Genomic DNA, 57,000 nt, shown 5'->3' with positions numbered 1-57,000 from the left:
CGACGAGCGCGTCGGTATGTCACCTGACCTTCATCACTCGGTTGACCGGGCCGATCGCAAAGGCGGTTCCCTTGCGGAGTACTCGGCAGAATGCCTGGGCAGATCCGGCGTTCTCCGCCGCTTCACCCTCTTGGGAGCCAGAGCGACGGAGCCCTCTGCGCGCGTAGGTCGCGAGACTGTGACCTTGCCCTCAGGCGTGGAACCTTGGCATGACGCGCCCGGTCCGCGCCATGTAGTCGCCATATTCCGCACCGAACGCATCGAGCATCAGGCGCTCTTCCTGGCCGACGCGGAAGAAGTACAACGTTCCAAAACCGACCAGGCCGGACAGCCCGGCGATAAAGTTGGGCAGCAGGAGAGCCTGGGCAATCGCCCACAGCCAGAACGCCGAATACATGGGGTGCCGGACATAGCGGTACACGCCCTCCGTCACGAGCCGATGGCTCTCGCGGAGATCCAGAGACACGGACCAGTTGCGGCCGAGAGCCCGGTGCGTGAGGTGGAACAGGATGAGCGCCGCGATCGTGGCGAAGGCTCCGAGCCAGGCGAGAGCCGGCTGGAACGGGTAGTTCGCAACGCGCGGGAATCCGGTCGCGACATAGATGAACGGCAAGAGTCCAAGGCCCGTGAACGAAATGCTCAGCAGGATGATTTCCCGCAACCCGCGGGCGCTCCGGGAAACCGGGGTCCGGCGGGCGCGTCGCTCATGTGGAATGCGGATGATGTACCAGCCAACGGCAAGCAGGGCGTAGATCGCTTTGGCGATGCTCAGGGTCATCGCTTGGCGACCTCGGTGCTGTGATCGCCCGTCAGGGCCGGGGAGGGGGAAACGAGAAATCGACCGTCGGCATCGAGTGCTTGCATGGCACCTTCCTTGGCATTGACCTGTTGTTCTGCAAAGAGCGGCCCGCAGACGAACATGAAATAATCATACGGCGCGCGCCGATCATTGCCCCTGACGAACTGGCAATGCATCCGGTACCAGTTCTTGCGAATGCGGGGATAGCGGGCCGGATCAATCATGCGCCTGATGCTGACGCTGCGAATGATCGGTGAGCCCGTGGCGGCCAGACCCATCAGCGGCAGAGGATCGGCCCGGTAGAAATTCATCACGTCCGAGCGCGCCTGGTAGTCGGCCCAGAACACGGCGCGGCAGGCGCTCACGCGCTCGACCGCGGCGCGGAAACGACGGGCGGCGCGATGAAGCCCGATCTTGAGGGTCGACGATCCTACGGACAGAAACGTGAGGCGAGGACGGTCGTCCTGCTCCTCGAGCCCGAGCTCGATGGCGTGGTCGATGAGATCGATCGCAAGCACGGCTCCAAGGCTATGTCCGACGACGAGAATCTCGTCCACCGAGCCGCTGCGCCTGGCCTCGACAATATCGGCAGCAACGCGTCGCAGGCGCCCTTCGAGGATCGGATCGCCCCGCCGGATGTACTGGCGGGCAAAGATCCAGTCGTCAAAGAGAAGCCCCAGATAAACCCAACGATCGGCGGCGAGAAACAAGAGGAGGAAGGCGCCGATTGCTGCCAGTGCTCCAATCGCGCTGGAGTCGGTAGCTCGCGCCAGGGCCACCCCGCTAGCAAGCGAAAACGCAGCAATGATCGCCAGAATCAAGAATGGATAGAGGAAGAACATCGCGTAGCGCCAACTGGCGCGCAGATAGCCCCAGAGCGCTCCGGCCACGATAAAATCGACGAAGGCGAGGAGGCCCTGGGGAATGCGCCACCATATCGGGCGCCTGTTCGTGGCTTCCACCACATCGTCCCATCTGATTGCGCAATACTCGGTTTCGACCCGCCAGTTGGGGCCGGTCGTGAGCACTTGCCAGGTCGAGACGTCATCACTGTTGGTAGGCTCCGACGAAACCACGGAGGCCGCCCACGCACGCTCAAAACGTCGCGTTTCCCTGACAAAGCGACCATGCACGACCGCGGGCTGCGCATGATCGTAGCCGCCGATGTGATACACGCGACGCCTGAAAACATTCGAATCCGCCATCGCCGGCTATCCTGCTCCCAATGCGTGGCCTGCGCTGTTTGTTAGTGGATCGCCGGCACTTGCGCCAGCGAGCAGCGATTCAACCGAGGGCGCAAGTGGACGACGCAGACGACGTCACTTTGTGTTCGCGAAAGGCGATCGGCCCCTTCGTACGAGCAGAAGCTCCCATTTCCCAGGACGTAGAGGCTCTCCGCCGGGGGTATTGGCCTATGGAATGAGTGACCGCGGATGAAGCGCTCGGCGAGGGCGTGCCGTCATGAGGCGGGCATGATCGGGGAGGCAGTCGCGGTCCTTCTGCCTGATTCGCTCGAACAGTGTCCGCTCCGTATAGGGTGCTACCGCCCGGTCCCAGAATAGCCGAGCCCGCGCGATATCTCGTCTGCGGCCTCCATGACCTGCTCCGCCATGAGCTTGATCATCTCGGGTGTCAGCCGGGTCGATGGCCCCGATACGCCAACCGCAGCCTCGACCACGCCGTCGGCGCGCCTGATCGGGGCCGCCAATCCATAGACGGCGCCGCGCCATTCGCCGAGGTTGACGGCATAGCCCTGCGAGCGGACCGCTGACAGTTCGTGCTCGAGCCCTTCAAGGCTATTGATGGTCCTTGGCGTGAAGGCGAGAAGATTTCGCCCAATCTCTTCGATGACATGCGAGGGTTGAAACGCGAGAATCGCCTTTCCGATCGCAACCGCGTGGGCCGGAGCCTTGCCGCCGACATCGGAGCTGGCATGAAGCGGCTCGGGGCTATCGATTTTATCGATATAGATCACATCGGCCCCAGCGAGGACCGACAGGTGCACGGTCTCGCGCGTGCGCAGGGCGAGTTCGGAGAGGTGGCGCTGCGCTTCCCGCTTCAGCTCAAGTCGGGCGAACAGGCCGACACCCAGCCCCCACAATTTCAGTGATAGCCCACACCGCCCAGTGTCGGGCTCGCGGGCGAGATAGCCCGCATGCTCAAAGACGGCCAAAGCGCTTTGAACGTGGCTTTCGCCCAGTTCAGTCTGCTCCGCCAGATCACGAACGCTCCTCGGCTGATCGCTCTTGGCCAAGGCTTCAAGAATCATCAGGCCGTCTTGAAGTGTTCTGTCCATAGGGCGGGGCACCAGACTCCCAGATCCGAACGGCATTCCAGACGTCAGGGCGCGTGTCGTTCACGCTCTCCTGCCGATTTCAGCCAGTATTCATGTCTGCAACACCATGAAACCTGCCCGAAACAACACTGAAGAGCAAGGGCAGCGACGGACCGCGCGAGCCTCCCGTTGCGAGGACCAGACGGTGCTTGTACGGCCGGTGCGTCAGGATGTCGTGGCCAGCTAAGTTGAGCCCGGCGAAGAGCGGTTTCAGGTCCGGGCGCCACTCTCGAACCAGAGAGGCGGCCGGCATCGAGGGCCAGCGGGCTCGGCAGCGCCGTCAGCTTTCCATGAGCTCCAGCAGGAAATAAGTCGTCGGGCCGGTCGGGAGATCGTTCGACAGGCGAAAGGAAACCGGGCCTGTGCCACGGGTGATCGGCGGTTTCACCGTTCCGTCGAGAGAGACAGGTGAGAGCTGCCATCGCGGCGCCGTCCTGTTGATCCGCAGATCGACCTGCCCCTTGCGGATCAGGACCGGAAGACGCCCGAAATCCTCGATGACCTTCTCCTGCCGGTCGCGGAAGGTCATGCCGGTGTTGCGGGCATCGGTGGCGAAGATCAGCAGGAAGCGGCTGCCCTTGGCGAGGGAGGCCGGCCTGTCGAGCGAGGCCAGGGCGACGAGGCCGTCACCCTCCGCGGCGTCGACGCTCATCGTTCCCAGCCTGGCCGGCAGGCTCTGCGCGGAGAAGGCGAGGGCCTCCGTCGCGGGCGTCGAAACGCGCAGCTGCCGGCTTGGGCGGCTCAGGACGATCTCGCCGGTGTCGCTCTGGTAGAGCCCCGCCGCGATATCGGTGGCATTTCCTTGCGGGAGCGCGCCGCTCTTCTTCAGCCTGTCGATGATCGCAGCCGCGCGATTGGCGTCCCGAGGCTGAAGGACTGCGATCTGTTCGCCGATGCGGTCGGCGGCCTGCAATCCGATCCGCCCGACCAGAGCCAGATCCGTCAGTTTCTCAGGCTCGCGGGCCTGCATGTCCGGGCCGAGATCATCCTCGCCGCGAACCGCGAACGGGATCGTGATCCGGGAGGTGGAGACATCGCCGCGCCTGAACAGGAGTGCGGAGAGGGTCTCGCCGGCGCGGGCCACGGGGTCGAGTGCGATCGCGTAGGGCAGCATGGCCCGCTTGTGCGGATAGGGCTCGCCATAGGCGAGAATGATCGGGCCGTGGGCGTGCCGGCAGAGCACGTCCCAGCCCTGCAGTGCGGCATAGGCCGGAAAGACGAGCCCGCCCTCGTAGCGATAGCGATTCCAGAACAGGTGATCGTATTCGCTGACGATGAACGGTTTTCCGAGCCAGCGCGCCGCCGCGATCATACGCATCGCATTGGCGCCGTCGCCAACCGAGCTCTGCTGGAGCAGCTTGCTGCCGGGCGCATAGCCCCCGATCCAGTCGTGATAGGTATTCATCGTCACGGCTTCGAGGCCACGCCTGCTGAGGGCGGTCTGGATCGTCGGCCAGTTATTGTAGGTGCTGATCAGGCCCTTGTAGCCAAGCGTGCGTAGCGCCTGGCTCATCCTTGCGGCGGATTCGGTCTCGACCTCGATGAAGAAGGCCTGCAGGTCGCGCATGCGCGCGCTATCGGCGTAACGGTTGCCGGGCAGTGCGATCGAGCCATTCTCCAGTCGCTCGGTCCAGCCGAGCCCGCCCCAGGCCTTCGAAAGAGCAGCCGTCGACGCATAGCGCTTCGCCAGCCAGCGATTGAAGGCCGTCCCGAGCATCGCGTCATACGGTGGCTTGCCGGGCCGGTCCTGCACGACGCCCTCGAACTCGATGCCGTTCTCATTGACCAGGATGACCAGCGCCAGCGCATCGTCATGGATCGGCGCGATGCCTGTATGGGGATTGACCCGTGCGAGGAATTTTTCGGTGAAGGTCTTCCAATGGGCGAGGGCGGCGTCGTCGAGATGCAGTGCGAGCTTGAGGTTGCCGGCTGGATCCCAGCGGTCGTCATAGCCGCCATAGGCGCCGCGCCACGAGGTCATTCCGTCAATGATCCAGTAGATGCCGTTCCGCTTCAGCGCGGCGAGCAGATAATGGATGCGGTCGAGCGTGTCGGGGTCGAAATCGAAATCCTTGCCGCGGCCAGACATCAGCGATGCGTCAAGGAAGGTTAGCCGGGCGATGTTGTAGCCGTGGCGCGCGAGCTGCTCTGCGTAGCGGTCGGCCCCGGCGCGATCAGGGAAGCCGCCCGAGGCAGGGCTCCATGCCAGAGAGGCGCAGAACAGGCGTTCCGGTTCTTCGGGCGCCTGGGCGAGGGCGAGACGGCCGTCCTGCCGCGCCACCACCCGCTGGCCCGCGCCGATGGAGCCCTTTGGCCCGATCGCCCGGCTGGGCAGGAGCGCGGAGAAGTCGAGCGGGCTGCCGGGGCGGATCTCCAGCGACACTTCGCGAACGGGCAACCATTGGTCGGCGGCGATGGCGCAAGGCGCGTTGGCGGTAAGCGCCAGCACCGCAGCCAATGAGGAAAGCAGTCTCTTCATGCCGACCAATCCCTATCCGGCGAACCCTGGACGATCCCGCTGCGCCTTCAGGGCCGCGACGGGCCGTGCAGGATGTAGGATTTGGTGAGGCCTGCGATCTTCTCCCGGACCAGATTCGCCCCAGGCGCATAGGAGCGGAACTCCTTCAAGGTCAGGATCTGAATCTCCTCGAAATACTCCCGGATGTGCTCCTCGGAGGGTTTGGACAGGAAGCGCCACGGCGACAGCCTGACGGCATGGCGGGCGAGCGGACGCGGCAGCCAGTGGAGGGCTGGGCAGAAGAAATGCGGTTCGATTGGGAAGACGAAGGCCGGCGTCTGGATGAAGTAGTAGTTCGAGACGCGGTTGATCTCGCGCACGAGATTGGCTCGTTTGGCCGGCGGCACGTGCTCGATCACCGAGTTGCACACCGCCACGTCGAACGACTTGTCCTCGAAGGGAAGGCGGTCTCCGTCATAGACGATGACCTTCACATCGCCGAACGAGCCGGTGAACGAGCGCGCCTGGCCGTCGTCGCGGATGTTGACCAGCGTCAGGTCCTTGGGAACGTCGGCCGGGTCGAGCTTTTCCCAGAAGTGCCTGGAGCCGCCGACGTCGCAGACCTTGAGCGAGGTGAATTCGGGGATGGTCTCCCGAAACAAGCCGCCGCGCCTCCTCCGGAAATATTCCGACGAGGAATGCACGATCCGGTCCCAGAGCGAAACATTCTTCTCCACAGTGTCGTCGGTCATGAAGGGAGCTTTCCTGAGGTGTTCGTGGCTCGGCTGCGCCCGTCAGGCGGCCGTTCTCGCCGGTTCATGGATGATGCGGCTCTCGATCGGCGCGGCAGGGGGCCGCCGCCGCCGCAGGAAGCCCACAGGCAGCGCTGCGGCGTGGAAGAACCAGGCGACAACGGTGTAGAGCCCCATCCCGAGCCCACCCTTGCGAAGGCTCATCAACGCGACGATGCCGGCAAAGACCGCGAGGACCAGCCCGAGAGCCAACGCCTTGTCGGGCAGGAACAGCAGGATCGCGATGGAGAGCCCCCACCAGAGATAGACCCCGCTCCATAGCTTGAGCTCGGGGAGTTCGCGCAGGAGCTGGAAGAAATAGGGTTTGCCGAGCGACGCGCGCAGCAATTCGCCGGCACCATGCAGATACTTGTTCTTCCAGCGCCTCGTCAGGAGCCTGTAGGAATTGAGCGTATGGCCGAAATGCTGGACGAAGCGGCGGTCGAGCCGATGCAGTTTCCATCCGCGGCTCCGCAGGCGGATGCCGAGATCGATCTCCTCATGGCCATGCAGATTGCGGTCCGAGAGATAGCCGGCCTGCTCGATCGCGCTGCGCCGGTAGAGCCCGCCACCATTCATCCGGTCGATCGGGCCGGTTCTGTTCTCGGGTCCATTGCGCTGCACGCGTCTCGCATATTCGAGATTGGAGACCTGCATCTCCTCGACATGTCCGGTCACGCCGGCCACGGCAGGGTTCTCGACGAGAAAACGGATGGCAGCATCGAGGAAGCTGGCATCGACCAGCATGTCACCGTCGATCAGGCAGATGTACTCGTGGCGGGAATGCTGGAAGCCGAGCTGCGGCCCGATCCCGCAACTCGGGCGCGCCGGCGCGACGATCTGGGCGATCACGACCGGGTAGCCTGACGCGATCTCGACGGTGCGGTCGGACGAGCCGCTATCCGCGATGACCACCTCGCCCTGCAGGTCGCCAAGCGCCGCCAGCGCGCTCTCGATCGTCGCGGCGATGCGCTTCTCTTCGTTCAGGGTCTTGATGATGATCGAAACGGCCAATCGGGCCTCCAGTGTCGATATGAGCGCCACGACGTCAGAAATCCGTGAGCAGCCTGCTCCAGCTTTCCGATGCAAGGCCGCCGAAATAGACCTCATTGCGAAGCGTGGCGTCCTTGATCTCGGCATGGCGCGTGACAAGGCAGAAATAGCCGCGGTGCTTGAAGGACAGCCAGCGCTGCCGCGATATTGCATTCATCAGGAATGGCTGCGCCATCCCGTTCGCCTGGGCATAGCCCTCTGCGTCCAGATGCGCGAACATCTGGCCGGTGACGTCGAACTCGTGGCCCGCCGCGCATAGGAGGTTCAGGACGTTGGCTTCCCGACCCTTTTTGCCGAAGAAGAGGAAGGCGCCGATCACGCGGCCGTCCTCGGCGATCACGGTCCTGTACTGCAGGGAGCCGAGGCCCTGATTCAGCGCGGCGACGCCGACGAGCCAGTCGAACTCGGGCTTTGACCAGACCGGCCGGATTGGAAAGCGTTCCATCATCGGGCCGGCGCAGCGGAAGAACTCCTCCGGACTGGCACTGATCGTCCGGCAGCCCGCCGCCGCGGCCGGGACCAGCGAGCGCCTTCGACGGCGCAGCAGGCCATCGAACAGGCCGAGAAGGCGCAGGACGCCAGGGGACCGCGACAGCGGCACGTAGCGGCTCCACGCGATCGCCCCGGCAGCAAGCGGCCGGAACGTGCGCTGCCATTCGAGGCTCTGTACCGGCAGAACCACACCGCCTCCGGCAACCCAGTGATCGGCGCTGACCGGCGACGCATTGTCGGAGAAGCAGAGATCCTGCCGGGCCGCGCGCATCTGTCGGGCAAGGCGCGCCGCTCCTGCCGCGCCCTCCTTCCCATCCGCCATGAAGGCGCAGAGAACCTTGGCGATGATCGGGCGACCATGGACGGTGAATTCCATGGGGAGGGCAAGGATGGCGCTGGCAACGTTGCCGGCAGCACTGTCATAGACGATGCTGCCATGCTCCGGCCGGTAATGCGGGCTGCCGAAGAAGACCGTCTCGAGATATCCTTCCAGATCCGGCGCGACCTCGCTCTTGTGGTGACGGAAGGTCTTGCTGAACAGTTTTGCGATGATTGGGATATCGCGCTTCGTCATCGGGCGGACGCCACAGCCGCGCGGAGGGCTCTCCTCGCCACGGGGCGGGAGGGATGACTGCAGATTCTGTTGCAGGTCAGCGTCCATGCGCGATCCCCGCAGAGAGACCTTGCTTGCGCGCCTCCTCCCTGTCCCTGTTCACGACATGCAGGAGGGCCCCCCAGGCCGCAGCCACCATGGCGATCTCGATCACGTAGAATGAAACGAAAGTCCCGGTGGGCGGGGCATACCAGGTCGCGCAGGCGGCAACTGCAGCGCCGATGACGCTGCCAAGCCCCATGACCGCGGCGCGGGTCGGCTGGTGGCCCGACGCTCCGAGCGCCTCAACCGCCACGGACCACATCGCCAGCGGTATCACCACCCAGCAGAGAGCCCTGACGAAGGAGACGAGCGAGACATAGTCCTTGCCGAACAGATAGGGCAGGACCGGCGCCAGCACGAAGACGGCGATCGCCGCCGCGATGCCGATCGCGGTGGCTGCAATGAGAACCTTCCTGACGCGGGGCAGGGCGTGCTGCAGGCCAGCCGCCGTCGCCTTGGCCGAACCCGGGTAGACCAGGCGATTGAGCGCCTCGACCGAGAGATAGCTGCTTTCCAGCATCCGTCGCGCCACGCTGTAGCTCGCCACGATTTCGGCTGTCGCGACGAGGCTGAGCACGAGCAGGTCGGCGTTCTGCCGGATCGCCCGCAAGATGAAGGGAATGCTGAAATAGAGCCCGAGCGGCAGCTCTTCGCGCACGATCCGGTATTTCGGCTGGCCCAGCCCGCGAAGGGCGCGCCAGCATGCCAGCGCAACCAGTACATGGCAGGCAAACTGCCACAGCACCCAGGTCGCGAGCGTCGAAACACCGAAGACGATGCAGGCAAGGCAGGCGGCGATCGTCCGCGCGATGGCGAAGCTGACCACCACCGTGTTGGCCGAGCCGAAATCGGAATGGGCGATGAAGATCTGCTCGGCCAGCACGATGATGCGGACCAGCATGATATTCGTGACGAGCATCAGGGTGATCACTGCGACATTCGTCGCCGGATCGCTGGAGAGCGTGAAGAAGAAGGGCAGAGCCACCGCCCCGAGCAGGACCAGGAACACACCGCTGGCGGCCGTCAGGATGATGTTGTGGCCGAGCATGTCTGGATAGATCGCCCGGTCGCGCGCCACGCGGCGAACCAGGCACTCCATGGCGCCGAGCCCGCACATATGGACCGCGATGTTCGAAATCGCGGTGATGGCGACGAAGAGGCTGAACTCGTGGACGCCGAGCCAACGGGCCAGGATGGCGAAGGTCAGAAGCTGTGCGGCGGAACTGATGACGAGGCTGCCGCCTGACGCGGCATAGGACACGAGCATAGGCAGAAACGCTCTGCGATGACTCGATCCTTTCGCGTTATCCGAAGCCATCCGGTCCTGCCTTTGACAACAACCGAGATAGCGGCACTCGGTGGTGTCCACCATCGACAATACGGCCAGTAACACGCAGAAATGATTGTGCGGTTAACACCCTCCGTTCACTTCATTTCAGCCTCCGTTTACCTGACCGCCATAGTTTCTCGCGGATGAATAAGGCGCTCAGCAAGGGAAGGGGCGTTCATGCCGCGCACAGTGTTGGATTTCGACGGCAAGCCCCGGCCCGGCCTGCATCGCTTCATGGGGGTGAGCCTGGAGCTGGCGCCTGACGTTCTCGTGCCGCGCCAGGAAACCGAACTCCTCGGCCAGAGAGCAGTCGCGATCCTTCGCGAACGGGCCGCTGCCGAGCCGATCGTGGTCGACATGTGCTGTGGCTCGGGCAATCTCGCTCTGGCGATCGCAGCCGAGATTCAGTCGGCGCGCGTCTGGGCCGCTGATCTGACCGACAGCACCGTCGAGCTCGCCCGCCGAAACGCGGAGCGCCTGACATTTCAGCACCGTGTCACCATCAGGCAGGGAGATCTGTTCTCCGCTCTCGCAGGCGATGGCCTGGAGGGGGCCGTCGACCTGATCGTCTGCAACCCGCCCTATATCTCCACGTCGCGCCTTGAGGGGGAGAGCGCCCATTTGCTCGAGGCCGAGCCGCGCGAAGCCTTTGACGGCGGCCCTTATGGCATATCGATCCACCAGCGCGTGATCCGGGATGCCGTAGCCTTCCTCAAGCCGGGCGGCTGGCTGCTGTTCGAATTCGGCGAGGGCCAGGATAGGCAAGCGGCGGCGCTCATTGCCAGGACCAAGGCCTACGAATCCATGACCTTCGCCGCGAATGAGGCGGGAACGCCGCGGGTTGCCCTTGTCCGCAAGCTCCCGGAGTTCGGGCAGGCAACGTCCGAAGCGACAGGCCGACCGGCATGAGCGAGATCCGCCCGCTGGGCGCCGCCGATATCCCGGCGGTTACGGGGCTCTTTCAAAGGATATTCCGGGATCGCGGCGTGCCTCCGCCTCCCACGCTCGCGACCTATCTGCGTCGACACTATCTCGAAGCGCCGGGTTGCGATCCCGAGATCGCCCCCCTCGTCCATGTGTCTGGTGAGGGCGACATTTCGGGTTTCGTCGGCGTCAATGTGCTGCCGATGATTCACGGCCGCCGCAAGCTGCGCGCGGCGATCTGCGGTTCCCTGATGGTCGAGCGGCGGGTGAGCGACCCGATGGCCGGGGCGCGGCTGCTCAAGACCTTTCTCGCCGGGCCGCAGGATCTCTCGTTCAGTGAAACCGCCAGCGAGATCTCTGCGCAGATGTGGACGAGGCTGCGCGGGATCACCCTGCCGCAGTACAGCCTGGACTGGGTCCGCATCATCCGGCCATCGGCCTTCATGCTGGATCTGGCAGCGAGCCGGATGGGTGCGGTGCGGCTGCTGAACCCGGTCTCCCGGGGGCTCGATCGCTATCTGCGCGGCAGGATGCAGGACAATGATCTGCGCTGGTCGGGCGTGCCGGAAAACTGGTATGTCAAAGGTGGTCTCAAGGTCGCCGAAATCGATCAGCCCGGCTTTGCCGCGCTTGTCGCTCCGCTGACGGAGCAGTTCGCGCTGCGTCCGGATTGGTCAGGCGAACAACTCGCCCATATCGTCGCCGAGGCGTCCGAGAAGCCCGATTATGGCGAGGCGGTGTATGCGTCGGTCACCTCGGCCAGCGGGGCGCCGATCGGTGCCTTTCTCTATCACGCCCGCCCGGGGCGGATCGCGCGCGTCCTTCAGGTTCTTGCCAGGCCAGGGCAGGCAGGCCCGGTCATCGATTGCCTGATCGGTCACGCGGCGACACGCGGCGTTGCCGGCTTGCGCGGCCGCACGCAGCCCGCGCTGCTGGAAGCCATGCTGGGCCGGCGCATTGCCTTCACCCACATCGCATCGACAGTCGTGCATTCGCCCGATGAGGAGCTCGTTCAGGCCTTCCGCAACGGGCAGGGCTTCCTGAACGGCCTGGCGGGCGAGCATTGGAACCGCCTGAACGGCGGCAGCTTCGACTAGTTTTCCCGCACCGAAGGCGGACAGGCCGCCGCCGGTGCGCTGGCCTCAATGTGCGATTTCGTCCACCGGGCGCACGAGCTGCGGCCCCAGGTGCAGGTAGCGGGTCGCCTTGCGCTTGGCTGCAATATCGGCCCAGACCCGTTCGACCTCGACGGCCGTCAACTGGGTGGCAGTGCCGACCTCTTCGGCGGTGAGGCCGTGATTGAGCCCGTAGAGGCACAGATCCATGCGGTCATAGGGCAGCGAGAAGTAGAACTCCTCCTGCGTCTGCTCGAGGGTGTAGGTGTCGGTCGTCGGCGGCCGTCTGCGGATCTCTTCGGGGATGCCGAGATGAGCCGCCAATGCATAGACCTGGCTCTTGTAAAGATGGGCGATCGGCTTCACGTCGGCGGCACCGTCGCCGTTCTTCACGAAGAAGCCCTGATCATATTCGAGCCGGTTCGGCGTGCCGAGCACGGCAAAATTCAGCCGGTCGGCGTGATAATATTCGATCTGCTTGCGCGTGCGCTGCTTCATGTTGGTGGCGGCGACGATGCCGAGATAGACGGCAGGCGGCATGCGTAGCTTCGTCTGCCGGCCTTCAGGGTCCTGAACGACCAGATACGAGATGTTGTAGCCGTCGCCCGAGAGCGAGTTGGCGATGACGATCTTGGACGCCCAACCTGGCCCATACGCGGGTACGAGCTCGCGGATGAAGCCGTCGCGTCGTTCATAACACCCCATGGCCTGCAGCGTCGGGCCGATATCCTCGACCGCAGCCTCGATCCCGAAGGTGTCGGCGACCAGCCGGCCGAGCCGGAGGCTTTCAGGATCGGAATCGTTTTCCGGCATGAACAGGCAGAAGACGTTCTTGGAGCCGACGGCGCGGACCGCCAGCGCGACGGACACGCTGGAATCGATGCCGCCGGACAGGCCGAGCACGAGCCCGCGCTTGCGCATGCCGCGCAACTGCCCACGCAGTTCGACGACGATCCGCTCCGTCTCCGCGGCGTTGTCGATCGTCAGCGTGGCTGCCGAGAAGGCGAGCAAGCTCGGGGCAGGGGGGAGGTTCATTCCGCTGCTCCCAGCGTTTCGGCGGCCAGCCTGCGGCTGACCTTTCCGGTATCCGTCTTCGGCAGTTCGGTCCGGAAAGCGATGATCCGCGGCACCATGAAATCCTCGAGATGGACAGCGCAGTGGCGAATGATGTCCCGCTCGCTCAGGCTCGCATCCGACAGGACGACGAGGGCGGCAATGGCCTGGCCGAGCACCGGGTCGGGCACGCCCATCACGACCGCTTCGGCGATGCCGGGATGGCCGTGCAGCACCGCTTCCACTTCCTTCGGAGCGACCTTCTCGCCGCGCGTCTTGATGATGTCGTCCTTGCGGCCGACGAAATAGAGGAAGCCCTCCTCGTCCGTCCGGAAGAGATCGCCGGTATGGAGGCGCTTCTCCCAGGGGTTCGGCCCTGGGCGCAGCATCTGCGCCGTTGCCGCCTCGTTGCGCCAATACCCTTGCATGACATGCGGGCCGCGGATCACCAGCTCGCCCGGCACGCCCGGAGCCACGCGGTTGCCCTCATCGTCGACGACCAGCGCCTCGGTGTTGGGAATGGCGATCCCGACCGAGCCCGGCCGGCGGTCGAGTTCTTCCGGCGGCAGATAGGTGCAGCGCTTGCATTCCGTCAGGCCGTACATCGAATAGATCCGTACGCCGGGGAACAGTTCACGCAGTCGAGCGATGTGGGCGGGCGGCAGGGCTGCGGCCGTGTTCGAGAGATAACGCAGGCTCGGCAGGAACCCCGGCTCGAGATCGCGCATCTGCAGGATCATCGCGGCCATCGTCGGCACGAGCGGAAAACCAGTGACATTCTCAGTGCGAATGCGCTCGAAGATCGCCTGCGGGAAGGCGAAGGACTTTTCCAGGACGAGGGTCGCCCCAAGCTTCATCGCCATCAGGAACTGGTAGAGGCCGTAGTCGAATGCCAGAGGCAAGACGTTGAGGATGATGTCGTCGGGCGTATTGCGCAGATAGGTCGTGATCGAGTCGGCCGCCGCGTCGATATTGCGATGCGTCATCATCACGCCCTTGGGCCGGCCCGTGGAGCCCGAGGTGTAGATCAGCATGGCAAGGTCGATATCGATGCCGCCATGATCGACTGGAGCGGGCGAGCCCTTCAGGCAATCCTCGAAGGACACCGCGCCTTCGAGCGGCCGGCCGGCCGGCGACTGCGTCGAAGCGACAAAGAGCGCCTGCCCTGGGACCAACGCGCGCGCCTGCGTTACGACCGGCAACAGTTTCGCCTGCGTCAGGATCGCGGCGGCCTCGCAATCCCCGATGACATAGGCCAGCTTGTCGGCCTTGGTCGAGGCGTTGATCGGGCTGAAGGTCGCGCCGGCCTTGAGAACCGCGAAGATCGAGACGGCGGCTTCCCAGCAATTGTCCATGAAGACGAGGACGCGGTCGCCCCGCTTCACGCCGCTTGCGGCGAGCGTGGTGGCCAGCCGGCTGGAAAGATCATCCAGCTCGTCATAGCGCAGCCGCCTCTGGTCGGTGACCAGCGCCGTTTTCGCAGCCTGTGCGGCGGCGTTCGTGACGAGGAATTGCTCGATCCGCATGAGCTTGTTGCTCCGCCCCCTAATCGTTACGCCGTGACCGGCGCGGCTACTTTCGACGCGATGAAAGCCGAGATGCGATCAAGCGAATCCAGGTTTGCGGGCACGATATCGGCATCGGCCACGGTGATCCCGTAGCGATCCTCGATGAAGGCCACGAGCTCGAGCACCCCGGTGGAATCGATGACGCCGTTCTCGATCAGCGACGCCGTACCGGCGAGCTCATGGCTGGTATCGCCGAACAGGAAGTTCTCGACGACGAAGGCCTTCACGCTGTCCCTGATTGTGTCGCTCATGTCTGTTCCTTTCCCGGCCGGTTTCAGGCGGCCTCTGATCTGCGGCCGCTCGTGCCGGTGAATGTCTGCAGCCAGAGCTGCGTCGAGAGGATGCCGACAAAGGCCGCGTTGTCGCGAAAGCCGGAGGCTGGGCGCGCGCTGCATTTCTCGTGCAGCTTTGCCACGGCCTTGGGATTGAACAGGCCGCCGGCCGCGACCTGCGCCTCGCCCATGGCTGCCCGGACATAATCGGCAGCACCCGCTCCGACGAAGGAGTGACTGTCCGGCGCGCGATAGGGCTGCTTTGCCCGTCGGCTGATCGAGGGCGGCAGCAGGTCCTTGGTCGCCTCGCGCAGGATGTGCTTCTCGACAAGCCCCTTCAGCTTCATCTCGGGGGGAAGCCCGGCGGCGAACTCGACCAGCTGATGATCGAGGAAGGGGAAACGCCCCTCGATGCCATGGGCCATCGCCATGCGGTCGCCCTGGCTGGACAGGATATAGCCCGGCAGAAGGAAGCGGGCCTCCAGATACTGCGCCTGATGCAAGGGGTGCCAGCGGCTGAAGGCCTCCGGCAGACGCGAAGCGAGTTCCTCGGCCGCGTCATAGCCCGATAGCGTGGCACGCAGGTCGCCCGAGAAGAACAGCTTCGTTGCCGCCGTGCCGTCGAGCCGCGGCCGATGCGAGAACAGCGGATCGTCGAGTGCCGCACCGTTCGCCCCGAAGAACGATGCGAGATATTCTGCGGATTGTTGCCTGAGGCCAGGCAGATAGGGATAGAGCTTGCGAAACAGGTGCGGCCTGATCCGGGAGCCGGGCTGCCTGCCGCAGAAGCGCCGAACCCGGGCCTCCTTGAAGATGTCATAGCCGGCAAAGACCTCGTCCGCGCCTTCACCCGTCAGCACCACTTTCAGCCCGGCCTCGCGCACCAGGCCGGAGAGTTTGAAAAGCGGGGCAGGTGCGGTTCTGAGGATCGGCCGCTCGGTGAAGCGGATCACGTCGGGAAAGACCGCGGCGATGTCGCCCTCGCCGCAGGCGACGGAACTGTGCTGCGTCCCGAGTGCCCGGGCCATTTCCATCTGGAAGGCGCTTTCGTCATGCTCGGCGCTGTCGAAGGTGACGGAGAAAGTCCTGAGGCCGCCAGGCGCCATGCCCGCAGCAAGCGCAGAGGTGATCGAGGAATCGAGCCCGCCTGAGAGATAGGAGCCGACCGGGACATCGGCCCGCATGCGAATCCGGGTCGCCTCGGTCAGCAGGGCGCGCAGTTCCTCTGCCGCAGCGCGTTCATCGGTGTGCCGGGATGGCGCATCCCGGTCGGGATAATCCAGGCTCCAATAAGGCCGCGTCGAGACGCTGCCCTCCTGGACGATCATGAGATGCGCCGGTTCCAGCTCGAAGATGTCGCGGAAGGCCGTGCGCGGCGCGATCGGCGCCCATAATGTGAAAATCTGGTCGAGGGCGACGGGATCGATCTCTGCACTCACGCCCGGGACCTGAAGAAGCGCCTTGACCTCTGAGCCGAAATAGAACCGATCGCCCTGCCTTGTATAGAACAGCGGCCGGACGCCCATGCGGTCCCGGGCCAGAACCATGCGGCGGCGCCGGCCATCCCAGAGCGCGAAGGCGAAATCGCCATTGAGGACGGACAGGCAATCCTCGCCCATCTCCTCATAGAGATGCAGGATCACCTCGGTGTCGCTCGACGTCCGGAAGCGGCGCCCCTTTGCGCGCAGCTGCTCGCGCAATTCGACATAGTTGAAGATCTCGCCGTTGAAGGCGATCGTCAGTTCACCCGTCGCATCGGACATCGGTTGCTGGCCATCCCCCAGGCCGACGATCGACAGTCGCGCATGTCCGAGACCTGCGTCCTTCGCGGTGAAGAGCCCTTGCTCGTCGGGACCGCGATGCGCAATCGCGGCCGTCATCCGTTCAAGGAGTTCCCTCCCATCCCGGACCGCGCCGAAATAGCCCCCAAATCCGCACATGCCGAGATGCTTCCAAGTCCTTCGTGTCCGGTTGAACTATAGCCAATCCTGGGCGAGCAAGCGTTAACGCTTGGGGATATCCATGCGAATGGTAAATTTCGAAGCACCCGGCAAAGCCCCAAGTTCTTGATTAGACTTCGGATCAAGGCCGAAGATCGACGTCCCAAGGGATCTGATGACGCAGCTGGACTTTGCCGCAAGATCGAGGGCCGGATTGTCGTTCCCGGATGCGGTGTTCTCGTTGCGATTAACGTAAAATTCAGGGCCGGAGCATACCCCTAGGGCATGTTTACGGGGGATAGGCGCGTCTCTTCCGTCTAGAGTTGCGTGCTGAGGGCGAAGCGGATGTACGGGCCGAAGGAGTCGGAGCAGCGACAAGCGCCTCTGCCGACAGGCCATTCCCGGATTCGCTCGGAATCGCTGCGCGATGATGCAGCCTCGTCTTCTGGCGCACGCTCCGATCCGTCGTCTCACTCCCCGCAGTCGAGCCGGGCGCAAGGTTCATTCGGGAGTGGAAGCCCGATTGCCCGTCTCCGCTTGCTCGCCGATGTCGGGGCCGACGACATCCTCGTCTGGCTGCGGCGGGGAATAGGCATGATCGTTGCCGCCATCGTCATCTGCGTCGCCACGGCGCTGGTCTATGCGGTGACGACGCCGCCTCGTTATACCGTCTACACCGATATCCTCATTGATCCCTCGAACCTGAACGTCGTCCGGGACGACGTCTTCACGACCAATCCGCAGCGTGATGCACAACTGCTCGAGGTCGAGAGCAAGCTCAGGGTCCTGACCTCGCGCAACGTCCTGGCACGGGTCATAGACCGGCTCGACCTGACCAATGATCCGGAGTTCGTGCAGCCTGGCTATCTGTCGGCGCTCAGGAGCCTGATCTCGTCCAGGGATGCCAGTCAGGACAATCGCCTTGCCGTGATGCGTGCGTTGGCCGAACGGGTCGAGGCGCGGCGCGAGGAGCGCTCCTTCGTCGTGGTCATGAAGCTCTGGGCGGAAGACCCCGAGAAGGCTGTCGCGATATCCAACGCGATTGTCGAAGCCTTCGAGGCCGAGCTTTTCCAGTCAGCGGCCGAAAGCGCCGGCCGGGTGGTGAAGAACCTCAATAACCGCCTGGATGAGCTGCGCCGCAACGTGACCGAGGCGGAGCGGAGGGTGGAGGATTTCCGGCGTGCGAAAGGGCTGCAGTCCAATAATGGCGAGCTCGTCAGCACGCGGCTCTCGGGCGAGCTCAATACGCAGGTTCTGGATGCACAGCAGCGCTTCATTCAGGCGGAATCGCGCTACAGGCAGATGAGTGCAGCGATCGCAGAGCGGCGGGCAGCCAGCGCGTCGATCTTCGATTCCGCGACCATGACGAGTCTGCGAGCGCAGTATAATACGCTGCAGCAGCAGATCGGGTCGATCAGGGCGACCTTTGGCGCGCGCCATCCGCAGCTGATCACAGCATTATCCGAACAGCAGGTGCTCGAAGGAGCACTGTCCCGCGAAGCCCGCCGCATCTTCGAAGGCGCGAAGGCCGACTTCAACAGGGAACAGACGACGCTCAGAGTACTGCAGGACAAGGCGGGCGACGGGAAATCGAACGTCTTCACCGACAACGACGCCGAAGTGCAACTGCGCGATCTACAGCGCGACGCGCGCGCCAAGGCGGCGATCTACGAAACCCACCTGGCGCGTGCCCAGCAGATCGGTGAGCGCCAGCAGATCGACACCAGCAATGTGCGTGTGATCTCGTCACCGATGCCGCCCAAGGCGCGTAGCTGGCCACCGCGTACGTTGATCCTGCTGGCGGCGGCGGTGATGCTGGGCCTTATGCTCGGGATTGCAGCGGCCCTGGCGCGTGGGGCCTGGACCTATATCCGTGACCCGCAGCCCGCGGCTGCTTGAGAGGCGGCCATGGGAATCGCCGCCAAGGGGGAGGCCGATCGAGGAGAGAAGCTGAGGGAGACTGTCGGCACCGCCCTGTTCATGGCGATCTTCCTGTTCTTCTGGATTTCCCTCAATCCCTTCGTCGACCTGACCGGCGAGGCCGTGCTGGACCCCAGCGCCGGCAACTCCAACCTGATGAACCAGATCGTGTCGCTGCTGCTGTTCGCGGGCACGCTCGCCTACGGTTTACTTCACCCGATGCGCAGCATCATCCTGCAGCCGCGCGTGCTGTTGGGCCTGCTGTTTGCCTGGTTCTTCCTGGTTTCGCTGATCTCGTCCTACCCCATGCTCGGGATCAAGGGGACTGTTCTCGCCGTCATGGTGACGGTCAATGCCAGCATCTATCTGCTGCTGCCGGCTTCCGAGAGGCATTTCGCCAAGATGCTGGGCATCGGTACGCTCATCATGCTGGGGGTCAGCTATTACGGCATCCTGTTCAAGCCGTTGCTGGCGATTCATCAGGCTTCCGAGCTGCGCGAGCCGATGAATGCCGGTTTGTGGCGCGGGCATTTCCCGCACAAGAACAGCGCTGCAGCGGCAATGGTGGTCGCTTCGTTCTTCGGCCTCTTCGTCATGAATGCCTGGTCGCGCATCGCGGGCATGACGATCCTGTGCCTGTCGTTCCTCTTCCTGATCAATACCGGCGGCAAGACCTCGACGGCCATGCTGCCGGCTATCCTTCTGCTCGCATGGGTCTTCGAGAAGGTTCGCTTCCTGCGCATTCCGATCGTCATCGGCGGTGTCGGGGCGTTCAACATCTTCGCGATCGGGGCTGCGGTCTTCAGGCCGCTGGGCGATTTCATCAATGAGCTCGGGATCGATGCGACTTTTACCAACCGCGCGGATATCTGGCGGTTTGCCGTCTCCGAACTCGCGGACCGGCCACTGACAGGATACGGCTTCAAGGGTTTCTGGCAGACATCGGAGCTCGTCCACAGCGGCGGCTCGATCGAAACCTGGGCGGTTGCCGCGGCAAACGGGCACAATTCCTATCTCGACGTCGCATTGATGACGGGAATCCCCGGGCTTTTGCTGACGCTGGTCTGGCTCGTCGTCCTGCCGCTCCGCAACATTTCGCGGCTGGAACCCGACGCCGAGCACTCGCATCTGACTCGGCTCTTCACCCGCATCTGGCTCTACGCCATCTTCAATGCCGGCCTCGAGAGCCTGTTCTTCGAAGGTGGCAACTCACTTTGGTTCACCTTGCTGTTCGCGCTTTACGGCCTGTCCCTGCAGGCCTCGGCCGCGCTGGCGCCGGAGCGCCGGACCCAGCCGGAAGGGGCCGTCGCGCATGCCTAGCGTATCCGAACGCCTTGGAGCGAAGGTCGACAGCCTGAGCAACCGGCTGATCTGGGGGCTTGCGGGCTCCAGGCGCCGCCTGGAGACGGACACCCCGCTGGTCTCCTTCACCTTCGACGATGTTCCAGATTCTGCCCGCAGCGAGGGAGCATCGATCCTCGAGAAATATGGCGTGCGTGGCACGTTCTATATCGCCGGAGGGCTTGCGGGGCAGGTCGAGCCGGACCGGGTGCTGATAACACCGGACGGGTGCCGGGATCTCGCCGAACGCGGTCACGAAATCGGCTGCCACACCTTCTCGCATCGCAGGATCCGCGACATTCCCGGCGCCGATCTGTCGCGCGATCTGGACCGCAATGCCGACTATCTCGCGCAAGCCGGCATTTCCGCGGAGCCGGCCAATTTCGCCTTTCCCTACAATGCGGCATGGCCTCTGGCGCGACCAGAATTCCGCCGGCGCTTCCGCACATGCCGCGGGGCCGGCGAAGCCATCAATCGCGGTGCGGTCGATCCCCTGATGCTCAAGGCCGTCGAGATTCGCCAGCCCGATCCGGAGGCGCGCGCCCTGACACGCTGGATCGACGAGGTGGTCGCCATGCCCGGCTGGCTCGTCTTCTTCACGCACGACATCGCACCCAACCCGACACCCTATGGCTGTACGCCGGGCACATTCGAGCATCTGGTGCGTCACGCGGTCGAGCGCGGATGCGCGGTCCAGTCTGTCGATCGCATGCTGGATCGGATCGGCTGGTGAGGAGCCGGGACGTGGCAAAACCCCAACCTGCCGGGAAGCGCCTGCTGGCGATCAATAACTATTTCTACCGCCGCGGCGGGGCCGAGGCGGTCTTCTTCGACCACATGACCATGTTCGAAAGGATCGGTTGGGATGTCGTCCCCTTTGCCATGCAGCATGAGGACAATGAACCCTCGCCATGGTCAGACTATTTCGTGTCGGAGATCGAATATGGTCGCCAGACGAGCCCGTTGCGAAAGGTCGTCCAGGCGGCCAGCATCATCTACTCCGTCGAGGCACAACGGAATATCGCGCGACTGATCGAGCAGGCGCGCCCCTCGGTCGCCCACGCCCATAACGTCTACCACCACCTCTCCCCGGCGATCTTCTCCACCTTGAAGTCAGCTGGCATTCCGGTGGTGATGACGGCGCATGACCTGAAGCTCGCCTGTCCGTCCTACAAGATGCTGCGCGATGGAAAAATCTGCGAGGATTGCCGCGGCGGCCACATCTACAATGTCCTGCGCCATCGCTGCATCAAGGGATCCGTGCCGTACAGCACCCTGGTCCTGGCGGAAACTCTGGTGCATCGCTCGCTCGGCCTTTACCGGGACAATCTCGACCGCATCGTCGTTCCCAGCCGCTTCTATCTGGAGAAGCTGGTCGAATGGGGCTGGCCCCGCGAGCAGCTGGAATACATACCGAATTTCGTCGATGTCGAGCGTTACAGCAGCGACTGGGAGGAGGGCGATTATTTCGTCTTCGCCGGCCGCCTCGCGCCCGAGAAAGGGCTGGCGACCTTGATCAAGGCCGTCGCTCTCTCGAAGCAGCGGCTCATCGTGGCCGGCACTGGGCCCGATGAAGCGGCCCTTCGCCAGTTCGCCGATGAAACCGGCGCGGACGTGAGCTTCGTGGGGCACTTGTCAGGGCAGGACCTGCACCGCCTGATCGGACAATCCCGAGCGCTGGTGCTGCCCTCCGAATGGTATGAGAACGCCCCGATCAGCATCCTGGAAGCCTATGCGCTGGGACGTCCCGTGCTGGGTGCCGCCATCGGCGGCATCCCGGAGATGATCCGGGAGAAAGAAACCGGAATGCTGGTGACCTCGGGAGACGCGCAGGATCTCGCGCAGAAACTGGGAGATCTGGCCGCGCTCCCGGCGGCCGAGCGCGCGAGGATGGGAGCGGCGGGGCGCAAATGGATCGCAGCCGACTTCTCCGCCGCCGCCTTTCGCGACCGGACGCTGAACCTCTATGCCGCGCTCGGGGCCGCCTGAAAGGCGACGAGGCAAAAAGCGATGTAAAGGTTAATAATTGGAAAACACGCCGCGCGCCGGGCTGTCTATTGCGGATGGCAGCCCGCATTCTATAAAATTCATCGAAATCAGGTAGAGGGATTTTCCAGAACACCGGATTCCACTCTCTACCTTCCCAAGAGGAATCTCTCCGAGGTCCGGCGCCGAGCTGAAAGCGCAACGGTCTTCGGCATTGTCGTTCAAGACCGGCCGGGCAGCAATCGGCGGAGGCGTCATTGACCAGTCTTCCTCTTGAGGTGCCTCCCGCACAGCCGGTGGCTATGGCAAGTCAGGATATTCCACGGCGTGTCATTTTCCTCGGACTCCGCGGCATCCCCAATGTTCAGGGCGGCGTAGAGAAACATGTCGAGATGCTGGCCGGCGAGATGGCCGCATGCGGCTGGAACGTCGAAGTCATCGGCCGGCACCGTTACCTGCCGTCTCCGCCTTCTCCCGCGAACGGTATCCGTGTCTTCTCGCTCTGGGCCCCCCGCAAGATGGCGCTGGAGGCCATCGTCCATACCTTCCTGGGCGTCTGTTTCGCGGCGGTGCGCCGGCCGGACATCCTGCACATTCATGCGGTTGGCCCGGCATTGATGGTGCCTCTCGCCCGTCTCCTGGGCATGAAGGTGGTCGTGACCCATCACGGCTATGATTACGACCGGCAGAAATGGGGCGGCGTTGCCCGGCGCGCCCTAAGACTTGGCGAGTATCTCGGCATGCGCCTGTCCCATGGCCGGATCGCGGTCTCGCGCGAGGTCGCCCAGACCATGAGCTCCCGCTACGATACGCCGGTCAGCTTCGTGCCGAATGGTGTGGCCATCTCCCGGGGCGCGCATCGGACTGGCGTCCTGGCGGAGTTTGGCCTGCAGCCCAAGCGTTATGTCCTGCTTGCCGCCCGCCTCGTTCCGGAGAAGCGGCAAACGGACCTCATCGAAGCATTTGCGCGGAGCGGGCGCTCCGACCTTCGCCTGGTCCTGGCGGGTGGAGCGGAGTTTGAAACCGCCTATTCCCTGCAGGTCAGGGAGATGGCCCAGGCCGTGCCCGGCGTCGTCTTGACTGGTTTCCAGTCCGGCGACAGGCTTGCCGAACTCTTCGCCAATGCCGCGCTCTTCGTCCTGCCGTCGAGCCATGAGGGGATGCCGATCGCGCTCCTGGAGGCCATGGCGTCCGGCCTCCCGGTGCTCGCCAGCAATATCGCCGCGAACCGGGAACTTGGCCTGCCTCCGGAGGATTACTTTCCGCTTGGCGATGTCGATGCGCTCGCCGCGGCGATAATGGCAAAGATCGCCAATCCGATCAGCGAGGAGCAGGCCCGCTCCCAGATCAAGCGGGTGGAGCTGGCCTATAGCTGGCCGAACGTCGCCCAGAAGACGCTGGAGGTCTATCGGGCCCTGCTGGCGAAATAGGCGGGCTTCCATTGTGAGCGAGAGCGCGCGATAGAGCGCCAGCAGCTCGCCGCCCCACAGCCAGAGATCGACGGACCATGACATTCAGGATAGTTCTACGCGCCCTGGCATGGTTCACGCTCGCCTTCATCGCTTACGCAACCTTGTCCGCGATCGAGCTGCGTCCGAGAATCGGCGATGCCGTTCATCTCGAACGGTTCGGCGCATTCGGCCTCCTGGGTTTCCTCTTCGCCACCGCATATCCCCGGCGAATTGGGATCATACTCCTGCTGACCATCGGGATCGCAATAGGGTTGGAGCTCTTCCAGATGCTGTCACCCGACAGGCACGCGCGGCTGGGAGATGCCCTGGTCAAGATCGCCGGAGGTGTGAGCGGCGTCGCGGCGAGTTGGCTGTCTGCCCGCCTGCTGCCGCGGCTCACAACCTACCTGGATCGTGAGCGGCTCAGGGGGTAGGCGTCTCGCTGCATCCGCGGCAGCGTCGGCCAGCATGCTATCATTGTTGTGAGGAGGGTGATGCTCTCGATGATACAACTGATTGCAGCCTATTCGGACGCAGTGATCCTGATCATTTGCGGATTGTCGACTGCGGTACTGGGAGTATTGCTCGCCTCCATTGCCCGTCGCCTATGGTTTGCCCGGCCTCGGGACGCTGCCGACGAGCCCAACAAGCTCGCCGAGGTCGTTCATGGCAGTCTGCTGGCGTTCTCGGTTTTCGTGCTCGCCCTGATGCTTGCGGATGTCCGTGTAAATCTGGCGCGGGCTGATGACGCGGTTTCGCGTGAGGGCTCCTATATCGCGCGCCTCGATCGGGATCTGGCGAGTCTCGACGGGAGCGAGCCCGAGGCGGCGCGGAAGGCGCTGCGAGACTATGTCGGTGCCGTGACCCGCGATGAGTGGCATTCCCTCTCGACCGAGGATGCCGGGCTTTCTGCGACCGCTGATCGTGCGCTCGCTGCGTTGGTCCTGCAGGTGCGCAAGGTTGCGGCGGAGTATCGGGATTCGGCCTCCTCGCTGCGCGGATTGCTGGACAGGCTGGAGGAATATCGCCAGGGGCGGCTCGAAACTGCGACCAAGAGCGTGCCGGGGATTTTCTGGTGGATGATCCTGATCTTTCTGCTCGGCGCGATGCTGATGAACGGCCGCTTTTACCTGAACCCTGCCGCTCTTGCCCTGATCGCGGCGCATATGGGCGCAATCGGCATGGTGCTCGGCCTCATCATCATCATGGACGAACCGTTCAGAGGCGAAACGAGCATTTCATCGGCGCGGGTGAGCCAGGCCATCAAGAGCCCGCAATAGGCGAGGCGCTCCCAGGCGGAGCTGGACGCGCGTCTCGCAAGGCAGGCACGCCATTCCCCCAGGTACAGATCGACTGGCGTCTCCAGCTGTGGTGGATTGCGCCGGGGCTCAAAGGGAGGAGCGCGTCATGGCTACCTATGTCGTCCTCGCGAACTTCACCGATCAAGGCATCCGTAACGTCAATGACAGCGTCAAACGCCTGGAAGCATTCCGGGAGATGGCGAAATCCAAGGGGATCACCGTCAAGGACGCCTATTACACGCTCGGCAAGTATGACGTCCTCGTCACCGTGGATGCTCCCGACGAGATGAGCGCCACTGCGCTCAGTCTTGCCGTTGCCAAGCTCGGTAACATCCGCAACCAGACGATGCGGGCTTTCACCCCGGCCGAGATGACCACGATCCTCGGCAAGGTCTAAGGAGGCCGGAGCGCGGCGCGTCGTCAGGTCGCGCTGCGCTTCCGTTTCAGGGGAATCCTTCGCTTCTTTCGCGTGGTTTCCCCTGGCGGGGGCGGCTTGCCCGCACTCTCGTCATGGGGTGCGACAGCGCTGGCCACGTCCTCCAGCTCGCGCAGCAAGGCCTGCAGAGTCGCGAGTTTCTCGTCGCCAAAGCGGCTGGTGATGTCGCGGTAGATCGCTTCCGAGACCGGCGTCACCGTTTCGATCAAACTGGCGCCGGCCGGGCTGATCGAGATGATGGCGCGACGCAGATCACGCTGATCGGCCCCTCGCGTGATGAGGTGTCTGGCCTCGAGGTCGACGAGGATCCGCGACAGGCTCGGCGCGAGCAGGAACGTTGCGCGCGCGAGATCGGTCACCTCCAGGCTGGGCACCGAGTTCAGCGCCCGCAGCACCCGCCATTGCTGCTCCGTGATTTCATATTGCCGCAGCGACGGCCGAAAGCAGCGCATGACCGCTTCGCGCGCCCGCAGCAGGGACATCGGCAGGGATTTCGAGAAATGGCGAAGATGGACACGCGTCCCACCTTGCGAGGACTCATCGGGGGGTGGAGCGGGGCTTCTCAAACGTGGTCCCTTCCGGGGCGGTGCGCAGGATCAGAGCAATGCCACCATTCTAGCGGTTCGCGCCGGTAATCGCTTGCTCAAATTAATTTAACACGTTAATTTAATTTCGAACACGAGGCGGGTGCGCGGATGCCGCATATCATCGTCGAATATTCAGCCAATCTTGAGCCGGCGCTGTCGCTCCGCCGGCTGGTCGACGAATTGCACCATACAGCGCTCGCAACCGGGGTTTTCCCCATTGGCGGCCTGCGGACGCGGGCCGAACGCCGCGATATCTTCGCGATCGCCGATGGCGATCCGACCCACGGTTTTGTTGCCGTTCTGGCTCGGATCGGGGAGGGTCGGGATGCCGCGACGCGCCGGCGGGTCGCCGAAGCGCTGATGGCGACGCTCGAAGCGCAAACTGCCGACCTGTTCAGCAAGATCGGGCTCGGTCTCACAGTCGAGGTCCAGGAGATCGACGGGACGGCCTCGCTCAAGACCAACAATCTGCATGAACGCCTCGCACGCAAGGGAGGCCTCGCATGAACCGGGCCATCGATCCGAAATTCGCCAGCAATCTGATCGGGGCCGAGCGCGCCATGGCGCGCTTCCTCACCGGCGGGGTCGTTCCGCATGTCATTGCCGGAGAGCGCGTGCTCTCCGCCACGAGCGCCACCTTCGAAACGCTCGATCCGGCCACCAATGAGCATCAATGCACCATCGCCTCCGGTGGTGCAGCGGAGATCGACCGTGCGGCCCGCGCCGCCGAGGCGGCCTTCAAGGTCTGGCGCGATGTTCCAGGCGCGACGCGTCGCAAGATCCTGCATGCGATAGCGGATGCGATCGAGGCGCGAGCCGAGGAGATCGCCTTCGTCGAGAGTTGCGATACTGGCCAACCGATCCGCTATATGGCCAAGGCTGCGCTGCGCGGCGCCGAGAATTTTCGCTTCTACGCCGATCGTGCCACCGAGGCGGGCAACGGGCTATCGCTGCCCGATACCGACCATATCAACTACACCATCCGCCAACCGATCGGCCCCGTCGGCGTGATCACGCCGTGGAACACGCCTTTCATGCTGTCGACCTGGAAGATCGCGCCGGCACTCGCCGCCGGCTGCACCGTCGTCCATAAGCCGGCCGAGTGGTCACCGCTCTCCGCGGTCATCCTGACCGAGATCATGGATGAGGTGATCCGCGCCCACGGATTGCCCGCGGGCGTCGTCAATCTGGTGCACGGGCTCGGCGAAGAGGCTGGCAAGGCCCTGACCGAGCATCCCGCGATCCGGGCAATCGCCTTCGTCGGCGAGACCACGACCGGCTCGCACATCATGGCGCAAGGCGCAAAGACGCTGAAACGCGTGCATTTCGAACTCGGCGGCAAGAACCCGGTGATCGTTTTCGACGATGCCGACCTGGACCGCGCCCTCGATGCCGTGCTGTTCATGATCTACTCGCTGAATGGCGAACGCTGCACGTCGTCCTCGCGCGCGCTGGTCCAGCGCTCGATCTATGACAGCTTCAGCGAAAGAGTCGTCGAGCGTGTCCGGCGTATCAAAGTCGGCCACCCGCTCGATCCGGCAACGGAGATCGGGCCGTTGATCCACCCGCGTCATGCCGAAAAGGTCCTGTCCTACCCTGCGCTCGCGCGAGAGGGCGGGGCACGCGTCGCCTGCGGCGGCGGGCGGGCGATGGAGGGGGCCGGCAATTATGTCGAGCCGACGCTCTATGTCGACGCTGCAGCTGGAATGCGGATCGCCCAGGAGGAGATCTTTGGTCCTGTCCTGACCATGATTCCCTTCGAGGATGAGGCCGATGCGGTTCGGGTCGCCAACGATGTCCGCTACGGGCTCGCCGGCTATCTCTGGACCCGTGATATCGGCCGCGCGCACCGTGTCGCTCGCGATCTCGAAGCCGGCATGATCTGGGTGAACTCCGAGAATGTGCGGCATTTGCCGACCCCGTTCGGAGGCATCAAGAGTTCCGGCATCGGCCGTGACGGCGGCGACTATTCCTTCGATTTCTACATGGAGACGAAGAACATCGCGGTCGCCTATGACAGCCACAAGGTCCCAAAGCTCGGGCTCGGAGGCTGACCGGTAACGGGAAGGATCGAAGCGGGAACGGCGGCCGTGGTCGCAGCCGTGCCACCGGCTTCACAGCATCAAGGCCTCGAAAAGCAGGCCGGCAGCAGGAATAAGATACCAAGGAGGAAGCTCTATGCCTGTCCCGCAGCCGGTATTGAATCCGCCCTTTCAGGTGGTGCGGCTCAATCACGTCGCCCTGTCCGTGTGCGATCTGGCGGCTTCGCGAGCCTTCTGGTCCGATACGCTTGGGCTGCTAGTGACGGACGAGAGCGAGAGCCGACTCTACATGCGTGCGATGGAAGAACGTGGACACCATTGCATCGTCTTGGAGAAGGGTGAAAGCCCGGTCGCAAAGGTACTCGGTTTCAAGGTTTTCTCGGAAGAGGATCTGGACAAGGCACATCATTTCTTTCGGGCGAACGGCCTGCCGGCCCGGTTTGTCGAGGCGCCGTTCCAGGGCCGCACGCTCAGGACTGTCGACCCGCTCGGCGTCCCGCTGGAGTTCTATTTCAGCATGGACAAGCTTCCGTCGGTTCACCAGAAATACGCGCTCTACAAGGGCGTGAAGCCGCTCCGGATCGACCATTTCAACTGCTTCTCCGACAATGTCGACGCGTCCGTCGCGTTCTATAACGCGATCGGATTCCGAACGACCGAATACACGGTGAACGAGGATGGCAGCCGGCTCTGGGCGGCCTGGATGCACCGCAAGGGTGGCGTTCACGACATGGCCTTCACCCATGGGGTTGGGCCGCGCCTCCACCATGTTGCCTTCTGGGTGCCGACGCCGCTCAACATCATCGACCTGCTCGATCTGATGGCGACCACCGGCTACGTCACCAATATCGAGCGCGGCCCCGGACGGCACGGCATCTCAAATGCCTTCTTCCTCTATATCCGCGACCCCGACGGTCATCGGATCGAGATCTATTGCTCGGACTACCAGACGGTCGACCCCGACCACGAACCGATCCGTTGGGATCTGCGCGATCCGCAGCGCCAGACGCTCTGGGGCGCGCCAGCTCCGCGCTCCTGGTTCGAGGAGGGCACGCTCTTCGCTGAGACGCCGGTGCGTCAGCCCTCCTTCCAGGCGTCCCCGATCATCGCTGCGTGAGTTAACGGGGCGCAGGGGTGGGGACTCCACTCAAGGTGACGGCCCGTTGGGCGGATCTGCAGGACAAGGTGAGGCGGATATGGTGAGAGCGACTGGCGGCGAGGGACTTGTGTCCGGGCTGATCGATCATGGCATCGATACGGTCTTCGGTCTTCCCGGGGCACAGATCTACGGCCTGTTCGACGCGCTCGAGCGGAACAAGGACAGGATCGCAACCATCGGAGCGCGTCACGAGCAGGCCTGCGGTTACATGGCCTTCGGCTACGCAAGGGCCACCGGACGGCCCTCGGTCTGCACCGTCGTGCCCGGCCCCGGCATCCTCAATGCCGGGGCGGCCCTGTTGACGGCCTTTGGTGGCAACGAGCCGGTGCTCTGCCTGACGGGGCAGGTGCCAACCCCCTTCCTCGATCGTGGTCGCGGGCATCTGCACGAGATGCCGGACCAGCTTGCGACCCTGCGCGGCTTCACCAAATGGGCCGAGCGCGTCGAGCACCCGGCGTTGGCGCCGACAGCGGTGTCTCGGGCCTTCCAGGCGATGCTCTCGGGACGGCGCGGTCCGGCCGCGCTGGAAATGCCCTGGAACGTCTTCACGCAGCCGGGGGAAGTGCCGGTCACCTCCGTGCTCGATCCCTCGCCACCGCCACCCATCGACGCTGACGCCATTGACCGCGCCGCAAGACTGATCTCGGCGGCGAAGGCGCCGATGATCTTCGTCGGCAGCGGCGCGTTCGATGCCGCGGATGACATCCTGCAACTGGCCGAACTGATCGATGCGCCGGTCGTCGCCTTCCGCAGCGGTCGCGGCATCCTGTCGAATGACCATGAACTCGGCCTCACCATGGCTGCGGCCTATGAGCTCTGGCCCCAGACCGACCTGCTGATCGGCATCGGTACGCGCCTGGAACTGCCGGGCTGGCGCTGGTCACATACGCCGCCGAACCTGAAATCGGTTCGCATCGATATCGATCCGGTCGAGATGCGCCGCTCCATTCCCGATATCGCGATCCTGGCCGATGCCCGTGCGGCCACGGCTGCGCTCGCCAAGGCAGCCGGGCGGCTGCCGCAGAGCCGCCCCGGCCGCCGCGCGGTGATCACGGAGGCGACCGCGGCGGCTGAAGCCAAGATCCAGGCGATCCAACCGCAAATGGCCTATTTGCAGGTCCTGCGCGAGGTGTTGCCGAGGGACGGCATCGTCACCGACGAACTCTCCCAAGTCGGCTTTGCCTCCTGGTACGGCTTCAAGGTCTATGAGCCCAGGACCTATCTGTCCTCCGGCTATCAGGGCACGCTCGGCTCAGGCTTCCCGACCGCGCTTGGCGCGAAAGTGGCGTGGCCGGATCGGCCCGTGGTCGCGATCACCGGGGATGGCGGTTTCCTGTTCGCAGTCCAGGAACTGGCGACGGCCGTGCAATACGGCATCGGCGTCGTTACGCTGGTCTTCAACAACAGCTCCTACGGCAATGTCCGGCGCGACCAGCTGACGGGCTTCGAGGGCCGGCTGATCGGCTCGGACCTCGTCAACCCGGACTTCGTCCAGCTCGGCCGGTCCTTCGGGGTCGAGGCAGTGCGGGTCGACACGCCCGAAACCTTCCGCCCTGTGCTGGAGAAGGCGCTGGCCGATAATCGTCCCGCGTTGATCGAGATCACCATTCCGCGCGGCACTGAGGCAAGCCCGTGGCCGTTCATCCATCCGGCACCACCGGCAGCGCGCTAGCGAGCCTGCAGGTACGAGCCAATGCGCACCCTCCACATTTCTCGGGCGGAGCTTCCGCGATCTTAACGCTTACCGTGCGACAGGCTCGCCCATGGCTTTGCGGCGAAGGCTGCGATGGGAGGAGCCTCGATCATGAGCTGGTTCAGATTTGGCCTGGGGATGACGGCTGCGGCCTCGCTCACGGTGGCCGGGTTGTTGATGGTTACGCCGGTGGCGTCTGAGCCACGGACATCCCCGCTCGAAGATTGTGCTGCCTGCCATGGCGCGGACGGCATCGCCCGCGACACCGAAGTGCCGCATCTGGCAGGGCAGAACGAGCGCTATCTGTTCAACCAGATGATGGCCTTTCGCAACGGCAAGCGGGCTCACAAGGAAATGCGCTACATGGCGCGGCACATGTCGGTGAACGAGATTGCGGCAATCGCGGCGTATTATGCAGCCCTGCCGACGCGTTAGCGGAACATATGCGCCGGTTTTCGGTTATAATCAGGTTGGGTCAGACTCTTTCATGACCCGGACGTAGCGCGGGGCTGCCATGAAACAACCGATCGTAATTCACACCGACGAGGATTATGAGCAAGCGCAACTGCGTGTTGCGGAGCTTCAGGCTGCCTCCGATACCAGCACCAAGGAACAGGAACTGCATGCGCTCGCCGAGGCGATGCTCGCCTGGGAATTGCGGCGCGAAACCGCCGAGGATTGACGCCAGGACAGGCGCCGAGACAGGCGCTAAGGACTAGACAGGCGCGAAGACATCGGTCCGACAAGTCGATTGCGGCTTTCGGAAGAGCGGGTGCAAAGGCAGCAGGCGAGGCCGTCGGGCCGGCCGATATCCGGTCCGCTGACGGTCAGGCGCCTTGCAAGAGGCCTTCCAGCGCCTTGCTGAGCAGCGGCGTCGCCGCTCCATGGACTTCATATTGCCGGCTTGAGCGGTCGCTGACGAGTTCAGGCATCATGAACCCGTGCATTGTTCCCTCGGCCCTGAACAACCCGTCGAAATGCGCCCATAGCTGCGCATTGGCGACGAACGGGCCGGTTACGATGATCCGGGTGGGAAACAGCAGGCGGCTCGCATTGGCGAGTGCGCGCGCCAGCAAACGCGCAGCCGTGTCGATCTCGGGCAGGCTGGTCAGGTCGCAACGCGCCAGTTGTCGGTAGAGGCGGTTCTCGTCCTCCGCGAGATCGGGCCAGCGCCGGCGCAGTTCCGGCAGGAGCGACCAGAGCGCCGCGCCCGTTTCCAGGCAGGCGGTGTTGCCGCAGCCGCAACGGCGGCCGTCGAGCGCGGCGAAGCGCCAGTGCCCGACTTCTCCGAAGGAGCCGCCGGGCGGCGCGAGCGAGCGGCCGCCGATGGCGTAGCCCAGTCCGATGCCCCAGCCCCAGTGCAGCAGGAGCGCGCCATCCGAGAACTGCTCCGAATCCTGCGCCATGCGCGCGCGCAATTCGGCGTCAAGATTGCGACAGACCACAACGGGGCCAACCGCTTCCCCGAGCGCAATACCGACATCGAGGCCGCGCAGGTTGGGCCAGCGCGACGACATCAGCCATTGCTTGCGCCTGAGATCGAGCAAGCCCGAGAGCGACACGGCGGTGCCGGCATGCTCCATGCCGCGCGGCATCGCGGCGAGCAGATCCGCGCCAAGCCCGGCCATCACGCCTGCGACAACCCTGTTATCTGCGTCAGAGGCAATCTCGACGACGCGTTCTTCAAGCAACTGGCCGTCGAGATCGACCAGAGCGCCGACCAGCGATTGGCTCGCGACATAGATGACGGAAGCACCGACGCGGCGTGGATTGGCAATGAGAATTCCGGCCGGACGGCCGCGGCCGGCTTTCTGCCCCGCGGTTTCCAGCAGCAGACGGCGTTCCACCAGATCGCCGACGAGGCGCGATGTCGTGGTCGAGCGTAGCCCGAGCGCAGCGCCGATCTCAGGCCGGGAATGGGCCTGGCCGCGTGCAACAAGCGTGAAGGCGCGGGCGCGGTCGCTGCCGTGCCCGTCGGAGAACAGCATCTGGTCGATGGCTGGCAGTGTCATGGGCATCCATATTTTAGAACCTGATGGTTCTGAAATTGAGATTGCATTTTACAGAGGCGCTCATAAGCTCGATCTGAGAATTTTGAAACAATTTGCTCTGTCCGGGTTCAGAAATAGCATGATCGATATCAACATCGTCGCCGACAAGGAGACCCTCGGCGTCCAGGCTGCGGCCCGTGGTGCTGCGGCCATTCGCGAAGCACAGGCGCGGCACGGTCATGCGACGATCATCGTCGCGACCGGGGCCAGCCAGTTCGAGATGCTGAACCATCTCGTCATTGCCGAGGGCATCGACTGGTCGAAGGTCACTGCCTTCCATCTCGACGAGTATGTCGGCCTCGGCCAGGAGCACCCGGCGAGCTTCCGTCGCTATCTGCAGGAGCGCTTCGTCGCCCCGCTGGGTGGCAAGGTCGAGTTCATCCCGGTCGATGGCGAGGGCGATGCCGAGCAGGAGGCGCGCCGGCTCGGCGAACTAATCGCGGGACTACGCATCGATGTCTGCTTCGCCGGCTTCGGCGAGAATTGCCATCTTGCCTTCAACGACCCCCCGGCCGATTTCGAGACGGACGAGCCCTACATCGTGGTCAAGCTCGATGACGCCTGCCGCCAGCAGCAGTTCGGCGAAGGCTGGTTCCCGAGCCTCGAAGCGGTGCCGGAGCGCGCCATCTCGATGAGCGTCCGCCAGATCCTCAAGAGCGAGTTGATCGTCCTTTCGGTGCCCGACGAGCGCAAGGCGAAGGCGACGCGCGATGCGCTGGAAGGTCCGGTGAGCCCGCTCTACCCCGCCTCGATCCTTCAGACCCACAAGAACACCGTGCTGTTCCTCGATCCGCCGGCTGCCTCCCTGCTCAAGCGGGGCTGATGGTGGGACAGGGTGCGATCATGCTGACGGCGGGCCTCGTCGATCTCCAGGTCAACGGCTTTGCGGCCGTCGACTTCAATTCAGGCGCGGTGACGGCGGCCGAGATTGACCGGGCGCTGGAGGCGATGCTCCGGACGGGCGTGACCATTTGCCTGCCGACAGTGATCACCGCCCATCCGCATGAACTGGAAGAGCGCCTGCGCGCGCTCGATGCCGCGATCTCGGCGAGCCGCCTCGGCCCGCTGATGTGCCCCGGCTACCATCTCGAGGGGCCCTTCCTGAATCCGGCTGACGGCTATTCCGGCTGCCACCCGGCCGCCGCGATGACCGCAGCCGATCCCACCCTGGTCGATCGCCTGGAAGCAGGGCTCGACCGTCCGATCCTGATGGTGACGGTCGCTCCCGAGGTCGAGGCCGTGCCGGCCCTGATCGCGGCGCTGCATGGCCAGGGCAGGATCGTCGCTCTCGGCCATACCGCTGCTGATTTCGATCAGGTCGCTTCCGCCGCCGCGGCGGGCGCGGCCCTGTCCACCCATCTCGGCAACGGCATGCCGCAGGTCACGCATAAGCTCGCCAATGCGATCTTCGCGCAGCTTGCCGAGGACGGGCTTTGGGCAAGTTTCATTGCCGACGGCATCCATGTACACCCCAAGGCACTGAAATCGCTGTTGCGCGCCAAGGGACTTAACCGTTCGATCCTTGTGACCGATGCGGTTTCGGCAGCAGCGGCGGAGCCCGGCAACTATCCCTTCGCCGGCATGAGCGTGGAGCGGAAGGCCGACGGTTCCGTGCGCCAACCGGGAAGCGTCTCGCTCGCCGGCTCGGCGCTCTGCCTCGATCAGGGGGTGCGCAATGTCGTGGCCTGGGGCCTGGCGACGCCGGAGGAGGCGGTCGCGATGGCCTCGAGCCATCCGCTGGCGGTGCTCGAGCCCGCCTTGCGGGCGAGGGGGCTGGAGCTGCCACTAAGCGAGGTCGAGTGGTCCGCTGATCTCGCCGTGCAGCGCGTGCGCATCGGGCCCGAGGAACGCCGCTACGACGCGGTCAAGATGTAGACAACCCAACGATCAGCCTAACCAAAGAGGGAGAGACCATGAGCAAGGATTTCACGGGAATTGACCGCCGCACCGTGCTGGGCGGCCTGGCCGCGATGGCGACGGGAGCACCGGCGGCCTTTGCGGCTTCGCCGCCGCTGCCGACCTCGCCGGTCGGCATCAACATCATCGATGTCGGCGGTGCGCTGGCCTTGATGCAGAAGGCGTTCGAGGACTATCGCGCGGCCAATCCGAAGCTGGTCTCGCGCATCACCTTCGTGAAGGCGCCGGCGCCGGAACTCGCCAGCAAGATCAAGGCGCAGCAGGAGGCCGGCCGCGCCGATCTCGATCTCGTGCTGACCGGCAGCGACGGCCTCGCAGCGGGCCTCGAACAGAAGCTCTGGCTCAAGATCCTGCCCGACTTCGCCGACAAGTTCCCGAATATCGAGGAGAACTACGAGCCGGCCGCGCTCAATCTGCACCGCGCCCAGGGCGACGGCTTTGGCGTCGTGGTCAACTACTACCCCTCCGGCCCGCTGCTCGAATACGCGCCGGAGCGCGTCAAGAACGTGCCGACCACGGCCGACGAGCTGCTCGCCTGGGCCAAGGCCAATCCCGGCAAGTTCATGTATGCGCGCCCGACCAATTCCGGCCCGGGCCGTACGTTCATGATGGGCCTGCCCTATATCCTCGGCGACAAGGACCCGCAGGATCCGGTCGGCGGCTGGGACAAGACCTGGGCCTATCTGCAGGAGCTTGGCCAGTACATCGACTATTATCCGGCTGGCACCGGCGCGACGATGAAGGAGTTCGGCGAGGGCTCGCGCGACATCATCATCTCGACCACCGGTTGGGACATCAATCCGCGCGCGCTCGGCATCGTGCCGAAATCCGCGATGATCGGCACGTTGAAGGGCTTCCACTGGGTTTCGGACGCCTTCTTCATGTGCGTGCCGAAGGGCGTCCCGAACGATCGCCTCGCCGTGGTGCTCGATCTGATGGCCTATGTGCTGACGCCGAAGGCTCAGGCCTATGCCTATGACGAGGGTTATCTCTATCCGGGCCCGGCGGTGAAGAACGTGCCGCTGTCGCTGGCACCGGAGAGCAGCCAGAAGGTGATCGCCGAATTCGGCCGGCCGGAATATGCCGACCTGATCGCGAAGAATCCGATCGAGCTGCCCTTGAAGCCCGACAAGATGGTCGTGGCCTTCCGCAAATGGGACGAGATGGTCGGCGCCAAGCGCGCCCGCTGAGCAGGTCAGTCGAACGCGACTGTCCAGCACACGACAACAACATCCCGGGCGCCTGCAGGGCGGCCCGGGATGCCATGATGACCGGATAGGATTTTAGAGGCGACGCCTCAACGCCTCGCGGCCGCGAGGATGCTGTCGACGAGCCGCTGCGATGCCAGCGCCTCGTTGCCCGTCACGACGGGCTCGCGCCCGGTCGTGACCGCATCCAGGAAATCGGCGATCACCGCACGGTGCGCATCATGGGGGAAATCCATGATATTGGCGCCGCTGCCCGTGCTGCCCTCCGCCTCCACGATCTCCTTGCGGCCGTCGAGGAAGGAGAGGCTAAGCGTGCCGCCAATCAATGTCGCGAAGCCCTGGGTCCCGATGATCTCGATGCGCTCGGGATGGCCGGGATAGGCGGCGGTCGTCGTCATCAGCGTGCCCGGTGCGCCATTGCCGAGCTCAAGCAGCGCCGAGGCGAAATCCTCGGTCTCCATGCGGTGCAGCTTCGTGGTCCGCGCCTGCGCCGCGACCACTTGGGACACACCCACCAAAGAGCGGAACAGGTCGAGCGAGTGGACCGCCTGGGTCAGGAGCACGCCGCCACCGTCACGCGCCAGCGTGCCGCGGCCGGGCTCGTCGTAATAGGCCTGCGGACGCCACCACGGCACGCTCAGGAAAGCGGCCTCCACGGTTCCGAGTTCGCCGGCGGCCAGTGCAGCCTTGAGGCGCAGGCTCGCAGGCCGGAATCGGTGCTGCAGCACGACCCCGAAGACTTTGCCGGCACGGCGCGCGGCTTCGACCAGCGCCTCGCCGCGCGCGACCGTCAACTCCAGCGGCTTCTCGACCAGCACATGCTTGCCATTCTCGAAGCAGCGCGCGGACACGTCGAGATGACTGCTCGGCGGCGTCAGCACAATGACGGCCTCGACCGCTGGATCAGCCAGCACGGCATCGAGATCGGTCGTCACCGGAAAGGCGAACTGCTTGCGGTAGGCCCCGGCTCGCTCTGCCGAGCGACTGACCGCCCAGCGTACATCGACCCTCTCTGCGAGGTCGATCAGGCTGCGGGAATGCGGCAGGGAAGCTGGCCCGAGGCCGACGATGGCAATGCCGATCTTGCGGGTCACGAAGCAGTCCTTTCGCTCGCGCGGGCGGGCAGCCGCACGGCCTTCGCCTGCGCTTCCAGCGCCAGCCGGCAGACCGTGAAGGCGTGTTGTTGAGACATCGCGCTCTCGGTCCTGCCGGCGATATCCGCCACAAGATTGCGGAAGTAGGTCAGCGGCTCACGGGAGGCATCGATATGACGGGTGCCGTTCCCATCGACCAGGAAGAGATGGTCGGTGCCCGGCCGGCCTGCGATATCGACATATTTGCGCAGTTCGATCGTGCCTGCCGTTCCGAGGATGGTCAGCCGCCCGTCACCCCACGTCGGAAGCCCGTCAGCGGTGAACCAGTCGACGCGGATATAGCCGCCGGCTTGCGGGCTGCGCAGCAGGATCTCGCCGAAATCCTCGAAATCCGGCAGCTCAGCGCTGCCGAAATGGCCCGTTCCCGACGCCACGATCTCCGCATCGCGCGAACCGGTGAAGTGCAGGAACTGGTCGATCTGGTGCGAGGCGATATCGGTGAGGATGCCGCCGAAAGCGCTCTGGTCGAAGAACCATGACGGCCGGATCGCGCGGTTAAGTCGATGCGGGCCGACACCCAGGGTCTGTACCACACGCCCGATCGCGCCGTCGGCGATGAGCTTGCCGGCGATGATCGTCGAAGGCACCAGGAAGCGCTCGGAAAAGCAGATCGAGAAGATCCGCCCCGTTCGGGCGACCGTCGCCTCGACATCGGCAAGCTGCGCGAACGTGGTCACGCCCGGCTTGTCGACCATGACGTCCTTGCCGGCCTGCATGGCCCGGATCGCAATCGCGGCGCGCTCCGAGGGAATCGCTGCGCTGGCGACCAGATCGATCGAGGGATCGTCGATCAGCCGGTCGGCATCCATGGCCTGGAGCTGCGGAAAGCGCTCGCGGAAGCCGGCAACGACGCGCTCGTCGCTGGTGCGCGGATCGAAGCCGGCGCAGACAGCGCCGGCTTCGAGGAGACCTTCGACCATGTTGTAGATATGGCGGTGGTCGAGGCCGATGGCGGCAAAGCGCATGCTATTGGGGTGCTCCGTGGCCAACGCCGATCTCCTGGTCCCAGCGCCGGAAGGCGGCGACGAGCCGTTCCGGAGTCAGAGGCGGGCGGGTCGGCAGCTTGGCGATCAGCTCGTCATAATGGGCGCGCCCGAATTCCTTGATGACGTCGCGGCTTTCCTGCGGCGCCATGGCGAGCGTCACGCCCTTCACGGCCGGGCCGGGATAGAAATAGCCCTTGTCATAAGTCGCGGCCTGCGGCTCGGGCTTCAGCATGAACGACATCAGCGCCAGGATGACGGCGACCTTGGCCTCCGGCACGCCCTTGGGAATGCACATGAACTGGGTGTCGGGAATCCAGTGGGTGTTTTCCAGCGCGAAGACCTCGGCCTCTTTCGGCACGATGCCGAGCACGCGGGGGTTGATGTCCCAGCCGAGCGTCGAGACGATGACGTCACGGGTGCCTTCGCCGAGTTCCTTCATCGTCGCCGCCGTGCCGCCGGGATAGTAGTCGATGCCGGTGCCGAGCTCCTTGAGATAGGCCCAGGTCTTGTCCCAGCCATTCATCGGATCGCTCGGATCCTTGTCGCCGAGGATGTAGGGCATACCCTGGAGGAAGGTCCAGCCGGGACCGGAATTCAGCGGGCGGGCATAGGTCAAGCGCTTGGGATTGGCCTTCACATAGGCCAGCAGCTCGGCAGCCGTCTTGGGCACGGTCTTCAGCCGGGCCGGGATGTATTCGAAAAGCGGCCCCGACGGGGAATAGACGACGGCGACACCTTCGTTCTGACCGAAGTTGCGCTGCATCATCAGCGCCTGCTCGTGATAGACCTCTTCAGCCTTCGGCAGTTGCGACGGGTAGGCCTTCCAGACATCGATCCACAGCCCTTGCTGGATGCCGTCGGACATCGCGCCCGGCCCGGTCAGCACGAGGTCGAGATCGACCCGGTTGGCCTGCTGCTGCGCCTTGAGCTTCGCCGGCAGCTCCGGCGAGGGCGCCCGCGAGAAATTCACCCGCGAGATCAGCTTTGGGTTTTCCTTGGCGAAGCGTTCGATCGAAGCCTGGGTCAGCTGCAGGTTGCCGGCGACGTCGATGATGTTCAGCGCAACCGGGCTGGAAGGCAGGGGCAGGCCCTGGGCGAAGGCGCCTGTCGCCTGGAGAGCGGCAAGGCTGGCTGCTCCATGCAGCACGCCGCGGCGTGTGATTTCGGTCATGGTCTCTCCCTGGATAGGCCTGCTATCCGCGCAACCAGACCGGACGCGCGCCGAGGCCTTGACATGTATACTAGTACACCAATCCCGGGCCGACTAGCGGATGGAGCTTGACCTGAAGGAGGGGGACGGCTTCGCGGAGAGCATGACGGCGCGCGCCGCCAGGCCCTCGGGGCTTGGCAGCCTGCAAGCCGATGGCCTGAGAGCCAACGGATCGTCTGGCGGTGATGTGGACGGGGGTTGGCAGCGGCCGTGTCAGGGCGCGGCAATCACCACGCGAAGGAGGGCACGACGTAACCGGGCATCCATCCGGCCGTTGCAAAGAGCCTGGCGCAGCTCGCATGGTCGACCGTATCCGGTGTCGGCCAACCCAGATCCTGCCGATGAATGCCGCCGGCAATGAAGGCGACATCGATTCCGGCACCGGTTGCGCCGGCGACGTCATGCTCAAGCGAGTCGCCGACCGCGAGCACACGCCGCGGAGCCAGGCCGAGCCGCTGCAGGCTGCTGCGATAGATGCGCGGTTCGGGTTTGCCGTGATAGCGAACCCGCCCGCCAAGCCCGGCATAGCACCGGGCGACAAGTCCGGGCGCCTCATGCAGCGTGCCATCGGCATGAACGCGGTAGAGATCGGGATTGCCGCAGATCATCGGCAGATCGCGGGCCACTGCAGCCTCGAGCGCCGGGCGCCAGCCGGCCAGCGATTGCTGCGGCGGGTTCATGCTCAGCATGAACAGGAAGTCGGCGGCCTCGGTGCTCTCGACCCTGGTCAGGCCCAGACCCTCGATCAGGTGGTCCTCGCCGTCGCGCGCAAACAGGAAGCAGCGGCGGCCGAGGTCGCGATAGAACGGATCCTGCTCGGTCAGCAGCGCGTCGCGGGCGTCGTCTCCGGCCGAAACGACATGGTCGAACAGCTCGCGGGCAAAGCCCATCCGGGCGAGTAGCTCCTCGTTTTCCCGAGCCCCACGGCCGGAATTGGAGAGGATGATGATCGCCTTTCCCGCCGAGCGCAGCCTCTGCAGGCAGTCGACTGCGCCGGGATAGGGGGTCGTGCCGTCATGCAGCACCCCCCACTGGTCGAGCAGGAAGCCGTCATAGCTCTGGGCGACCTCGGCGAGGCCGGAGAGATGGCTGACGGCGGCTCCGGTTTCAGGTGATACGTGAACGGACATAGGCGGAAAGCGCCTCGCTGATGATGATGATCGCCAGGATGGCAATGAGGATGACCAGGACCTGGCTCCAGGCGAACTGGTTGATCGAGGCGTAGAGCAGAAGCCCGATGCCGCCGGCGCCGACAAAGCCGAGCACGCTCGACTCCCGCACATTGATGTCCCAGCGATAGATCGATGTGCCGATCAGAACGGGCAGGATCTGGGGCAGGATGGCGATGCCGTAGATCTGGAAGGTGCCGGCGCCGGTGGCCTCCACCGCCTCGATCTGGCCGGCCTCGACCTCCTCGATCGCTTCGGCGACGAGCTTGGCGATGAAGCCGACCGAGCGGGCTGCGACCGCGCAGATGCCGGCAACCGGGCCGGGGCCGAAGATGGCGACGAAGAGAAGCCCCCAGATCACCGTGTTGATCGAGCGCGACAGCACGAGGATTGCGCGCCCGAGAAGCCAGGTTCCCTGGTTCAGCGTGGTGTTGCGTGCGGCCAGGAACGCGACCGGCAGCGCGAGCACGATCGAGATCATCGTGCCGAGCGTCGCGATATGGATCGTCTCGATCAGCGGACGCACGACAACCGGCAGATAGGACCAGCGCGGTGGCCACATCCGCTGGATCAGGTCGGCCGCCTGTTCATGCGCATCGGCGAAGAAGGCCCATTCGATGTCGAGTGCCGAAACCGACCAGACGGCCGCGAATGCGCCGCCGAGGAGCCAGAGCCACTGCGTCAGCCGTTCGCGCGGCGTATGGCGTTCCCACTGGTCGGGATAGATGCGCTTGGGCTGAGCCCCGCCATCCCGGCGCTGGTTTGCATTCGCCTTCACCTGAGCCTCCGCCGGGCCCAGTCGCTGAACCACTCGCCGAGCGCAACGAGCGCCGCGATGGTGAGCAGGATGGCGCTCGAGAAATCGAAATCGTAGCGGGAGAACGAGGCCGAGAGCGTCTGGCCGATGCCGCCGGCGCCGACGATGCCGATGACGGTGGAATGGCGCAGATTGGCGTCGAGCCGGTAGATCAGCACGCCGAGCGACTTGACCATGACCTGCGGCACCACGGCGTAGCCGACGACCTGGCCAAAACTCGCCCCGGTGGCACGGATGGCCTCGACCGGGCCTTCCTTCATGTTCTCGATGTCCTCGGCCAGCATCTTGCCGAGGAAGATCGCCGAGGAGAAAGCGAGCGTCAGCAACCCTGCGACCGGGCCGAAGCCGAACAGCTTCACGAAGAAGATCGCGATGATGACCTCATGGAAGGTCCGCCCGATCACGATGAAGCCGCGCGCCAGAAAATAGAGCGGGCGCGGCGAGAGATTGGCAGCGGCAGCCAGCCCGATCGGGATTGCGAGCAGGGCACCGACGATCGTCGAGGCGATGGCGATCTGGATGCTCTCTACCATGCCCGAGAGCAGCATTTCCCAGCGCGAAAAATCCGGCGGGAACATGCGCGCGAAGATATCGAGCGCGCGCGGCAGGCCGGCGAGGATGCGGTTGCCGTCGATATTGAGGTCGGACACCGACCAGATCACATAGGCGACGACCGCGGCCCAGAAGATGAATCGGCGCCGGCGGCTACCGAACAGGCTCGGCGGCCGCCATGTGGTCGGATAGGCGGGGGAGGCGGTGGCGCTCATGAGGCTGAACTAAGCGCCGGCGCGGGTTCGTCGTCGCCCTCTCCAGGCAGGATCCAGTCCTCGTCGCCATAGATGACCGAGAGAACCTCGTCCGTCAGTTCGGCCGGCCCGTCGTCGAAGACGACGACGCCGTCGCGCAGGCCGATGATGCGGTCGGAATAGGCCTTTGCCAGCGCGACGTCGTGGATATTGATGATCGCCGGCGTTTGCCGTTCGGAGACCAGTTCGCGCACCAGCCGCATGATCTGGCGGGCGGTCTTCGGGTCTAGGCTGGCCGTTGGCTCGTCGAGCAGCAGCAGATCGGGCCGTTGCATCAGTGCGCGTGCAATGCCGACGCGCTGGCGCTGCCCGCCCGACAGGGCGTCGGCGCGCTGATTGTGGTAGCCGTCGAGCCCGACGCGGTCGAGAAGCGCGAAGGCCGACTGGATATCCTCCGGCGGAAAGCGGTATCGCAGCGAAGCGATCAGGCCGACATAGCCGAGCCGGCCCGAGAGCACGTTCTGCATCACGGTCAGCCGTTCGACCAGATTGTACTCCTGGAAGATCATGCCGATCCGCCGCCGCGCAGCTCGCAGCCCCTTGCGATCGAGAGCCACGATATCCCCGCCATTGAGCAGGATGCGCCCGGCCGTCGGCTCGACCAACCTGTTGATACAGCGGATCAGCGTGCTCTTGCCCGCGCCCGACGAGCCGATGATCGCGACGACCTGCGGACGGTCGATGGTGACATCGACGCCAGCCAGGGCGCGTTTGCCCGTCGGGTAGGTTTTTTCGAGCGCCTCGATCCGCAGCAGCGGCGTGCCGAAAGGGGTTGTCATCAATCCGGCTTCAGCTTGGAGAGGCCGTCCTGGGTATAGACGATGCCGGTATCCCGCTGGATCGTCCGGATATCGGCCCAGTCGGCCTTGTAACTCAACGCCTTGAAGCCCTTCTCGTCCTTGAACTCCTTGGCCAACTTGGAGTTCTTGAAGTCGAAGGTCGCGAATGCCTGCTTGATCTTGTCCTGCAGCTCGGGCGCGAGGTCATGCGAAATGCCGAAAGCGGTCCGCGGGAAGGGCGCCGATTCATAGACGATGCGCAGCTCGTCGGGCTTGAACATGCCGCGGGCTCTCATGCGGTCGACCACGCTCGATGCGACAGGAGCGGCGTCATAGTCCTTGTTCACGACGCCCATGATCGAGTTGTCGTGTTTGCCGGAGTACAGCACCTCATAGTCCTTGCCCGGCTCGACGCCCTTGTCCTTGAACAGGACGCGCGGCGCGGTGTCGCCGGAATTTGAGGAGGGCGCGACATGGGCGACGCGTTTGCCCTTGAGATCGGCAATGCTTTTGATCGGGCTGTCCTTCGGCACGATCAGCTGCAGCGTATAACCGACGCCGCCGTCATGGCGCTCCATGGCGACGATCGGGACGAAGCCGGCAAGATTGACCGCGAACGGGGTCGGGCCGCTGGCGACGCCGGCGATATGCAGGCGGCCCGAGCGCATGGCCTCGATCTGGGCCGCGTAGGATTCTGCCGAGAACCAGCGGATGCGCTTGCCCGTGACCTTGCTGAGATGGGCCAGGAAGTCGGAGAAGACGTTCTCGTACACGGCCGGGTCCTCGACCGGGGTGTAGGAGAAAACCAGCGTATCCGGATTCTTCTGTTGCGCCTTGTCGCTCGGCGTATCTGCGAGAAGATCGTTATCCGCATCGCAATAACGCGCATCAAGCGTGCCGCGATTTGCGCAACTCTGCGCATGGGCGGGCGATGCCAGGGCGAGCCCCATGGCTACCGCGCCGAGCGCGGCCAGCGAAATCCGAACCATCCGTTCCCTCCAGATTCTCTGCCGCATCTTCTGGCGGCCTGAGCGGCCGGTGCGGTTGATCTGAAATGATCATAATGCGCGGGAACGATCATGCAATCATGATTTTTCCGGCTATCCTCTCAAATCGTGCATCATGCCACGACGCAGCGAACGCCAGCCGTGTCGAACAGGCGGCGCAGGGGCTTGGGCGGCTCGTTATCGGTCACCAGAGCATGGAAGGCCGAGAGCGGCGCGACGCGGGCAACGCCGGCCTTTCCGAACTTGGAGGCATCCGCGACCGCGATTCCATGGCGGGAATGGGCCAGCGCCACCTGCCGCACCGCGATCTTCTCCAGATCGAAATCCATCGGCGCGCCGTCATCGTCGAAGCCGCCGAAGCCGATCACCGCGTAATCGACCCTGAACATCTTCAGGCTTTCGGTGGTGACGCTGCCGACGAGCGAGCCGTTCGCGCCACGGACGCTGCCGCCCGTCACGAACACGTCGAACTTGCCATGGGAGCAGAAGATCATCGCGACGGAGACGCTGCAGGTGATGATCCGCAGAGTCATCTTGCTCAAAAGCGCCCGCGCGACGGCTTCGACCGTAGTTCCGACATCGAGATAGACCGATGCGCCGTCGGGAATCATCTCCGCCACCGCTCTGCCGATCCGCTCCTTGCCGGCGGGGGCCGTCGTCAGTTTCTGCGCGTAGCCGGGGCGGAACGTGCCGTCCGTCAGGCCGGCGCCGCCGTGGAAGCGGTGCAGGTAATTGGCCTGCTGCAGCTTGATGATGTCGCGCCGGATCGTCTGGCTCGACACTTCGAATTCCCTTGCGAGCCCGTCGATCGTGACGAACCCGAGTTCCTGGACCGCCGCAAGCACGCTGCGTTGGCGGCGCGTCAGGGCAGCGGGCTTCGGGGAGGCTGCGCCGCGCGCTGACATGTCGACCTCTTGCACTTGGACGAAGAGAGCCGGGCGCAGGAGCGCCGCGCTCGGCCTGTTCGTGATTGTGGAAGATATCTTACATTTCTGCCAGCTCAATTGCGGGCGATGTCACCCTTCTCCGACATAGCGTCGACGCAGATGCGCCTTGAACACTCCGGCATCGAGCGGGCGGCCGGTGGCGCGGATCAGCAACTCGTCCGTCTCGTAGAGCGAACCCTGGCTGTGGATGTTGACCCGCAACCAGTCGAGGAGCGGGGAGAAGTCGCCGCGTCCGATGGCGGGCAGGATCTCCGGCTGCGCCCGGCAAGCTGCGTCGAAGATCTGCGCAGCCGTCATCGCACCGAGCGTATAGGTCGGGAAATAGCCCCAGCCGCCGCTCGGCCAGTGCACGTCCTGCAAGCAGCCGAGCCGGTCGTCCGGGGGCGTGATGCCGAGCAGCTGCCGCATCTGCTCGTTCCAGGCCGAGGGCAGCTCCGAGAGTGGCATGGTGTCCGCGATCAGGGCCTGCTCCAGCCGATAGCGCAGGATGACATGGGCGGGATAGGTGACCTCGTCGGCATCGACGCGAATGAAGCCGGGCTGGACCCGCGTCGCATTGCGCCACAGAGCCTCGGCGTCCCAGGCCGCACCGCTCGCGCCAAAGGCATCGCGCATCAGCGGTGCCGCAAAGCTCATGAATTCATGGCTCCGGCAGGCCTGCATCTCGATCAGCAGCGACTGGCTCTCGTGTAGGCTCATGCCGCGAGCATGGCTGACCGGCTGGCTCAACCAGGCTTGCGGGCGGCCCTGCTCGTAGAGGGCATGACCGGTCTCGTGCAACACGCCCATCAGGGCCTTGGTGAAGTCGGCCTCGTCATAGCGGGTGGTGATACGCACATCATTGTCGGCGCCCCCGCAGAAGGGATGTGTCGAGATGTCGAGCCGGCCACGCTCGAAATCATAGCCGAGCGCCGCCATCATCTTCAGGCCGAGCCGGCGCTGCGCCTCGATCGGAAAKGGCCCTTCCGGCCTCGGGGCGGCAGGCCGCCTGGCCTGCGCTGCCAGCGCCTCCTGCGTGAACCCCGGCAGGAAGGCGGCGAGATCGTCGAACAGCCCGTCGATCCGCTGCGCGCGGCCGCCGGGCTCGTAATCATTCAGCAGCGCATCATAGGGCGAGAGCCCGAGCCGCTCGCCCTTTGCCCGCCCGATCTCGCGCTGAAGCTTGAGCACCTCGGCCAGAAAGGGCAGCAGGCCGGCAAAATCCGAATCGGCCCGGGCCTGGCGCCAGCGCATCTCACAGGCCGAAACTGCCTTGCTCGATGCTTCGACCAGATCGCTGGGCAGCGCGGTCTCGACCGTCCAGCTGCGCCGGATCTCGCGCAGATTCGCCCGCTCCCAGGCGCCAAGCGTCGTATCGGCCTCGGCTTCTGACAGCCAGTCGCTGATACGCAGCTCGGTCACCATGCCGTGGCGCAGCACATGCAGCAACGCCATGCTCTCGGCCCGCGTATCGGCCGCTCCCTTCGGCATCATCGCGTCATTGTCCCATTGCAGGATGCCAATGGCATTGGACAGGGCGGCGACGCGGCCGAAATGGGCGGAAAGCTCGGCATAGGCAGTCATGGCGGAAACTCGCAATCCGGTAGCCGTAGGGCAGGGCGCAAAGTGGTGCGTCATTCCCAGGGCTTGATCAAGCGCACGGGAGCAGGCGGGCGCCTCACAAGCCCATGGATGAACTGCAGGAGATCAGCCTCGCGTCGCAGGGGCGAAGCGTGCTTCCGCGGTCGCGGTCATGAAGGCGTCGAGTGTCCGGGCGCCAGCCTCCGACAGCCTCAACCCGAGCTTGCTCCGGCGCCAGAGCACATCCTCGGCCCGCTCGGCCCATTCCGCACGCATGAGGTAGCGGACTTCGCGCTCATAGAGATCGGCGCCGAAATGCTGGCCAAGGTCCGCGAGCGAGTCCGTGCCATCAAGGATATCGCGGGCCCGGGTGCCGTAGGCACGGGTGAGCCGGGTGACGGTCTCGCGCGGCAGCCACGGATGCGCGGCACTGAGCGAGGCTGCGAGCGTATCGAAGCCGGTGACCGGAAAGTCGCCGCCAGGCAAGGGGCCGCTGACCGTCCAGCCAGGCTGCTTCGCCCAGCCCGCATGCGGCGCCAGGCGCGCGATCGCAGCCTCCGCCAGCCGGCGATAGGTGGTGATCTTCCCGCCAAAGACCGACAATAGCGGCGCTTCCCTCTCGGGCGCGTCGAGCGTCAGGACATAATCGCGCGTTGCCTCCTGGGCCATCGAGGCGCCGTCGTCATAGAGCGGCCGAACGCCGGAATAGGTCCAGACGACGCCCTCACGCGTCACCGGCTGCTTGAAATACTCGCTTGCCGCCGCGCAGAGATAGTCGATCTCCTCGGCCGTGGCCGACGCGGTCGCGGGATCGCCGTGGTAGTCGCGATCGGTCGTGCCGATCAGCGTGAAGTCGCGCTCATAGGGAATGGCGAAGACGATCCGGCCGTCGGAATTCTGGAAGATATAGCAGCGGTCATGCTCGTAGAGCTTGCGCACCACGATATGGCTGCCCTGGACCATGCGCACGGCGGCCTGCGTGTTCGAGCGGACGATCCCGTTCAGCACCTGCCCGACCCAGGGCCCGGCCGCATTCACCAGGGCCTTGGCGCGGACGCTGTTGCGCACGCCGTCGCGCACGGTCGTGATTCGCCAGGCGTCACCCTCGCGCTCGGCATGGAGCACCTTCGTGCGGGTGTGGATGTCCGCGCCGCGCGCTGCCGCGTCGGCTGCGTTCAGCACGACGAGCCGCGAATCCTCGACCCAGCAATCCGAGTATTCGAAGGCCTTCACCAGTTCCGGCTTCAGCGGCTCGCCCTGCGGGGCGTGCCGGAGGTCGATAGTGCTGGTCGGCGGCAGGAGTTTTCGGCCGCCGATATGGTCATAGAGGAAGAGACCAAGCCGCAGCAGCCAGGCCGGGCGCAGGCCCTTGTGATGCGGCAGCACGAACCGCAGCGGCCGGATGATGTGCGGCGCAAGCTGCCAGAGCACCTCCCGCTCCATCAGCGCCTCGCGCACCAGCCGGAACTCGTAATGCTCGAGATAGCGCAGACCACCATGGATCAGCTTGGTCGAGGCCGAGGAGGTCGCGCTGGCGAGGTCGCTCTGTTCGAACAGGATGACGGAAGCGCCGCGGCCGGATGCGTCGCGCGCGATGCCGCAGCCATTCACGCCACCGCCGATGATCGCGAGATCATATGGCTGGGCGGCAATCTCGGGAACGGCGGTCACGGCGTCTCTCCGGCTGGCGGGTGATCGTTTCAGGTTTGATTTCGCTTTGATGATGATTTTTGAATAGGTGAACCTAAAAGCGAAAGCAATGGCTCGGCCAGCACGGCGCATTCGCCCGATTAGGGGCGAGTGCGCCCATGCGGATCAATCCCGGCGGCCGACTTCGACGAGCTGGACGGCTTCACCTTTGCATAAGGTTCGCAACGCGGGCGAGGGCAGTTCGTCGGTGACGAAGACATCGACCTCGGAAAGGTGCCCGATGCGGATCGGTGCCGCCCGCTCCAGTTTCAGCCGGTCGGCAACCAGCATCACCCGCCGTGCATTATCGATGATCGCGCGCGAGATCTTGACCTCACGGAAGTCGAAATCGAGCAGCGCACCGTCCTCGTCGATGGCCGAGGCTCCGATCACGGCATAATCGACCTTGAACTGGCTGATGAACTCGGCCGTGCTCGAGCCGATCAACCCGCCATCCGTGCGCCGGACCGGCCCGCCGGCCAACACCACGTCGATCCTGGGCTGCCGGTACAGCAGCGTCGCGACATTCAGGTTGTTGGTGATGACCATCAGGTCCTCATGCTGCATCAAGGCGCGCGCGACCTCCTCGGTCGTGGTGCCGATATTGATGAAGAGCGAGGCGTTGTTGGGAATCAGCCGGGCGGCTGCTTCGCCGATGGCGCGCTTTTCGGCCTGCGCAATGAAGCGGCGGGCCTCGTAGGCGACGTTCTCGACCCCCGAAGCGATGACGGCGCCGCCATGGATGCGGGTCATCAGCCTGCGGTCACACAGTTCGTTGAGGTCCTTACGAATCGTCTGGGGGCTCACATCGAAGCGAACGGCCAGTTCGTCGACGCCGACCTTTCCTTGCAATCGCGCCGTGACCAGAATCTCGGCCTGCCGAGGGGTGCTGAGCTGATCCATGAGCCTGTCACTGCAAGTGTGATTGCGATTAGCTTTCAGTTTGCAACAGAATCACGCAAAATGTGAATGCCTGATTACGCTGCGCCAGACTCGCCCTGCCGGATCAGCGACATCTTGAGGGAGCCCCGGAGCTGTCATGCATCAGGACGCCGATGCTGGCGCCGGAATAGGTGCCATTTCGCGGCCGCTCCAGGCGCTGCTGGCCGCCTCATGATCGCAGCGCAACCGAGCAGCCTCGGATCTCTGTTCAGCCACGTTGGGTGAAGCGCTCGGCGGCGTAGGGGCGCGGATCGGTGAACGGCTCTTCGCCGGTCATCATTTCTCCGAGCAGGCGACCGGTGACGGGCCCGAGCGTAAAGCCGTGATGCGCGTGGCCGAAGGTGAACCAGAGCCCGTCATGCCGTGGCGCCTTGCCGATGATCGGCTTCATGTCGGGCAGACACGGACGTGCCCCGCGCCAGGGTGCGGGATCCACCGCCTTGCCGAGCGGGAAGATGCGCCGTGCGATCTGCTCCGCCTGCTTCATCTGCCGCGTGTCGGATGGGGCGTCACGGGCCGCGAGTTCGATGCCTGTGGTCAGGCGGATGCCGCGCATCATCGGCGACAGCACGAAACCGGCCTCGGCATCGCAGATCGGGTGGTTCAGCACAGCATTGCCCTGCGCCTCGTAATGCATGTGGTACCCGCGCTTGTAGGCGAGCGGGAAACGATAGCCGAAACGCCGGCAGAGATCGTCCGACCAGGGGCCGAGCGCGATGACGGCCGCTCCGGCGCGATACTGCGCACGCGGTGTCGTGATCGCCCAGGTCGCGCCGTTCTGTTCCAGGCCCTTCGCATCGCCGGTGACGAGCTCGCCGCCACGCGCCGTAAAGAGCTTCGCATAGGCGCGGGTCACGGCGCCGGGATCGCTGACGGTGACCGGATCGCGCCAGTGCAGTGCGCCGGCGATATCGCCCTGCAGGGCGGGCTCCCGGCGATTGAGCGCCTGCCTGTCGAGGACATCATAGGACAGTTGGAACGGACCAAGCTCGGCCGCGCCTTCGGCTGCACGTTCGAAGCTGCGCGCTGACCGGTAATACTCGATCCAGCCTTCGCGACGCATCAGCGGCTCGACCTCGGCCGGCCCCGCGAAATGCTCATGCTCGCCGATGCAGCGCTCGATCAGCGGCAGCATCTCCCGGGCGGCGCGGTTCAACCGCTCGCTTGCCGAGTGCCACCAGTACCGGGCGAGCCAGGGCAGAATCTGCGCCAGGAAATCCGGCTGATAGCGGACCGCGACCGAGCGGTTCGAGGCATAGGCCAGGATCGTGGAGAGGTCCCGCGGGAAGGCATAGGGAATCACCGAGGAACGCTCGATCAGGCCGGCATTGCCGTGACTCGTTTCGGCGCCGGGCAAGCCCTTGTCGATCAGCGTCACCGCGCGACCACGCGCCTGCAGATGCAGGGCCACGCTGACTCCGACGATGCCCGCGCCCAGCACGATGACGTCGGATTGCTTGATCGTTTGGCCCATCGCTCCTCGGCAGCATCACTCGCGTCGCGCTCGACCCGAAGGCCGGGCGACCCGTTCGAGAAGCCTCATTTTTCAGCGATATGCAAGAAAAGAAAAATCGTTTGACACTATGAAAGAAAAATTTCTTGATTGCGCCATCAACCGGGCAAACCCATGACCCAGACGCTGCGCCAGAGACTGCAGGCTTGCCTTGAGGACGGCTCCAAGGCCGACAAGGCGCTGGCGAGCTACATGCTGGCGCGCCTGAACAGCGTGCCGTTCGAAACAGCCGGGAGCCTGGCCGAAAAGGTCGAGGTCAGCGAGCCGACGGTTGGGCGCTTCTGTCGTTCGCTCGGCTACAAGAGCTTCAAGGATCTCAAGGAACAGCTCAGGCAGGATATCGGCGACCGGCCCTGGCTGATCAGCGACCGGCTGCGCGATTTCCAGCAGCGCAGCCTGGCCGGCGAGGATCAGCTCGCCCGCGGCCTGCAGCTCGAGATCTCCGGCCTAGTGGCCATCTACGAGCTGGCCCAGACGGATGAATGGAAGCGGGTCGCCAGGCGGCTTGCCGCGGCTTCGGCCGTCTATGTCACGGGCTTCCAGACGGAGCGGGGCCTCGCCCAGTATCTCGCCAACCAGCTCCAGTACCTACGCGAGGGCGTCCATCTCATCGATCTTGCAGGTGGCAATTTCGCCGAGCTGCTGCTTTCAGGCGGGCCGTCGCCCTGTCTCGTGATCTTCGAGGCCCGCCGCTACTCGCGCATGGCCAAGCTGCTGGCCCGCGAAGCCAAGCAGGCCGGCATCCGGACCACGCTCGTGACCGACGCGTTCTGCGACTGGGGCCGGGACCTCGTCGACGAGGTTCTCGTGGTTTCGACCGAGTTCAACCAGTTCTGGGACTCGACCGCGCAGATGGCGAGCCTCGGCAGTCTCCTGGTCAACAGCGTCTTCATCGAGCTCGGCCCGTCCGTCGAGGAGCGCCTGAACAGGATGGCGACGCTCTACAGCCGATTCACGGGGCATGTGGGGGATGGTTCAGGCCCCGTCGAGTGAACGAAGACCCAACATCAATCAAAAAAGAGGGGAATGGCGTCATGACGAAGATGAAGGTGAGGGGAGCCGCGTTGGCTCTCGCGCTGGCCGGGACGGCGATCTCGGGGGCGTTGTCGGCTGTCGTCGCGCAGGAAGCGACCTTCGTGCTGACGGCACGCTGGGTCGGCGCGCCGACCTACAATCCGATCAAGGCGACGAAGCTGAACACGGCGACAACGCTGATCTATGACCGGCTGGTCCTTCAGGATGCCGACCAGAGCTTCCACGGTCAGCTTGCGACGTCGTGGGAGACTTCGGCCGACGGCAAGCAATGGACCTTCAAGCTCAAGCCCGGCGTGAAGTTCCACAATGGCGAGCCCTTCAACGCCAAGACGATCGAATGGTGGGTGCCGCAGTTCAAGGGCACCGAGAACGCCTTCACCGTCGAGGCGATCGAGCGCGTCGAGGTCATCGACGACCTCACCGTGCGCTTCCACATGAAGAACCCTGACCCGAACCTGCTCTCGAACCTCGCGAGCTCGTTCATGTGCATTCCCGAGCCGAAATCCTATCAGGCGCTCGGCGACAAGTTCGGCGTCAGCGAGGCCGTCGGCACCGGCCCCTACAAGCTGCAGCAGTTCACGGTCGGCCAGCAGACCGTGCTGGTCCGCAATGACGACTATGCCTGGGCCTCCGACCTTTCGAAGAACCAGGGGCCGGCCAAGTTCAAGAAGCTGACCTTTCGTGAGATCGCAGAGGAATCGACCGCCTATCTCGAGCTGAAGACCGGTGGCGCCGACCTGATCGTCGCCGTCCCCACGGACTTCCTGCCGCGCATGCAGGCGGACAAGTCGATCAAGGTGGTGACCATCCCGGGCACCGAGCTGGTCTACATGCCGATCAACACCAGCGTGGAGCCCTTCACCGACATCAAGGTTCGCGAGGCGACCGCCTTCGCCGTGAACCAGGCGGAGATCATGAAGAGCCTCTATGGCGGGCTCGGCGAAGTGGCCGACACCTTCCTGATCTCCTCGCTGCAGGAGTCTAAGGTCGATCCGAAATACAAGATCAGCTACGACCCCGAGCGCTCGAAGCGGCTTTTCGACGAGGCCGGCTGGAAGCTCGGCCCCAACGGTATCCGCGTCAAGGACGGCAAGCCGCTCCAGGTCAAGTTCTGGGCCCAGAATGGCACGGAATTCAAGCGACTGGCCGAGGTTCTTCAAGCCCAGCTCAAGGCGGTCGGCATGCAAGCCGACATCACGATCCTCGATTCCAGCACGATCAATTCGCAATACCGCAAGAAGACCGACCACCAGCTCGCGGTCCGCGCCTATCTCTGGACCAATGCCGATATCGTCGACTGGTTCTTCAGCGCCAAGCGCCTCGGCTATCCCAATGTCTCGATGTTCAACGATCCCGAGGCCGAGAAGCTGAACGACATCGCAATGAACAAGTCGCGCAATTGGGATGAGCGCGTCGTCAACTTCACCAAGTACCACGAATACGTATTGTCCCAGTATCCGTTCGCGCCGATCTACCAGCCGGTCCAGCTCTTTGCTCACGGCAAGCGCGTCACCATGCCGGAGAAGATCCGCGGTTCGGGTCTGTCGAGCCAGTCGATCGTCGATATCGAACCCGTCAACTGACGGGTTCGCGGACCGGTTCGAGCGGGAGAGGGCGCCGTGCTTCAATTCGCGATCAAGCGACTGCTTCTGCTCGTGCCGGTTTTCCTGGCCGTGTCGCTGGTGATCTTCCTGATCATCCATCTCGTGCCGGGCGACCCGCTCGACCACATCATCCAGGTCGGGTCGTCGCCCGAGCAGCAGGCGCAGATGATTGCGCGATACGGGCTGGATCAGCCCCTCATTGCCCAATATCTGCGCTGGCTCGGCAAGGTCGTCACCGGCGACCTTGGTGATGCGATCGTGCTGCGCCAGCCGGTGGCGAAGCTGATCGCCGAGAACCTGCCGCACAGCCTTGCTCTCGGCGGGCTCGCCTTCATGTTCTCCACGATCATCGGCATCACGGTCGGCGTGCTCGCCGCCTCCTTTCGCGACAGCCTGTTCGACCGGGCCGTGATGGGGCTGATCCTGCTCGGCTCGACCCTTCCGAGCTTCTGGCTCGGGCTGCTGATGATCCTGATGTTCGCGGTCCAGTTCGAGTGGTTCCCGGTCTCCGGTGCGCGCAGCTGGGAGGCGCTCGTCCTGCCCGTGCTGACCATCGGCATCGGCGGCACTGCGCTGATCGCCCGCGTCACCCGTGCGGCGATGATCGAGACGGCCAATCGCGACTTCGTTCGCGTGCTCTACGCCAAGGGATTGCCGTTCTGGCGCATCCAGCTCCGCCATGTCCTGCAGCATGCGTTGATGCCGGTCGCCACCATCCTTGGCCTGCGCATCGGCTGGATCCTCGGCGGCGCGGTCACGGTCGAGTTCGTCTTCGCTCGGCCGGGGCTGGGATCGCTGCTGATCACCGCGCTCGGCCAGCGCGATTATCCGCTCGTCCAGGGCTGCCTGTTGATGCTCGCCATCGCGGTGATGCTCGGCACGCTGCTCGGCGACCTTGTCCAGGCAGCCATGGATCCGCGGCTGCGCGAAGTGATGGGTGCCCGATGAGCCGGTCTTCGCTGCCCGCGCGGATCGCGCGTTCGCCACGGGGAGCGCTCAGCGCGCTCTTCCTCCTCGGGCTCGTGCTCTGCGCGCTGCTCGCCTACTGGATCGCCCCCTATGACTATGCGAGCCAGAATCTGAGCCTGGCCAATTCGCCACCCTCGGCCGCGCACTGGCTCGGCACCGACGAATTCGGACGCGACCTGCTCTCCCGCATCATCCAGGGCGCGCGCACCTCGCTCAGCGTCAGCGTGCTGTCTATCTCGCTCTCGGTCGCCGTCGGCGCATCGCTCGGCGCAGCCGCGGGTTATTTCGGCGGCGTCTTCGACGGGATCGTCACCGTCATCGTCGATCTGACCTGGTCGTTCCCGGAAATCCTGCTGGCGCTGATCCTGATCGCCATTCTCGGTCCGGGTCTGCACAGCACGGCCATCGCGATCGGCATCGCCTATCTCGCCCAGTTCACGCGCCTGACGCGGGCGCAGGTGATGACCCTGAAGAACGAAGTCTTCATCGAGGCATCGATCAATATCGGCGCCAGCCCGGCCCGCATCCTGTTCTGTCATCTGCTGCCGAATGCGATCACGCCGGTGATCGTGGCGGGAATGCTGGCAACGGGCGATGCCATCGTTCTCGAGGCTACGCTCGGCTTCTTCGGCCTGGGCGCTCAGCCGCCCCTGCCGAGCTGGGGGGCGATGATGAGCTCCGGTACGGCGCAGATCTTCATCGCACCCTGGATCATCATATTTCCCGGCCTCGTCATCGCGGCGACGGTCATCGCCATCAACCTGTTCGGCGATGCGCTGATCGAGGCGCTCGATATCCGCCGGCCGCTGCGGGACGGCTGAGACCATGCCGCTCGCCGCTCTCTGTCCGTTCCGATCCGCCAGAAGAAACGTATGAGGAAGCGCCATGTCCTTCACTGTCCTGACCGCCGAATTCTCGCATGAGAGCAATACGTTCAGCCGCAAGCCGGCCGATTACGCCGCCTTCGCGTCCCGCAATATCCAGCTTGGCGACGAGGCCGTTGCGGCCCGCAGCGAGGCGAACACGCCGATCGCCGGCTTCCTCGATATCGGCCGCCCCAATGGCTGGACGGTGATCCACACGATCAGCGCCTCGGCGCAGCCCTGCGGGCCCGTGACGCGCGATGCCTATGAGCGGATCGCCAGCGTCATCATCGAGGCCGCAAGGCAGAACAAGGACCGGCTGGACGGCATCCTGCTCGGCCTGCACGGCGCCATGGTCACCGAGTTCGACCAGGATGGCGAGGGCGAACTGCTGGAGCGTCTGCGCGCCGTGGTCGGGCCGGACCTGCCGATCGGCATCACGCTCGATCCGCATGCGAATGTCACCCCCAAGATGGCCGCGCTCGCCAACATCATCGTCGCCTACAAGACCTATCCGCATGTCGATGTGCGCGACTGCGCCAGGCAGGCCGCCGGCATTCTGCAGCGCGCCATGACCGGCGAAATCAGGCCGGTCACCATTCGCGCCCATCGCCCGATGCTCGAAGAGATCAATGGCGGGCGCACCGATATCGGGCCGATGGTCGAGCGCATCGCGCGGGCACGTGCCTATGAGCAGAAGCCCGATGTCTTCGCCGTCAGCGTCAACGGCGCCTTCGGCAATGCCGATATCGAGGAGGTCGGCCCGACCGTCCTGGTGACGGGGCAGGGGGATCTGTCCGCCCACCACGCCTTCGCCGAGGAGCTTGTCCATGACATGTGGACGCGGCGCTTCGAGAGCGTGAACACCTATCTCACGGTCGAGGAGGCGGCCCGGCAGGCCAATGCCTTCGACTCCAAGGACGGCCCGCTGGTCATTGCCGATTACGCGGATAATCCGGGCGGCGGCGGCTATGGCGACTCCACCGAATTGCTGCGCGCGATGATCGCGGCCGACGTCCAGGATGCCTGCTTCGGCCCGATCATCGATCCGGAAGCCGCCGAGGAGCTGCATCGCCACGCGGTCGGTGACCGCGTCTCGATCCGGCTCGGCGGCAAGACCGATCCGCGCGTCGGGGGCGCACCGCTTGCGCTCGAAGGCACGCTTCTCTTGTTGAGCGATGGCGACTTCGTCGGTGACGGGCCGATGCTCGGCGGGCTGAAGGGAAGCTGGGGCACGACTGCCGTGCTGCGTGTCGGCGGCATCGACATCCTCGTTGCTACCTTCCCGGCCCAGATGCTCGACCTGCAGCAGTTCCGCGCCTTCGGGATCGACCCGGTTGCGAAACGGGTGGTCGGGCTGAAATCCATGCAGCATTTCCGTGCCGCCTTCGAGCCGATCGCCGGCAAGGTCGTGGTCTGCGACAGCGGTGCACTCTGCACGCCCGACCTGACCAAGCTGCCCTACAAGCATGTCCGCCGGCCGATCTTCCCGCTCGACCGCGACATGCAGCTCGCCGGCTGACCTGAGATAAGGGCGCGGCGCCTCACTGTCCCTCGGAGCGGCGACACGCAACTCCGGGGCCAGCTGGCGGCCCGCCAGCGGCATCCCTGCGTGCCATCCCGCCACCGGGTCGCTATGGTCCGGCTGTATCGGTCTTCATGTCACGCGCATCGGTTGCTTGCCGGTTGCGCTCGCATGGTCGATGGGTGACCAAGGCGGATGAGGGCTGGCCCAACGTGAATCTGAAATTCCTGGAAACCTTCGTCTGGGTTGCAAGGCTGCGCAGCTTTTCCGTCGCTGCGGACAAGCTCTGCACCACGCAGGCGTCGGTCTCCAACCGCATCGCCACCCTGGAGCGTGATCTCGGCGTCCGCCTGTTCGAGCGCGACCTGCGCAATGTCAGCCTGACACCGCACGGCCAGCGCGCCCTGGCGCAGGCGGAAGCGATCGTGCGCATGGTCAATGACTTCCAGCGCACGATCGGCGACGCCAGCAATGAGCGCGGGACGGTGCTGATCGGCGCGATCGATTCTGTCGTGTATGCCTGGCTGCCGCGGCTGATCGAGCGCGTG

52 protein-coding genes (1 of these 52 cut by a window edge) are annotated in these 57,000 nt (G+C 64.7%); 25 read left to right on the top strand and 27 right to left on the bottom strand.

All coding sequences use genetic code 11. The annotated features are described in order from the left end of the window. Positions 1-190 precede the first annotated feature (190 nt). The 8 genes from AB4118_RS17355 to AB4118_RS17320 all read right to left on the bottom strand — a co-directional run bounded on the left by AB4118_RS17355 (position 191) and on the right by AB4118_RS17320 (position 9,901). Entirely contained in the window at positions 191-778 is a 588-nt protein-coding gene (locus AB4118_RS17355) for a protein-S-isoprenylcysteine O-methyltransferase (RefSeq protein WP_441490905.1), read from the bottom strand. Then, positions 775-2,004, bottom strand: coding sequence for a hypothetical protein (locus AB4118_RS17350; protein ID WP_441490904.1), 1,230 nt, complete (start codon positions 2,002-2,004; stop codon positions 775-777). Before AB4118_RS17350 ends, AB4118_RS17355 begins: the two co-directional genes overlap by 4 nt. Before the next feature lie 335 nt (positions 2,005-2,339). After that, positions 2,340-3,068, bottom strand: coding sequence for an IclR family transcriptional regulator (locus AB4118_RS17345; protein ID WP_441490903.1), 729 nt, complete (start codon positions 3,066-3,068; stop codon positions 2,340-2,342). 346 nt (positions 3,069-3,414) lie between these two features. After that, positions 3,415-5,613 (bottom strand): glycoside hydrolase family 5 protein, encoded by a 2,199-nt coding sequence (locus AB4118_RS17340; RefSeq protein ID WP_441490902.1) that lies wholly within the window; start codon positions 5,611-5,613, stop codon positions 3,415-3,417. 47 nt (positions 5,614-5,660) lie between these two features. Continuing rightward, entirely contained in the window at positions 5,661-6,344 is a 684-nt protein-coding gene (locus AB4118_RS17335; RefSeq protein WP_441490901.1) for a class I SAM-dependent methyltransferase, read from the bottom strand. Positions 6,345-6,386: 42 nt separating this feature from the next. Next, positions 6,387-7,397, bottom strand: coding sequence for a glycosyltransferase family 2 protein (locus AB4118_RS17330; protein ID WP_441490900.1), 1,011 nt, complete (start codon positions 7,395-7,397; stop codon positions 6,387-6,389). A 34-nt stretch (positions 7,398-7,431) separates the two neighbouring features. Next, complete coding sequence (locus AB4118_RS17325; protein WP_441490899.1) at positions 7,432-8,502, bottom strand: GNAT family N-acetyltransferase; 1,071 nt, start codon at positions 8,500-8,502, stop codon at positions 7,432-7,434. Positions 8,503-8,578: 76 nt separating this feature from the next. Then, entirely contained in the window at positions 8,579-9,901 is a 1,323-nt protein-coding gene (locus AB4118_RS17320; RefSeq protein ID WP_441490898.1) for a lipopolysaccharide biosynthesis protein, read from the bottom strand. Between the two features lie 189 nt (positions 9,902-10,090). Here AB4118_RS17320 and AB4118_RS17315 point away from each other — a divergent pair, with 189 nt between their 5' ends. After that, the gene (locus AB4118_RS17315; RefSeq protein ID WP_441490897.1) at positions 10,091-10,822 is read left to right on the top strand and encodes a N5-glutamine methyltransferase family protein; all 732 of its coding nucleotides are present in this window, start codon (positions 10,091-10,093) and stop codon (positions 10,820-10,822) included. Beyond that, a complete protein-coding gene (locus tag AB4118_RS17310) occupies positions 10,819-11,934 on the top strand; it encodes a hypothetical protein (protein WP_441490896.1) in 1,116 nt (371 codons plus the stop codon). Before AB4118_RS17315 ends, AB4118_RS17310 begins: the two co-directional genes overlap by 4 nt. A 45-nt stretch (positions 11,935-11,979) precedes the next feature. On the opposite strand, the gene nadE is transcribed toward AB4118_RS17310, so the two are convergent. Genes nadE through asnB form a run of 4 tightly spaced genes read right to left on the bottom strand, consistent with a single transcriptional unit; the run spans position 11,980 to position 16,785 of the window. Further along, positions 11,980-12,987 (bottom strand): NAD(+) synthase, encoded by a 1,008-nt coding sequence (nadE, locus tag AB4118_RS17305; protein WP_441490895.1) that lies wholly within the window; start codon positions 12,985-12,987, stop codon positions 11,980-11,982. Then, positions 12,984-14,531 carry a class I adenylate-forming enzyme family protein gene (locus tag AB4118_RS17300; RefSeq protein ID WP_441490894.1) on the bottom strand — a complete coding sequence of 516 codons (1,548 nt, stop codon included), beginning with the start codon at positions 14,529-14,531 and terminating at the stop codon, positions 12,984-12,986. The genes nadE and AB4118_RS17300 overlap by 4 nt, the downstream gene beginning before the upstream one ends. Before the next feature lie 26 nt (positions 14,532-14,557). Further along, on the bottom strand, positions 14,558-14,824 hold the full coding sequence (locus AB4118_RS17295; RefSeq protein ID WP_441490893.1) for an acyl carrier protein: 267 nt from the start codon (positions 14,822-14,824) through the stop codon (positions 14,558-14,560). Positions 14,825-14,847: 23 nt separating this feature from the next. Further along, on the bottom strand, positions 14,848-16,785 hold the full coding sequence (gene asnB / locus AB4118_RS17290) for an asparagine synthase (glutamine-hydrolyzing) (protein ID WP_441490892.1): 1,938 nt from the start codon (positions 16,783-16,785) through the stop codon (positions 14,848-14,850). 345 nt (positions 16,786-17,130) lie between these two features. Between asnB and AB4118_RS17285 the strand changes: the two genes are divergently transcribed. From AB4118_RS17285 to AB4118_RS17250, 8 genes are all read left to right on the top strand, one after another. Then, entirely contained in the window at positions 17,131-18,684 is a 1,554-nt protein-coding gene (locus AB4118_RS17285) for a GumC family protein (RefSeq protein WP_441490891.1), read from the top strand. A gap of 9 nt (positions 18,685-18,693) precedes the next feature. Continuing rightward, positions 18,694-20,025, top strand: coding sequence for an O-antigen ligase family protein (locus tag AB4118_RS17280; protein ID WP_441490890.1), 1,332 nt, complete (start codon positions 18,694-18,696; stop codon positions 20,023-20,025). Continuing rightward, positions 20,018-20,779, top strand: a complete 762-nt coding sequence (locus AB4118_RS17275; protein ID WP_441490889.1) for a polysaccharide deacetylase family protein — start codon at positions 20,018-20,020, stop codon at positions 20,777-20,779. The genes AB4118_RS17280 and AB4118_RS17275 overlap by 8 nt, the downstream gene beginning before the upstream one ends. An 11-nt stretch (positions 20,780-20,790) precedes the next feature. Continuing rightward, positions 20,791-22,035, top strand: a complete 1,245-nt coding sequence (locus AB4118_RS17270; RefSeq protein ID WP_441490888.1) for a glycosyltransferase family 4 protein — start codon at positions 20,791-20,793, stop codon at positions 22,033-22,035. A gap of 299 nt (positions 22,036-22,334) precedes the next feature. Next, on the top strand, positions 22,335-23,462 hold the full coding sequence (locus AB4118_RS17265) for a glycosyltransferase family 4 protein (RefSeq protein ID WP_441491070.1): 1,128 nt from the start codon (positions 22,335-22,337) through the stop codon (positions 23,460-23,462). Positions 23,463-23,539: 77 nt separating this feature from the next. Continuing rightward, positions 23,540-23,917, top strand: coding sequence for a VanZ family protein (locus AB4118_RS17260; protein WP_441490887.1), 378 nt, complete (start codon positions 23,540-23,542; stop codon positions 23,915-23,917). A gap of 69 nt (positions 23,918-23,986) precedes the next feature. After that, on the top strand, positions 23,987-24,763 hold the full coding sequence (locus tag AB4118_RS17255) for a bestrophin-like domain (protein ID WP_441490886.1): 777 nt from the start codon (positions 23,987-23,989) through the stop codon (positions 24,761-24,763). Positions 24,764-24,890: 127 nt separating this feature from the next. Further along, positions 24,891-25,181 carry a GYD domain-containing protein gene (locus AB4118_RS17250; protein ID WP_069881005.1) on the top strand — a complete coding sequence of 97 codons (291 nt, stop codon included), beginning with the start codon at positions 24,891-24,893 and terminating at the stop codon, positions 25,179-25,181. Between the two features lie 23 nt (positions 25,182-25,204). On the opposite strand, the gene hpaR is transcribed toward AB4118_RS17250, so the two are convergent. Beyond that, a complete protein-coding gene (hpaR, locus tag AB4118_RS17245; protein ID WP_441490885.1) occupies positions 25,205-25,702 on the bottom strand; it encodes a homoprotocatechuate degradation operon regulator HpaR in 498 nt (165 codons plus the stop codon). Positions 25,703-25,915: 213 nt separating this feature from the next. Here hpaR and AB4118_RS17240 point away from each other — a divergent pair, with 213 nt between their 5' ends. The 6 genes from AB4118_RS17240 (at position 25,916) to AB4118_RS17215 (ending at position 31,383) form a co-directional block, all read left to right on the top strand. Beyond that, positions 25,916-26,314 (top strand): 5-carboxymethyl-2-hydroxymuconate Delta-isomerase, encoded by a 399-nt coding sequence (locus tag AB4118_RS17240; RefSeq protein WP_441490884.1) that lies wholly within the window; start codon positions 25,916-25,918, stop codon positions 26,312-26,314. After that, positions 26,311-27,861, top strand: coding sequence for a 5-carboxymethyl-2-hydroxymuconate semialdehyde dehydrogenase (hpaE, locus tag AB4118_RS17235; protein WP_441490883.1), 1,551 nt, complete (start codon positions 26,311-26,313; stop codon positions 27,859-27,861). The genes AB4118_RS17240 and hpaE overlap by 4 nt, the downstream gene beginning before the upstream one ends. Before the next feature lie 124 nt (positions 27,862-27,985). Beyond that, complete coding sequence (hpaD, locus tag AB4118_RS17230; protein WP_441490882.1) at positions 27,986-28,966, top strand: 3,4-dihydroxyphenylacetate 2,3-dioxygenase; 981 nt, start codon at positions 27,986-27,988, stop codon at positions 28,964-28,966. Positions 28,967-29,045: 79 nt separating this feature from the next. Beyond that, positions 29,046-30,680, top strand: a complete 1,635-nt coding sequence (locus AB4118_RS17225; protein ID WP_441490881.1) for a thiamine pyrophosphate-dependent enzyme — start codon at positions 29,046-29,048, stop codon at positions 30,678-30,680. A 132-nt stretch (positions 30,681-30,812) separates the two neighbouring features. Next, a complete protein-coding gene (locus AB4118_RS17220; protein ID WP_441490880.1) occupies positions 30,813-31,136 on the top strand; it encodes a c-type cytochrome in 324 nt (107 codons plus the stop codon). A 79-nt stretch (positions 31,137-31,215) separates the two neighbouring features. Further along, entirely contained in the window at positions 31,216-31,383 is a 168-nt protein-coding gene (locus tag AB4118_RS17215) for a hypothetical protein (RefSeq protein ID WP_441490879.1), read from the top strand. 145 nt (positions 31,384-31,528) lie between these two features. Here the strand turns inward: AB4118_RS17215 and AB4118_RS17210 are convergent, their stop codons facing one another. Further along, positions 31,529-32,713, bottom strand: coding sequence for an ROK family protein (locus AB4118_RS17210; RefSeq protein WP_441490878.1), 1,185 nt, complete (start codon positions 32,711-32,713; stop codon positions 31,529-31,531). 118 nt (positions 32,714-32,831) lie between these two features. On the opposite strand from AB4118_RS17210, the gene AB4118_RS17205 reads away from it, so the two are divergent. The 3 genes from AB4118_RS17205 to AB4118_RS17195 are packed head-to-tail and all read left to right on the top strand — an operon-like array spanning position 32,832 to position 35,859. After that, positions 32,832-33,575, top strand: a complete 744-nt coding sequence (locus AB4118_RS17205) for a glucosamine-6-phosphate deaminase (RefSeq protein WP_441490877.1) — start codon at positions 32,832-32,834, stop codon at positions 33,573-33,575. Further along, positions 33,575-34,627, top strand: coding sequence for an N-acetylglucosamine-6-phosphate deacetylase (locus tag AB4118_RS17200; RefSeq protein ID WP_441490876.1), 1,053 nt, complete (start codon positions 33,575-33,577; stop codon positions 34,625-34,627). Before AB4118_RS17205 ends, AB4118_RS17200 begins: the two co-directional genes overlap by 1 nt. A 38-nt stretch (positions 34,628-34,665) precedes the next feature. Next, entirely contained in the window at positions 34,666-35,859 is a 1,194-nt protein-coding gene (locus AB4118_RS17195; protein WP_113519045.1) for an ABC transporter substrate-binding protein, read from the top strand. A gap of 107 nt (positions 35,860-35,966) precedes the next feature. Here AB4118_RS17195 and AB4118_RS17190 read toward each other — a convergent pair whose 3' ends face one another. The 13 genes from AB4118_RS17190 to AB4118_RS17130 form a co-directional block, all read right to left on the bottom strand. Further along, complete coding sequence (locus AB4118_RS17190; protein WP_441490875.1) at positions 35,967-36,971, bottom strand: Gfo/Idh/MocA family protein; 1,005 nt, start codon at positions 36,969-36,971, stop codon at positions 35,967-35,969. Beyond that, complete coding sequence (locus tag AB4118_RS17185; RefSeq protein ID WP_441490874.1) at positions 36,968-37,996, bottom strand: Gfo/Idh/MocA family protein; 1,029 nt, start codon at positions 37,994-37,996, stop codon at positions 36,968-36,970. Before AB4118_RS17185 ends, AB4118_RS17190 begins: the two co-directional genes overlap by 4 nt. A 1-nt stretch (position 37,997) precedes the next feature. Further along, positions 37,998-39,188 carry an extracellular solute-binding protein gene (locus tag AB4118_RS17180; RefSeq protein ID WP_441490873.1) on the bottom strand — a complete coding sequence of 397 codons (1,191 nt, stop codon included), beginning with the start codon at positions 39,186-39,188 and terminating at the stop codon, positions 37,998-38,000. Between the two features lie 266 nt (positions 39,189-39,454). Then, entirely contained in the window at positions 39,455-40,357 is a 903-nt protein-coding gene (locus tag AB4118_RS17175; protein WP_441490872.1) for a TIGR01459 family HAD-type hydrolase, read from the bottom strand. Beyond that, positions 40,335-41,174: a phosphonate ABC transporter, permease protein PhnE gene (gene phnE / locus AB4118_RS17170; RefSeq protein WP_244523542.1), complete on the bottom strand. Its 840-nt coding sequence runs from the start codon at positions 41,172-41,174 to the stop codon at positions 40,335-40,337. Before phnE (AB4118_RS17170) ends, AB4118_RS17175 begins: the two co-directional genes overlap by 23 nt. Then, on the bottom strand, positions 41,171-41,980 hold the full coding sequence (gene phnE / locus AB4118_RS17165) for a phosphonate ABC transporter, permease protein PhnE (RefSeq protein ID WP_441490871.1): 810 nt from the start codon (positions 41,978-41,980) through the stop codon (positions 41,171-41,173). The genes phnE (AB4118_RS17170) and phnE (AB4118_RS17165) overlap by 4 nt, the downstream gene beginning before the upstream one ends. Next, positions 41,977-42,774 (bottom strand): phosphonate ABC transporter ATP-binding protein, encoded by a 798-nt coding sequence (gene phnC / locus AB4118_RS17160; RefSeq protein ID WP_441491069.1) that lies wholly within the window; start codon positions 42,772-42,774, stop codon positions 41,977-41,979. The genes phnE (AB4118_RS17165) and phnC overlap by 4 nt, the downstream gene beginning before the upstream one ends. Before the next feature lie 23 nt (positions 42,775-42,797). Then, entirely contained in the window at positions 42,798-43,787 is a 990-nt protein-coding gene (phnD, locus tag AB4118_RS17155; protein ID WP_441490870.1) for a phosphate/phosphite/phosphonate ABC transporter substrate-binding protein, read from the bottom strand. A 131-nt stretch (positions 43,788-43,918) separates the two neighbouring features. Then, on the bottom strand, positions 43,919-44,710 hold the full coding sequence (locus tag AB4118_RS17150) for a DeoR/GlpR family DNA-binding transcription regulator (protein ID WP_069880992.1): 792 nt from the start codon (positions 44,708-44,710) through the stop codon (positions 43,919-43,921). 111 nt (positions 44,711-44,821) lie between these two features. Further along, positions 44,822-46,315 carry a carboxypeptidase M32 gene (locus AB4118_RS17145; protein ID WP_441490869.1) on the bottom strand — a complete coding sequence of 498 codons (1,494 nt, stop codon included), beginning with the start codon at positions 46,313-46,315 and terminating at the stop codon, positions 44,822-44,824. 123 nt (positions 46,316-46,438) lie between these two features. Beyond that, the gene (glpD, locus tag AB4118_RS17140; RefSeq protein ID WP_441490868.1) at positions 46,439-48,094 is read right to left on the bottom strand and encodes a glycerol-3-phosphate dehydrogenase; all 1,656 of its coding nucleotides are present in this window, start codon (positions 48,092-48,094) and stop codon (positions 46,439-46,441) included. A gap of 33 nt (positions 48,095-48,127) precedes the next feature. Then, positions 48,128-48,904, bottom strand: coding sequence for a DeoR/GlpR family DNA-binding transcription regulator (locus tag AB4118_RS17135; protein WP_441490867.1), 777 nt, complete (start codon positions 48,902-48,904; stop codon positions 48,128-48,130). A gap of 247 nt (positions 48,905-49,151) precedes the next feature. Continuing rightward, positions 49,152-50,417, bottom strand: a complete 1,266-nt coding sequence (locus AB4118_RS17130; RefSeq protein WP_441490866.1) for an NAD(P)/FAD-dependent oxidoreductase — start codon at positions 50,415-50,417, stop codon at positions 49,152-49,154. 153 nt (positions 50,418-50,570) lie between these two features. On the opposite strand from AB4118_RS17130, the gene AB4118_RS17125 reads away from it, so the two are divergent. The 6 genes from AB4118_RS17125 to AB4118_RS17100 all read left to right on the top strand — a co-directional run. Then, a complete protein-coding gene (locus AB4118_RS17125; protein WP_113519031.1) occupies positions 50,571-51,449 on the top strand; it encodes a MurR/RpiR family transcriptional regulator in 879 nt (292 codons plus the stop codon). Positions 51,450-51,490: 41 nt separating this feature from the next. After that, positions 51,491-53,074, top strand: a complete 1,584-nt coding sequence (locus AB4118_RS17120; protein WP_441490865.1) for an ABC transporter substrate-binding protein — start codon at positions 51,491-51,493, stop codon at positions 53,072-53,074. Positions 53,075-53,110: 36 nt separating this feature from the next. After that, on the top strand, positions 53,111-54,043 hold the full coding sequence (locus tag AB4118_RS17115) for an ABC transporter permease (protein ID WP_441490864.1): 933 nt from the start codon (positions 53,111-53,113) through the stop codon (positions 54,041-54,043). After that, on the top strand, positions 54,040-54,885 hold the full coding sequence (locus tag AB4118_RS17110) for an ABC transporter permease (protein WP_441490863.1): 846 nt from the start codon (positions 54,040-54,042) through the stop codon (positions 54,883-54,885). Before AB4118_RS17115 ends, AB4118_RS17110 begins: the two co-directional genes overlap by 4 nt. 64 nt (positions 54,886-54,949) lie before the next feature. Next, positions 54,950-56,449, top strand: coding sequence for a M81 family metallopeptidase (locus AB4118_RS17105; protein WP_441490862.1), 1,500 nt, complete (start codon positions 54,950-54,952; stop codon positions 56,447-56,449). Between the two features lie 215 nt (positions 56,450-56,664). Next, a protein-coding gene (locus tag AB4118_RS17100) for a LysR family transcriptional regulator (RefSeq protein WP_441490861.1) crosses the window boundary here: on the top strand, positions 56,665-57,000 show its beginning. Its footprint extends 552 nt past the window's final position; only the first 336 of its 888 coding nucleotides appear in the window; its start codon is at positions 56,665-56,667; its stop codon lies off the right edge, out of view.

The sequence above is a fragment of the Allobosea sp. 2RAB26 genome (assembly GCF_052115465.1).
Lineage (GTDB): Bacteria > Pseudomonadota > Alphaproteobacteria > Rhizobiales > Beijerinckiaceae > Allobosea.
This window is presented reverse-complemented; position numbering and strand designations above follow the sequence as displayed.

What these genes read in the sequence shown, in the direction of transcription:
- AB4118_RS17220 (WP_441490880.1), top strand. Translation starts at nt 30,813, where the DNA reads ATGAGCTGGTTCAGATTTGGCCTGGGGATGACGGCTGCGGCCTCGCTC.
- AB4118_RS17350 (WP_441490904.1), bottom strand. Translation starts at nt 2,004, where the DNA reads ATGGCGGATTCGAATGTTTTCAGGCGTCGCGTGTATCACATCGGCGGC.
- AB4118_RS17275 (WP_441490889.1), top strand. Translation starts at nt 20,018, where the DNA reads ATGCCTAGCGTATCCGAACGCCTTGGAGCGAAGGTCGACAGCCTGAGC.
- AB4118_RS17250 (WP_069881005.1), top strand. Translation starts at nt 24,891, where the DNA reads ATGGCTACCTATGTCGTCCTCGCGAACTTCACCGATCAAGGCATCCGT.
- AB4118_RS17340 (WP_441490902.1), bottom strand. Translation starts at nt 5,613, where the DNA reads ATGAAGAGACTGCTTTCCTCATTGGCTGCGGTGCTGGCGCTTACCGCC.
- AB4118_RS17315 (WP_441490897.1), top strand. Translation starts at nt 10,091, where the DNA reads ATGCCGCGCACAGTGTTGGATTTCGACGGCAAGCCCCGGCCCGGCCTG.
- AB4118_RS17125 (WP_113519031.1), top strand. Translation starts at nt 50,571, where the DNA reads ATGACCCAGACGCTGCGCCAGAGACTGCAGGCTTGCCTTGAGGACGGC.
- AB4118_RS17175 (WP_441490872.1), bottom strand. Translation starts at nt 40,357, where the DNA reads ATGTCCGTTCACGTATCACCTGAAACCGGAGCCGCCGTCAGCCATCTC.
- AB4118_RS17195 (WP_113519045.1), top strand. Translation starts at nt 34,666, where the DNA reads ATGAGCAAGGATTTCACGGGAATTGACCGCCGCACCGTGCTGGGCGGC.
- AB4118_RS17345 (WP_441490903.1), bottom strand. Translation starts at nt 3,068, where the DNA reads ATGATTCTTGAAGCCTTGGCCAAGAGCGATCAGCCGAGGAGCGTTCGT.
- AB4118_RS17150 (WP_069880992.1), bottom strand. Translation starts at nt 44,710, where the DNA reads ATGTCAGCGCGCGGCGCAGCCTCCCCGAAGCCCGCTGCCCTGACGCGC.
- AB4118_RS17310 (WP_441490896.1), top strand. Translation starts at nt 10,819, where the DNA reads ATGAGCGAGATCCGCCCGCTGGGCGCCGCCGATATCCCGGCGGTTACG.
- AB4118_RS17215 (WP_441490879.1), top strand. Translation starts at nt 31,216, where the DNA reads ATGAAACAACCGATCGTAATTCACACCGACGAGGATTATGAGCAAGCG.
- AB4118_RS17325 (WP_441490899.1), bottom strand. Translation starts at nt 8,502, where the DNA reads ATGACGAAGCGCGATATCCCAATCATCGCAAAACTGTTCAGCAAGACC.
- AB4118_RS17135 (WP_441490867.1), bottom strand. Translation starts at nt 48,904, where the DNA reads ATGGATCAGCTCAGCACCCCTCGGCAGGCCGAGATTCTGGTCACGGCG.
- AB4118_RS17285 (WP_441490891.1), top strand. Translation starts at nt 17,131, where the DNA reads ATGTACGGGCCGAAGGAGTCGGAGCAGCGACAAGCGCCTCTGCCGACA.
- AB4118_RS17200 (WP_441490876.1), top strand. Translation starts at nt 33,575, where the DNA reads ATGGTGGGACAGGGTGCGATCATGCTGACGGCGGGCCTCGTCGATCTC.
- hpaR (WP_441490885.1), bottom strand. Translation starts at nt 25,702, where the DNA reads ATGTCCCTGCTGCGGGCGCGCGAAGCGGTCATGCGCTGCTTTCGGCCG.
- AB4118_RS17205 (WP_441490877.1), top strand. Translation starts at nt 32,832, where the DNA reads ATGATCGATATCAACATCGTCGCCGACAAGGAGACCCTCGGCGTCCAG.
- AB4118_RS17355 (WP_441490905.1), bottom strand. Translation starts at nt 778, where the DNA reads ATGACCCTGAGCATCGCCAAAGCGATCTACGCCCTGCTTGCCGTTGGC.
- AB4118_RS17185 (WP_441490874.1), bottom strand. Translation starts at nt 37,996, where the DNA reads ATGCGCTTTGCCGCCATCGGCCTCGACCACCGCCATATCTACAACATG.
- AB4118_RS17255 (WP_441490886.1), top strand. Translation starts at nt 23,987, where the DNA reads ATGATACAACTGATTGCAGCCTATTCGGACGCAGTGATCCTGATCATT.
- AB4118_RS17225 (WP_441490881.1), top strand. Translation starts at nt 29,046, where the DNA reads ATGGTGAGAGCGACTGGCGGCGAGGGACTTGTGTCCGGGCTGATCGAT.
- AB4118_RS17120 (WP_441490865.1), top strand. Translation starts at nt 51,491, where the DNA reads ATGACGAAGATGAAGGTGAGGGGAGCCGCGTTGGCTCTCGCGCTGGCC.
- phnD (WP_441490870.1), bottom strand. Translation starts at nt 43,787, where the DNA reads ATGGTTCGGATTTCGCTGGCCGCGCTCGGCGCGGTAGCCATGGGGCTC.
- AB4118_RS17300 (WP_441490894.1), bottom strand. Translation starts at nt 14,531, where the DNA reads ATGCGGATCGAGCAATTCCTCGTCACGAACGCCGCCGCACAGGCTGCG.
- glpD (WP_441490868.1), bottom strand. Translation starts at nt 48,094, where the DNA reads ATGCGCCGTGCTGGCCGAGCCATTGCTTTCGCTTTTAGGTTCACCTAT.
- AB4118_RS17240 (WP_441490884.1), top strand. Translation starts at nt 25,916, where the DNA reads ATGCCGCATATCATCGTCGAATATTCAGCCAATCTTGAGCCGGCGCTG.
- asnB (WP_441490892.1), bottom strand. Translation starts at nt 16,785, where the DNA reads ATGTGCGGATTTGGGGGCTATTTCGGCGCGGTCCGGGATGGGAGGGAA.
- AB4118_RS17105 (WP_441490862.1), top strand. Translation starts at nt 54,950, where the DNA reads ATGTCCTTCACTGTCCTGACCGCCGAATTCTCGCATGAGAGCAATACG.
- AB4118_RS17210 (WP_441490878.1), bottom strand. Translation starts at nt 32,713, where the DNA reads ATGACACTGCCAGCCATCGACCAGATGCTGTTCTCCGACGGGCACGGC.
- AB4118_RS17130 (WP_441490866.1), bottom strand. Translation starts at nt 50,417, where the DNA reads ATGGGCCAAACGATCAAGCAATCCGACGTCATCGTGCTGGGCGCGGGC.
- hpaE (WP_441490883.1), top strand. Translation starts at nt 26,311, where the DNA reads ATGAACCGGGCCATCGATCCGAAATTCGCCAGCAATCTGATCGGGGCC.
- nadE (WP_441490895.1), bottom strand. Translation starts at nt 12,987, where the DNA reads ATGAACCTCCCCCCTGCCCCGAGCTTGCTCGCCTTCTCGGCAGCCACG.
- hpaD (WP_441490882.1), top strand. Translation starts at nt 27,986, where the DNA reads ATGCCTGTCCCGCAGCCGGTATTGAATCCGCCCTTTCAGGTGGTGCGG.
- AB4118_RS17335 (WP_441490901.1), bottom strand. Translation starts at nt 6,344, where the DNA reads ATGACCGACGACACTGTGGAGAAGAATGTTTCGCTCTGGGACCGGATC.
- phnE (WP_441490871.1), bottom strand. Translation starts at nt 41,980, where the DNA reads ATGAGCGCCACCGCCTCCCCCGCCTATCCGACCACATGGCGGCCGCCG.
- AB4118_RS17110 (WP_441490863.1), top strand. Translation starts at nt 54,040, where the DNA reads ATGAGCCGGTCTTCGCTGCCCGCGCGGATCGCGCGTTCGCCACGGGGA.
- AB4118_RS17295 (WP_441490893.1), bottom strand. Translation starts at nt 14,824, where the DNA reads ATGAGCGACACAATCAGGGACAGCGTGAAGGCCTTCGTCGTCGAGAAC.
- AB4118_RS17180 (WP_441490873.1), bottom strand. Translation starts at nt 39,188, where the DNA reads ATGACCGAAATCACACGCCGCGGCGTGCTGCATGGAGCAGCCAGCCTT.
- AB4118_RS17265 (WP_441491070.1), top strand. Translation starts at nt 22,335, where the DNA reads ATGGCAAGTCAGGATATTCCACGGCGTGTCATTTTCCTCGGACTCCGC.
- AB4118_RS17320 (WP_441490898.1), bottom strand. Translation starts at nt 9,901, where the DNA reads ATGGCTTCGGATAACGCGAAAGGATCGAGTCATCGCAGAGCGTTTCTG.
- AB4118_RS17280 (WP_441490890.1), top strand. Translation starts at nt 18,694, where the DNA reads ATGGGAATCGCCGCCAAGGGGGAGGCCGATCGAGGAGAGAAGCTGAGG.
- AB4118_RS17260 (WP_441490887.1), top strand. Translation starts at nt 23,540, where the DNA reads ATGACATTCAGGATAGTTCTACGCGCCCTGGCATGGTTCACGCTCGCC.